This is a genomic window from Vibrio sp. TMPB1044, from assembly GCF_030442075.1.
In the GTDB taxonomy this organism is placed as follows: domain Bacteria; phylum Pseudomonadota; class Gammaproteobacteria; order Enterobacterales; family Vibrionaceae; genus Vibrio; species Vibrio satsumensis.
Window position 1 is genome coordinate 173,014 of the sequence record NZ_JAUJED010000015.1, and the last position, 57,671, is coordinate 230,684.

Here is a 57,671-nt window from a genome sequence, read left to right on the forward strand (position 1 = left end):
AACCTTCTCACCATTCGTCTGCCTAGCAATCAAAATGTCTGTATTAGCGAGACGCCATTGGTAACCAGTGTCACCCGCTGGTGATGCCATTTCTGAAGGGTGTAATTGAACGTCTTGCCCTAACCTATTTAGAATTTCGTGCAGCAAAATGATTCTTTCCATCACAACCACGGTTCGACTGCGATTGGGAAGGTTTGACAGATCCATGGTACGCGTTACTTGGGCATAAGCATGTTGGGCTTCAGGTAAATCGAGCTGCTCAAGCTGCCAATAATGGATCACGTGCTCAGAATACTTAATAAAACCAGACAGAGTGCTATTGGGCGTTGAGGTATCCACAAAACCGGGCTTGTCTTGCCCGTGAGCGAATGAACTAAACCAAACAATTTGGATTGAAAAGAAAAGTGTTAAAAGTCGAGCGACCATAATTGACCTTTGATTTAGTAAAGATACCCTCTCAGAGAGCATACGATTCTTACTATCAATATTATTAGTAAGAATAAAAAGTGGAATAACTCAAGAATGGTTCACTATCAGTTCGAACAATAATGAATTTCTCTAATTCATAGGATTTGTGAAGTAGTTATGCGATAAATAATCATCAATAATCGATGGAGATAAACCATGAAATACTTCCCACTTATTACCGTTATTCTTGGTTACTTAATTTTCATGTCATTTCTAACGTTACGAATATCATCATAAATATATTTTATCTTTAACTATCGCATAGCAAATTACATCACATCACTATGCGATTACATTTCCCTTTGCGATTAAATTTCCCTTTGCGATTAATTTTCTCTATAAAGATCACTTCCTTTAACCCACCCCTCCTATCAAAAAAAAAACCACACATAACAATTACATAAGAAGACAAACCAAAATAGATGTATTTGAAGGGAACTTTTCCATAAAGAACCAATGGTTGAGCAGTTATATTTACCATATATAATTATACCTATTATTTAACATTTTCATTAAACGTTATGCTTAGCTAGTAATCAATTGAACTATCATTTTTTAGTTACTGGTTATTAGCTAAACATATTATTAATTAAGTAACTGTACACTTCAAATTTAAGGTAAATACAGTCACTTAACAAAGGGGAATATTGTGGGTTAAAAGCTCATGTTGTAACTGATACCAGTATGGTGATCATTGTTTTCATCGTAACGATATGTCGCTTCAACAAACTGATTTGGCGCTAATTTGAAACCTAAATTGGTTTCAATAGATAAATCACGGTAACTCTCTTTACCGCCGACTTTCTGTTTTTGATCATTAAAGCTATAAGTGTATTCTGGTGTGACATCAAGCCAAACGACACTAGTGAATGCGTAGGTCATGGTCAGTGCTGCATTAGCTAAATAACTTGTGTTTGTCGATAAATCATTGGTATTAAAGCCTAGCCCCATTGATGGATAAAGGCTGAAGTTAGAGTCAATAGAGGTTGTTTTTATGGCATTAAAAAACACCGTATGTGAGTTTTTGCTTGTATCCTTGTAATCGGTATCCCATAGGTAATCCAACTGAAGAGCGGCATCGCTATCACTATTCGCTAATGTCGCAATAAAATTATGTTGGTAGAAATCATTAGAACCAATGTATTCAAACATGGTTGAACCATTGTTTAGATCCTGGCTTGCAGCAATGCCAGCTGTAAAACCATCACTATCATAACCTAGGTTCGCATAAGAGTAAGTCGACACTGGGTTTGAAAAGTCGATATTCTGGTTTGCATTCGCAACAGCTGAAAAAGTTAAAGGTAAAATAGCAGAGATAGTTAATACAATTTTTTTCATAATGTGTTCCTTAATATTTAATGTCGAGTAAATTGTACCTAACCAGCTATTGTTTACGACGAATTACAGAAATTCAAAATAGAGCTCACTGTAAATTATTAATAAACATACATTCGATAAAATGAGCACACTACTATTTTAAATTTTCAATAACATCCCAAATGGTCACCAATAGAAAATCTAAGATCTAAGATCTTAGATCATATTTGGTACATTAGACGAACGATGATGAATAATTCCTTTGGCACAAAAAAGGCTCCAATATAGGAGCCATAAGTTTTCAATTAGCTATTAGCTATAAACGATGAGATATTAACTATGAATAGGATTACCGCCTTCATCTAACAAAGGAGCTTTGGGCTTATAATGCTCAGAAGACAAACCGATCCTTTCCGGTATTGCTGTACCGATCACTAATGAAGACCAAGTGCCCACAATAATCCCAGCGAACAATGCAAACGCAAACCCACTTAATGTACCGCCTGCGATAAGGCCAATACTGCTTACCGTCAATAACGTGGTTCCAGACGTTACTAGAGTCCTAAACAATGACGATCGTATCGCTTGATCCGTAGATTCACTGGTACTCTGATTCGGTCTACGGGTCAGGTACTCACGAATTCGGTCTCCGATAACAATAGAGTCATTGAGCGAGTAACCCACAACAGCAAGCAATGCAGCAAGAGCGGTGAGATTAAATTCAATCGAAAACACCACAAACAATGCTAAAACCACCAGCACATCATGCAGTAGAGCAACAATCGCGCCCAGAGCTAATCGCCATTCAAAACGCACAGTTAAGTAAAACATAATGGCGATAGACGCAACAATCAGGGCTAAACCACCTTGCTCAAATAATTGCTCACCCACCTGCGCGCCAACAACTGAGCTCGACACTAGATTAAGCGGATGGCCTAGCTCCAACTCTACAGCTCTTAACCACTGCAACAACTCCAATTCACCCGTTCCGCCAATAGGAAACTGTAACTGCCAAGTTTGGTAGGTAACATCGGGCACTAGATTGGGTAATTCATCAAATACCGTATTCAAAGCTGATTGCATCGCTTCCAAGCTCACCGGGACATCAGCATTGACGACATGAGAGATACCACCGGTAAACTCAAGCCCAAGTGTAAACCCTTTGGTCGATATCAGGACAATTGATATAAACATCAACCCAAGTGAAACCAATAAACCGTTCCACCTTACTTTTGACCACTGAATATCAGCGACTCGTTGGTTAAGCTTTGTCATTGTCATGCCCCCAAAGTTTTGTCATCCACATTTGGCTATAGAGTAATCCCGTAAACATACTGGTTAAAAGTCCAATCCCTAGCGTTATTGCAAAGCCCTTCACGGCACCATAACCAATCGCAAACAGAATAATCGCAGTGATCAACGACGTAAGGTTTGCGTCAATAATCGTACTTCTGGCCTCTTTATAACCTCTCGGTATCGCACTCGCTAGCGATCTTCCTGAACGCATTTCTTCTTTGATTCGTTCAAACACTAGAACGTTAGTATCAACCGCCATGCCCATGGTGAGTACAAGGCCCGCAATACCCGGCAAAGTAAGCGTTGCTCCCGGTATCAATGATAAGAAACCCACAATCATGACAATGTTGGTGATAAGCGCGGCACAAGCTATAACACCGAACTTTCGGTACAAAACCAGCATCGACACAAATGTCAGAGCTAAACCTACCATCACCGCGAGCAAACCCTTTTGGATATTTTCTTCACCTAGGCTTGGACCAATCACTTGCTCATCAATAATGGTCACAGGTACGGTCAATGACCCAGAGCGTAGAATTAGCGCAAGGTCTTGTGCATCGGAAATTTGCCCGATACCCGTTATTCTAAAACGACTTCCTAATTGGCTTTGGATCGTAGCAATGTTGATCACTTCATGGCGTTGAACAAGTTGGTTGTTATGATCTTGATGATATTCGCTGTATAAGGTCGCCATAGGCTTACCGATGTTACTACGTGAGAAGTCAGACATTTTGCTGCCTCCCGCACTGCTCAACACTAGGTTCACTTCAGGTTGTCCAAACTCACCAACCGATGCGGATGCACCAATAATGTACTCTCCCGTTAACACCGGTTGCCTAGACAAGCGTACAGATTCCCCATCACGCGTAGTATGAGTCTGTGCAGCTTGGCTTGAATCAACAACCGTATGAAAAGAGATCGTCGCCGTCGCACCAATAACACGCTTCGCAACTTGAGGATCTTGAACGCCCGGAAGCTCTATCAATATACGGTCAGCCCCCTGACGCTGGGTGACGGCCTCAGTGATACCTAAACTTTCAATACGCTGGCGCATAATATTTAGGGTTTGCTGCATAGCGAGGCTTGCCTGCTCTTCTTTAATGCTTTCATCAAGCGTAAAACGTAATACGTTGCCGTTTACACTGATTTTCCATTCAGAAAACTGTGAACGCATGTGGTCGGTTACGCTTTGAATACTGTTTGAATCACGACTACTTAAATTAGTAATAATGATCGAGAATCCATTGTTATCTATGTCAGCAATTCGACTGCGAACCCCTTCTGCATGAGCCACGTGGCGAGCATTAGTCGATGTCGCTTCTACCAAACTTCTCACGCTATCATCTATTTCAACTTGCAGCATGAACTGCACGCCACCACGAAGATCTAATCCAAGGTTAATGGGTGTTAGCCCTACTTGGCTAAATAGCTGAGGTGCTGCACTGACGAATGAAAAATGAGAATGAGCTAACGGAAACGCCAATGACAATACCTGTTGTGCTTCTCGCTGTTCTTTTTTACTTTCAAAGATTAATGTAGTTTCGTCTTGTTGGTTCTCAACACCTAACGGAGTTATCTGATTTTTAACTAATGTGCTTAGCAAAGGCTCAATGGGTAATGAGCTATCAGCGTGATTAAGAACCAATGCAGGCTTTTCGCCAAAAAAGCTCGGTATGGCGCTAATCAATAAGAGAATTAGCAGGAAATAGGCAAATATTTTTTTCATGTTATCTACCCTATAAATACACATACTTCACGAGATAAAAGCTACCTTCTGGGGCTTGTAACCAGTTAGTAGCGTTCACATCACCAGGTCGGTACTTCGATATTTTGATCAGTAAGCTGCCATCGAGTTCTCGATGAAAATTCATGTTGTCGATATTGGTAATCAATTGCTGACCACCATCTGCTACCTCGTCACTTTGCCCATCCATGATAACAATCGACCACAAATCGCTTTCGGCTTCTTCCTTTGTAATTCGATACGTCAGAGATTGGTTATTACTGATTTGTTTGACATCACTCGTCGCTTCAATTTGAGGTTCACTGTCATAAATGAGCTTGGCGATTGCAGACACGTCCTCCAACATTGAGCTCGAAGACCATGCAAAACTTGAGAAAAAGCCGCTTACAAGAAGAGAGAATAACAAAAGATATTTATTGATATTTTTCATTGGGTTGACAACTGTTGATTGATGCTACTTAGATTCTTTTTTGAACCTATCTCCTTTGCTGCATTAGGTTTCCTTTCCTAGAAAACCATGAATGCAGTGATCATAAATAACCAACAGTGTCCTGAATATGGTTTACAGAAATTCAAATATGACTTGAGAGATTCACATTTGAATTTCTCTAATTCTTTGAGTCTTTAAGTGAAGTTAAGCAAACTCAATTCAAACGACATTGAGTTAAAAATTAACGTCTAATGCCAACTCAACATTTTCATTTTCATTTTCATTTTCATTTTGGCTGATTATTTAAATCCCGAGGAATCGATAACATGAAATTCAATATTATTTATCTCAATGATCGACGCTATAAGATCTACGATATCGGAGAGGGCCAAAGTGTGATGTTTATTTTCCACAGAGAGAAAAGCATGGCCGATTTAGAAGATATTGTAAGATTGAAGCTAAAAAAGCATCAACGAGTGATCATTGTCGATCTCAGTGATGATTTCCCTAGTGATATTTCAAAAGTGACTGAGGCAAATTGCCAAGCATTGATTGAAGATCTTCACCTACTTGCAGATATTTACTGGCTTGACGACGTAGCAGTAGAAAGCGATTACATTAACAAACCAATTATCGCAACGTTGACGACCCTGTTAGGTAACAGGTGCGTTGCTTTGACTACGTTATAATTGTGTCAAGGGGGAGGCTTGTCATGTTAGCCATGCGAGAGCAGCACGGGTTACAACAAACGGTTCTTATACTGTTCTGGCGTTTGGTTCGCGTAACGTTTGAACATGGTGATAAAAGGGCTTGCTTGGTTGTAACCCAATGTAAGAGCGACTTCCTTGACCGATTGCCCGTTTCTTAACAAATCCATTGAGTATAGGTAGCGCACTCGCAGTCGCCACTCGGTAAAGCTCATTCCAAGCTCCGTCTGGCAGTGGCGAGAAAGAGTTCTTTCCGTGGTGTGGACACGTTCAGCCCAGTCTTTCAGTGTCACTTCATCGGTTGGGTTTTCTTCAACAGAAGCCAATATTGGTGCTAGGTACTTATTGTCTGTTGAAGGCAAGAAGTGGTGTTCAACCTCACGCTGCGCAAGTTGGTCAAGCAGTACCTGAACGAGCCTTTGATCTTGCTCTGTTTCCGCAATATTTATTCCACGCTCGCGAAAGTCATCGATGATCGAAGACACAATGGGCGTGATCTTTATAAGACTGGTTTTTTCTGGCAGGTGTTGCGTGAGTTCTGGCGCGATATTTAGCGAGCAGTAGTCCAGAGGCTTACGGTTATAACTGCAATGCATCACCCCGGCTGGTACCCAAATCGCCAAATGCGGTGGTGCTAGAAATCGGGTGCTTTCCGCTTCCATCTCTAATATACCACCACTGATCAATTGAACCTGTCCCCATGAGTGGCTATGAACTCGGGTCTCAGTGTTCGAAAGAAACGCTTCAAAATTCATAAATACGTTGGATGGTGCCTTGTCAATTGATAAGGATGGGTGAAGGTTTCTGGAGTGTTTTTTCAAACTTGTCTTCCTATCGCGCCTGATGTCTTTCTAAAGATACTTGTAAGTATAACGACCTGTCAAACTAGCCGCATCAACTCATTTGCGACGGAATTCACATGCATTATCTCTTACCATTTTTTACAGTCTGTATCTGGGGCGCCAATGCAATCGTCAACAAGCTTGCTGCAAGCACCATAGAACCTAGCGCGATGAGTTTCTACCGCTGGTTTTTTGCGATGTTAATTCTCACGCCTTTCTGTATTCGCCCTGTGATGAAACAGTGGGCCGTCATTAAGCCAAACCTATCGAAGTTAGCGTTCCTCGGCTTTTTGGGCATGGTGTTGAACCAATCTCTAGGCTACTACGCAGGCTTAACCACAACCGCTTCCAACATGGCATTAATCACATCTTTAGTCCCATTGATCAGCGTGTTTCTAAGCGTTCCCTTGTTGCACAAGTCGATTTCTAGTTTGAGTATTGTTGGTGGTGTATTGTCACTGTCAGGCTTAGCACTGATGCTAGGCAAAGGCGATCCTCTGTTCTTCATCCATCAAGAATTGACCCAAGGCGATGGCTATATGCTGATTGCAGCCTTTGTTTATGCTTCTTACTGTGTGCTATTGAAACGCTGGAAAATGCCAATCAGTAGCTGGGTGGTGATTTACATGCAGGGGCTTTTTGCTGTCGCAATGCTAGCGCCACTTTGGCTTACCAGCGAACAGCTTTTACCACCGCAACAAGCGATCCCATTAATAGCTTACGCCGCGGTGGCCGCTTCGATTTTAGCACCTTGGATGTGGGTGAAAGCGATTGATACCATTGGTGCGGACTCAAGTGCGATGTTCATGAACTTGATGCCCGTTATCGCAATTGTATTAGCTTCCACTTGGCTAGGCGAAGAGATTAATCAGTTCCACATTATTGGTGGTGTAATGGTGATTTCGGGTGTCATCCTTGCACAAATCAAAAGAAAACCAAGGCTTGAGGCTCCTCTCCCTCAGCAAAGCTAAACGGATGGGACAACGCTCATATTAGGGCAAACACTCAAACTCACTTTTTCACAGTGCCTACTCCTAAAGTAGGCACTGTTGTTTTATTTACAAGTCTTTCAAATGCTTTTAATAAGCGTTCATTGTGGTTGCAACATGTTAACGAGTCAGGTTTAATGCATTGAGTACCGTTTAAGTTGTAAAAGGAATTACAATGACTCAACCAACGATCCCTGTGATCATCTCGTCCCTGCTTGCTTTATCATCTGCTTCAAGCTTTGCCGCCACTGTTCCTGCTGATACACCGTTAGCTGAGGAACAACATTTTGTACGTGGCAACGGTGCAGAGCCCAATACACTAGACCCTAGCTTCGTAAATTCAGGCATGCCCGGTGACATTATCGTCAATGATATGTTTGAAGGCTTTGTGATTGAGAACAGTGACGGGCAAATCATCCCAGGACAAGCCAAAGAATGGTCTATCAGCAAGGACGGAAAAACCGTGACGTTTGTGTTGAAAGAGAGCCTCAAGTGGTCGAATGGCGATCCAGTCACAGCGTCTGATTTTGTCTTTGGTTGGCAGCGCGCTGTGTCTCCTGAAACGGGTAACAACACGGGTTTTGTTTTTTCAACGGCTAACATCGTGAACGCTAGCGAGATTCTATCAGGAGACAAAGCTCCCTCTGAACTTGGCATCAAAGCATTAGATGAGCGCACGGTTGAGATTTTACTTTCAAAACCTACGCCCTACTTTATGAGTTTAATGAGCATCAAGACCTTTTTCCCTTTGCCTGCTAAGTTGGTTCAAGAGAAAGGTGACCAATGGACTCGCGCAGAAAATATCGCGACCAACGGTGCTTACACTTTGAGTAAATGGGTGCCCAACGAATACGCTGAAGTCGAGAGAAACCCAAATTATTGGGATGACACATCGACAGTCATCAATAAGGTAACCTATCTCGGCCTATCCTCTCAAAATGCCGAACTGATTCGTTACCAAGCTGGTGAGATCGATATGACCAATCGTGTTCAGCTTGAGTACTACCAGAAATTAATCCAAGAAAGTCCTGAGCAAATCAAAGCGCAAGCTCTATTGGGCTCATATGTTTATTCATTCAATACGCGCCAAGCGCCCTTTGATGACGTCAGAGTTCGTCAAGCACTGAGCATGGCCGTCAATCGTGAGATTCTGGTCGAGAAAGTTACAGGTCAAGGTGAGCCTGAAGCCTACAGCGTGACGCCGAATAATATTCCTGATTACATAGCGCCTTTATCCGAATTCAACTCTTTAGACAGCGCTCAGCGTTTAACAAAAGCCAAAATGCTACTGGAAGCAGCTGGATATAACGAGAACAACCCACTTAAATTCACACTGACATACAACACCAGTGAGAACCACAAGAAAATAGCTATTGCGATTGCATCAATGTGGAAACCACTTGGCGTAAAAGTTGAGTTAGAGAACATGGAATGGAAAGCGTATGTTGCAGCGAAAGGGGCTGGTGATTATCAGATTGCGCGCTCATGGGCGTTTGGTGACTACCCAGAACCTTCTGCATTGCTAGAAGCCTTCACTTGTGACCACACTGCAAATGAGAGTGGTTACTGTAACACCGATTATGATGAGCTCTTACAGCAAGCAAGTAAAACGGAAGAACAATCTAAACGCTTCGCTCTATACCAGCACGCAGAGTCGATACTTAACGAATCAGCAGCAGTTATGCCTTTATATCATTACAATCACACTCGATTAGTGCGAAATACACTAAAAGGTTTCCCCAATAATAATCCGAAAGGAAATATCTACGCGAAGGATCTATACTTTATCCAAGAGTAAAAATGAGCTGAATAACAAATATTTTTAACTACCACTTTAGTGGTAAAGAGGCTAGAATCATTTAACTAAACCAGATAAACAGCGGTTAGTTGGCTAAAACAAAATAAGGTACCGTAATGAGTACCACACGGCTTAGAAACACCTAGCATTACGCTAGGTGTTTTTTTTGCAATCAACCTTTCGAGCAACTTACTCGATAAAGTACACCTCTGTTGATGCATCACCTTTAACGCCTTTAAACGCCAATATTCACCAACTTATCACCTGTTCGAAAAAATAGTCTTAATCGTGAGATTATCCGCTTTAATTTATGTCATCTTAAGTATATTGTTATTAGCAAGTAACAAGCATGTTATGCAGTGCGATAATAATGAAGGAAAATAAATGAGCAGTAGCAATAGCCGACAAGATGGTAAACGAGACGTTACTCTGCGTTTTTTAGCTGAACCCGGGGATGTGAACTTTGGTGGTAAAGTTCATGGTGGTGCAGCAATGAAGTGGATCGATTTAGCAGCCTACGCTTGTTCCGCAGGTTGGAGCGGTAAATACTGTATAACAGCCTATGCAGGCGGAATTAGATTCGTTGCCCCAATTCACGTAGGCAACCTTGTGGAGGTAAGTGCAAAGGTCATATACACAGGTTCATCTTCAATGCATATCGCTATCGACGTTCAAGCCAGCGACCCTAAAGAGCTCAATAACCGCCTAACAACTCACTGTATCGTTATTATGGTCGCTGTCGATGAGAATGGTAATCCGACTAAAGTTCCAGAGTGGATCCCAGAGACGCCAGAAGACATCGAATTACGAGATTCGGCTATTCGTCTAATGAACATGCGAAAACAGATTGGTGAAGAGATGGAAGCGCACGTGAAGTACCTTAAGTAAAGCCCACCAACCGCTCTACCTTACAAAACCTTATTACTATGCCAAGTACCTGCTTGGCATTTGCTTATCTAACCCCTTAGCTCTATGTATCTATACAAGGCACGCCTATGAAAGCGTGATAGCCAGCCAAAGGTTGAAATGAATCGAAGCTGTCTCTCGGATTTATTTTAACTGTAATAAAGTCGTCATTTTGCTCTGTTTAAATACCGCCAATCATAATGGATGTATTTGAATTTCCCGGAGCCACTCTTGAGCGTCACACGCCCCACTCTTAGCGAATCTACACTGAACAATTTAAAGGCTGTTGAGTACCAATGGGTTAGAACTTTGTACGTCGAAGGCTACGACAGCAATGAAATCAACCACTACATCCAAACTTGTTTTGGCGGTGACCAGACGTTTGCGGATCTATTTCGCCGTGTGGCACTCGATCAAGAAAGCATCTATGTGCTGTTGCAGCATCTTGGTTGTGCTCCTTCTAGTAGAGAATTCTAATCCCAACATCTGATTCCCTCTTAGCTTTAAATCGAAACATGCTTCCAAGCAAATCAATAACCGGCAGTGATGATTACTCGCGATACATCAACAGTCGCCTGCCGTTATAGACATTTCCTGTGTAATCTGGCTAATCGTTGCATACAAATCATTGAAGTATCACGCATTGGATTATTAGCAATATATCAATAGATCGACAGCCCCTTATACTGAGTGTCTGATTTGTGAGACTCGTTCATGCCTTCAAGTAAGAGGAATGAGTCAAGAAAAGCGTAGAAGAGAAGTGACTCGAAGCTTTTAATACTAAAGCGCTTATCAGCACAATAACGGTGATGAATACAAGAGTTGACGAGTAACGCTGACACAAAAAACAAAAAGTAGTAGGCATAAAAAAACCCAAGTAAATACCTGGGTTAGAGTTACAAAAACCACTAATCATTAATAGCGTAAGGAACCTGATTAGTAGCCAGCTATGCGTAACCTGAGGGTTATTTTTATTACTGATCGGCGGCCAAACCAAATGATGTAATAAAAATGCCAATATAGAGCGACCTAACGGTCGCTCTTTTTCTTTCTTATAGGGTATAGCTTATCCTTTTACACCACCTGCCGTCAAACCGCCAACTAACCAACGTTGAGCAAGTAAGAACACGATAGTAATCGGAAGAGCTGATAGTACAGCCGCTGCCGCAAAGTCACCCCAAAGATAGTTCTGAGGGTATAGGTACTGCTGCATACCTACTGCTAGCGTATAAGAGTTCACATCTGTAAGTAGGATAGACGCTACTGGCACCTCACCCACTGTCGCGATGAAAGATAGGATAAACACAACCGCTAGGATTGGCACAGACAGCGGTAGTAGAACCAGTCTGAATGCTTGCCAAGGCGTTGCACCATCAAGGGCTGCAGCCTCTTCCAGAGAGTTATCAATCGTTTCAAAGTAACCTTTAATCGTCCATACGTGCAGTGCAATACCACCTAGGTAAGAGAAGATTAGACCACCGTGTGTGTTCAAGCCTAAGAACGGGATGTATTGACCAAGTTTGTCAAACAGCGCGTAGATTGCTACTAGAGCCAGTACTGCAGGGAACATTTGGAAAATCATCATCGCTTTCAGGATAGTTTCTTTACCTTTGAAGCGCATACGAGCAAATGCGTAAGCCGATGTCGTTGACAGTGCCACGATTAAAATCGAAGTAACACCTGCCACTTTAATCGAGTTCCACAACCAAGTCAGTACTGGGAACGGAGGTGCCGTTACCGAGCCATCTGCGTTCGTCACTGAAATACCCAAAGCTAGCTTCCAGTGTTCCAATGATGGGTTATCTGGAATCAAACTACCGGTTGCGAAGTTACCTTCACGGAACGAGATCGCGATGATCATCAGTAGTGGGAAGATAATCATTGCCAAGAAGCACCACAACACTGCATGCGTTGCCCACACTCGGTATTTAAGGCCTTTACCTTGTACCATAGCCATTGTCGAGCTCCTTAATCTTGAGACAGTTTAGTGAAACGAAGGTTTAGTAACGCTAGTGCACCAACCAATAGGAAGATAAGCGTTGCGATAGCACTTGCTAGACCGAAGTCTTGACCGCCGCCGCCTTCGAATGCAATTCGGTACGTGTAGCTTACAAGCAAGTCTGTGTAACCCGCTGGCTCAGAAGTACCAATCATGTTCGGGCCACCGTTCGTCAATAGTTGAATCATTACGAAGTTGTTGAAGTTAAAGGCAAACGCTGCAATCAATAGCGGTGTAAGCGGTTTAATCATCAATGGGAACGTAATGCGCTTGAAGTTATCAAGGAAGTTCGCACCATCGATTGCTGAAGCTTCGTATAAATCATCAGGAATCGCTTTAAGCAGACCCATACATAGAATCATCATGTAAGGGAAACCGAGCCATGTGTTAACCATCAACACCATGGTTTTCGCAAGAATCGGGTCTGAGAACCAGTTCGGGCTTAAGCCGAAGATATTCTCGAGCACCATGTTGATCTCACCAAAGCTTTGGTTGAATAGACCCTTAAAGATAAGAATCGAGATGAACGCAGGTACGGCGTAAGGCAAAATCAGTAGAACACGATAAATAGAACGACCTTTCAACTCTTCCCATTGCACGATGTTAGCCAGTACAAGGCCGATAACTAGCGTGAAGGCAACAGTACATACCGAGAAGATAACCGTCCAAATAAAGATGCTGATAAACGGTTCTTTAATGCCGTCATCTTTCCATACACGCTCAAAGTTATGCGTACCAATGCTAACCACGAAACCTGGAGAGATGGTATTACCCGTAAACTCACCGTTTGCATCAACAGGCTGGTAGAAACCCACATCCATATTTGGCTTGAGAACTTCACCCGTTTCATTGTTGATTAACGTTTCTTCATCGTCTTGTAGCGTGTAAAGCGGAGCAACAGAAGCAAACTTACGTAAGCCACTCATGCGGATGTCACCACCGTCCGGTAGATTGAAATCAACACCACTGATCGCTGCTCGGTTTTGGATGATTGCTTTGATCTTCTCTTTTTCACCTTGCGTAGACTCGATGACAGATAGGTCCATCTCTGTTGCTGTCATATTGTCTAGAGAAAATACGTCAGTCGCTAACAGTTGGTCGCCATCTTTTACGACGATCTGGTGACCGTCATCTGTCTTGTACAAAGTAAATGGGTAGCTCTCACCGCTTTGGAAAGAACGGTCTAAAAGAACGGTTTGAGTGCGCTCTAGAGAAAGCTGGTTTTTCGCGCTATAGTTAGTAAACGCAAGCCCTACGGTGTATGCCAATGGGAAAAGAATGAACAAGATCATTCCGGCAATACCTGGGTAAATATAACGGTGGGCGTAAGTTTTTTTACTACCAAAAATGTAAAGTGCCAAAGCCGTTAAGATCACTGTAAGCAGCGCAAAAGCGAGCTCACCGCGAGAATACATTAGAATTGTAGCGTAGCCGTTTATTAAGCCAACGCTACCAAGCAACCCCCATTTGATGAAGACGCTTTTACTGCCTGGAAGGCTTGATGGTGCTGGGATAGCATCTGTACCTTGAACTGACTGCATAGAGGAACCTGCTAGCGATATAGATAAAAAATAGAAAAGTAAGGAGAGGTTACCCCCTCCTTAAAAGGTAGTGCCTGGGTGTTACTTAACCATACGACCTTCAGCAGCTTTTAGTGCTTGGTCTACTGATTGACGGCCGTCAACTACGTTGCCGATCGCTTCTTCCATGCTGTACCAGAATGTTGTGAACTGAGGGATGTTAGGCATAATTTCACCGTTCATCGCGTTGTCCATTGTTGCTGCAATACGAGTATCGCTGTCTAGTTGACGTTGGAAAGAGTTAAGAGCAACAGCGCCTAGTGGCTTGTCGTCGTTCAGGCTCTTCATACCTTCATCTGTTAGTAAGTAGTTTTCCATGAACTCAACAGCTAGGTCGCGGTTTGGAGACGCAGTGCTGATACCACCCGCCCATACACCAACGAAAGGTTTAGACGCTTTGCCGTTGAACTTAGGTAAAGTTGTTACACCGTAATCTACGCCGGCTTTCTTGATGTTTTCCCAACCCCAAGGACCATTAATTGTCATTGCAACGTTACCCGCAACAAATTCAGACTCAGCAACTGAGTAATCCATGTCTGCAGAGATAACTTTGTCTTGTACCATCTTCTCGATGAAACCTAGAGACTTCTGAACACCGTCAGTCGCTACGCCCGCATCTTTAATGTCGTAACCTTCTGCAGTTTGTTTGAATGCGTAACCGCCGTCAGCTGCAAGTAGAGGCCATGTGAAGTAAGCGCCGCCACGTAGAGGCCACATGATCGCTTTTTTGCCATCTTTTTTAAGTTCAGCATCAAGTGCTGGTATTTCTTCCCAAGACTTAGGCGGGTTAGGAACAAGCGCTTTGTTATAAATTAGAGAAACTGACTCAACCGCTACAGGGTATGCGATTGTTTTACCTTCGTATGAAACAGCGTCCCATGCGAAGTCTACGATACCTTCTTTAGTTTCTTTAGAAGGTTTGATATCAACAAGAAGTCCCGCTTCTGCATAGCCGCCAAAACGGTCATGTGCGTAGAAGATCATATCTGGGCCATCGCCAGCTGCTGCTACTTGAGGGAATTTCTCTTCTAGCTTGTCAGGGAAAGCGACGGTTACTTTAACACCAGTATCTTCTTCGAAGCGTTTACCTACTTCAGCCATGCCTTCATAAGCTTTGTCACCACCTACCCAGATTGTTAGTTGTCCTTCTTCGATAGCAGCATTTGCACCAAAAGAACCCAGAGCAACTATTGTACCTAGAGCTACAGCGCTTAGAGCGTTTTTCATGTGAATATCCTTTTTATATTTATACGTAGGGCACATCTACCAAGACGAGCCAGTTTTCGGAGGTTATGATCTGAGAAAACAGACCCTAGCTCATCATCCTAGCCACTACGCCCTAGCTATTATGGCTTAAATTCGTGATCGCCATCCGGTCAGATTAGAGACTGCAATCACAAAACGCATAGTCATCGTGATCAACATCACCGTTATGTGGTGGATTTATTTGAACTGGATCGCCAATTATTAATAACCCTGTATATCTACTCCTCCCCTCCTACTCCCCCTAGTTAATTTTCCATTAGGAGGATGTACCCTTACGCCATTTCACCGAAACTGCATTCATCCAAGAGTGGATAGTAAGAACCCTTTACCGGCAAGTGTTATGCGTTGACGCATTATTCATTTAGTTGGCTTCACTGCCCGCTGGTGTCTTATTATTAGCATCGAGCTAAATCTGTGATTGAATCACGGGGGAGGTTTAGCTGGATGTGGGGGAAATGGGCATCAGTTTGGCTATGACGGGTGGGCTTGGTTAAAGAAGCCAAGTCTCACCCACTTTTTTCTTACTCACTCAATACTTACCAATTCCTACAGTTACTGCTGACCCAAAAATTTCTTATAATGATAAGCAGTAAAACTTAAAATTTGATCGATCGAGGACAAGCTAGATGGCGAGTGTCACGTTAAAAAACGTTTATAAATCATATGGTGATGTACAGATTTCTAAGGACGTAACCTTAGACATCAACGAAGGTGAATTCGTAGTATTCGTAGGACCATCAGGTTGTGGTAAATCGACGCTATTACGTTGTATCGCAGGTCTAGAAGACATTACGTCTGGTGATTTGTACATTGGCGACCAGCGCATGAATGACGTTGAACCGTCAAAGCGTGGTGTGGGTATGGTATTCCAATCATACGCGCTTTACCCTCACCTTAACCTATACGACAACATGTCTTTCGGTCTGAAGCTAGCAAACGCAAATAAAGCTGAGATCGACAAACGCGTTGAACATGCTGCAGAAATCCTTCAGCTTGGTCACCTTCTTGAGCGCCAACCTAAAGCGCTTTCTGGTGGTCAGCGTCAACGTGTTGCGATTGGTCGTACTCTGGTTTCTCAACCAAACGTATTCCTACTTGATGAGCCTCTATCAAACCTAGATGCTGCACTACGTGTTCAAATGCGTTCGCAAATCACCAAGCTACAGCGTCAACTGGGTTGTACCATGATCTACGTTACCCACGACCAAGTGGAAGCGATGACAATGGCGGATAAGATCGTTGTTCTTGATGGTGGTTATGTATCTCAAGTCGGTAAGCCGCTTGACCTTTACCACTACCCTCAAAACCGTTTCGTTGCTGGCTTTATTGGTTCACCGAAGATGAACTTCATGTCGGTACACATTGAGCAAGCTGAAGCAGAGCGCGTATTGGTACAGCTTTCTAACGGTATGACTTTCTGGATTCCTGTTGACGGGACGACGGTTAATGCTGGCGATCGTATGTCGCTGGGTATTCGCCCTGAACACTTGATGTCTGCTGAAGCAGGTGACGCGACAATTGAAGCTGAAGTGATGATGGTTGAGAAGCTAGGTAACGAAACTCAGGTTTACCTAAACCTTGAAAGTGCCGATGCTGACGTTATCTATCGCCAGCCAGACACGTTAACAATCGAATCTGGTGACAAGTTGGCGATTGGTATTCCAGCGCACCGTTGTCACCTATTCCACAGCGATGGCCGCGCATGTCGTCGTTTGTACAAAGAGTATGGCACAGACTAATCGCTTAGCCTTTTAGGATATAACTTGCCCATATCGAATCCCTCTTACTCAGTAAGGGGGATTTTTTATGTGTTGGAGACAATTTTACTTACATTGAATCGTTCGTGAATCAACCATTTTTCTTGAGCTAGCTGCAATAAAAAAGGCCTAGCAACTGCTAGACCTTTATCTGTTAGTCAGGCAATAAACCCAACCGCTAATATCACTTCTTTCAGACAAAAGACCTGCCTAAATCAACTTAATGGATTGGCGTATCACTTGTTTTGTTGAACTGGCCAAAATGCTTTTCTAACACTTCTGGTGTTAGTTTGCCTTCCGCTTCTAGTCGCTTGAACTCAGCAACAATTGCTTTTTGCTCTTCAAGTGATGGCAGTTTCACCTCAGGCTCATCGCCCATCTCTTGAGTCATCTGCTCTAGTTCTTTTTCAAAATCGCTCATGATACTTACCTAAATATTAAACCTAACCAGATTTTACTCATTTACGCTCTGTGATGCTAGAGCGATTAAGTGCAAAGCCCGAAACCAGATCAAGCTAAGGCCAGTTAGAAGAAAACAAGCCCCTAAATAAAAAGAGCTGGATTCACGATTAAATGAATCCAGCTCTTCGTCTGTGTCCCTTTCTAAGCCATGCTACAGCTTAAAGAGATTAAAGAGATTAAAGCTTAAATGAACCAACCATCTTATCTAGGCGAGAAGAAAGGTCTCGAAGCTCTTGGCTCGCCTCTGCAAGTTGCTCAGCCGTGCCCGTTGTCACTTCATTAATCGCGTTGATCTCTTCAATGTTCTGGTTGATGGTGTGAACAACGGTTGATTGCTCTTCCGTTGCCGTTGCCACTTGTGTGTTACGGTCAGTGATATCAACGATACGATCTGAAATACCCCCCAGCACGTCTACCGCTTCATCCGATGCTGATACACCTTCAAGGGTAATCACTTTACCTGCACTCATTGCCGTTACCGCATCTTTCGCATCGCTTTGTAGTTGGTTGATCATCTTCTGAATCTCTTCCGTTGAATCTGCAGTACGGCTTGCTAAGTTACGTACTTCATCAGCTACAACCGCAAAACCACGACCTTGCTCACCGGCTCGGGCTGCTTCAATCGCTGCGTTCAATGCGAGTAAGTTAGTTTGCTCTGAAATATCACGAATAACACCCAGAATAGAACCGATGTCTTGAGTTGTAGAAGCCAGTTGCTCTACTACCTGACCCGTGCTTTCAATATCTTGCGCCAAACGACTGATCGCGTCTTTTGCTTTGTTCACCACAGAACGGCCTACTTCCGTATTACCTGAAGCTTGAGTTGCCGTTTCTGCTGCGGTTGCCGCGTTCGATGCAATCTCGCTGATTGTCATACCCATTTGGTTGATTGCAGCAACTACTTGAAGCGTTTGGTCACGCTGTTCTTGGCTGTTGTCGTGAGTAATATGCGCTTTATTAGAAACACTCTCTGCTGCCACTTGAAGCGCCTGGCTTGTCGAACACACCTCTTTCATCGACTCGTGAATCTTTTCAATGAATCCGTTGAAGCCCTTTGAAAGCTGTGCAATTTCATCGTTGCCTTTCACTTCGATACGCTGTGCTAGATCGCCATCACCTTCGCCAAGGTCACCGAAACGCTTAGCCAACAGCTTAATCGGCTGGGTGATGCTATTTGCTAGCACTACGCCCATTAGGATAAAGACTAACGCCACAACCGCAGTCATGATCAGCATCTTTTGCGCTGTCTCATCTAGCTCTGCAAATACTTCATTAGTTGGAACAACACCAATAACAAACCAGTCCATTGAGGACACATACAAGCTCGCTACAAACAGCTCTTGGCCTTGGCTTTCAGTAGTAATTAGGTTAAAGCCTGACTTGTTCAGTAACTGGCTTGCTTGAGGGCCGTAAAGTTGTTGAAGTGAAGAATCGCTGCGTGAGCGTTCACGGTGAATTTGAACATCACCTTGGCTATCGGTTAAGAATACGAAGCCTGTATTTTCAATCTTAAAACCATTGAGTAGGTTAACCATGTCATCCATCGACTTTGATAGACCTGACATCGCCAAACCAGAAGGCTGTTGGTAGTTAGCAAACATCTTCACTTCGCCATTAGCTTCTTGGAACATGCTCACCATGGTTGGCTGACCAGATTGAGTAAAGCCAAAGAACCAACCATCTTGTTGTTGGTTTAGCTGACGCAAGAATCCGTTTTGGTTCCAGTAATATGCAGTTTGACGGTTCGCCACTGAGGCATCATTCAACTGATATTGGTTGCGAACATTGTTCAGCTGTTTAACCAGTTTATTTTCTAGTGCCGGATCGCGATCCGTCGATTGGATAGCATCAGAAATAAATTCATTTGAAGCAATTTGCTCCGCCGCTAGTAATAGCTGAGAGACTTCTCGGTCAATTTCACCATTGATTCGCTCCAGCATTCCTGGAAGTTCAATATCGATCAATCGATGACTTAGTACATCTCTTGCTTGCTGTTGCGCCATCGCGCCGACAATAACTGTTGATGCAAGAACCGCGAAGGTAATTCCAAGTACAACTTTTTGCTTGATACTCAGAGAGTTAGTTTTAAACATATTGGGACCTTTAAAAAGAATAGCTCGTTATCGGTATACCCTGAACAGGACTTTTTAGTGCACGCCAACAGCAATGCACAATCTGAGTGATGTATCGGCCACAACCAATAAAACTAGAGACTTTTCTCTCAAAAAATTGCAAATATGATGTAACAACTAAATTATTTAACCTTGGAGTATCATCCATCAGGAAATATGATTATTTAGCTTTATTCAAATTCATTATGCGTGACGCCATATTTACCTAGCTAACCCTTCCAGAATGAATGTATTTAGCTTGTCTTGATTGATGATATCAATACGGCGATAACCTATTTCAATCATGCCTTCCTTCGCTAGCAACTGGAGCGAACGGCTCAGTGTCTGACGGGTACATCGAGATAGATGGGCAAGTTTGTCTTGGGTATACAAGATTGGATTTAACTCATTAGGAGCCCCATTCAAACGGCTTACCAATAGAAGTAATTTAGCTACGCGATAGTCATTTTTGAGAAGCACAGATTCTGTCGTCCACTCCATCAAGAGCCGGAATCGAAAACTGATTTCTCGAATCGCAATCTTATAAAGTTGAGGGTAACGGTCAGCGATAGCTCTCATTTTTTTGACCGGAATGGCGACGACAATCGCATCAGATGAAGAGTAAAAATTGAGATTCGTCGGTTGGTCTTCAAAACACCCTATCCATGTCAGCCAACTGCTCGGACCTAGCATGGCAATGCACGCCTCATCGCCACTTTCACTGTAACTCATCAGTTCAATGTGTCCCTTAACGACAAGTCGCATGGTATCGACAGCGGTATAGGCGGAATTGAGCAATGTTGGAACCTTATAGGTTTCTATTTTTGCGGCTCCAACTATTTCCTCAATAGCCTTCGGGTCTAACTGATTTAGCGTGGGATCATTTCTTAACACCGTCTCCAGCATCGAATGTTGTTCTTCACTACTCATCGTAGGCACGAAACTAGAATGTAAGATTTTACACATTGTTCTCAACTCGCTCCTGATAGCTTGTTAATTAATTGTTACAGACAAATTAACAATTAATCAAATATAAGTATTAGGAAACACCACAAGGTCGTGAAAAGAGGATTAAAAAATGCAAATGCCATGCGTAAATACATTGAGTCGTTGGCTCTTTAAAGGCTCTGTAGCAACAGTTTTAATTACCTGCGCTAGCTGGAGTTCTGTCTCAGCAGCCAATGATAAATTTGAAGGGATCCCAGGAGAAAGAACGTGTTTCTTCCGTTATGGTCCCGTCTCTGCTGACCCGTATATCAACGTTGCCTACCCCGATGCAGCAGTTAAGTATTGGGGATCAGCTTTTACTGTACCTGATGGTGCCAAGCTCAGGTTAGAAGGGCAATTCCCACATTCTCGCTACATGTCGTTCATTAGCTATGATGACCGTGGAAGGCCGGTGCAATCTTTACCCGACTATATGATAAAACCCAGCCAAAGCAGCGTGAACCCTTTCAGAGAAGGCAGCCAGCGCGACAGCGTTCTTAGAAGCTATCAAGTCAATATTCTCGACTCTCAACCAAAAACTGATTACACCGCAGGCCAAATACGTGACGGTGCTGAAATGGATGAACTGCACACGCCGAAATCTTCAGCTAATCAGCAAGTGATCATTTACCGTATCTACGCAAAAGACGAAAACAGTGATGGCACAGGGAATACAGCATTACCTCAGCCAGTCGTCACTCTCGCTTCAGGAAAGGAACTTCGCGGGCAAGAAGCGTGTGATTCTCTGCAAAGTACACAACCGTTAAAAGCTCAATTGAATGCTTTGGGGATCCCTGTAGAGAAATATCGAGAACTGGTGTCACAACCCAACAAGCCAGCAGGCTTCCCCGCGACCAACCCATCGACTTGGCACATTCAACTCGACCGAGAAAGCTTGTTAGGTATCTACACTGGGAAAGTCAATCCTGAAGCTCGCCGTAGCACGGGTGGCTTCTACCCCAATCTTGATAACAATTACATTAGAACCGTCGTCAATCGCAAACATGGCCCTGTATTTGTCCTCAGAGCGAAAGCACCTGTGACGCCAGAAACTTTCCATGGCGTTAAAAAGATGACCAAAGGTGACCTTCGTTATTGGTCAGTCTGCTCGAATAAAGGCTTCGCTGTAACCAAAGTCAACGACTGCCTTTACGATGAAGCTATTCCGGTGGACAAAGACGGGTATTACACTGTCGCCGTGAGTCGCGCCGCCGACAGGCCACGTAACGCTTTTGCCCAATGTGGTGTAGGTTGGTTACCAATGGCAGACGATGGTGATGGCATTATTGATGAAGATGCATCGATTGTTCAAATCCGTCACATGCTCGCAGCGCCGGAGTTTAGCCACGCCATCCAAAACATCCAGCAAGACAAAGATATCGCCCCGGTGATGGGGGAATACTACCCAAGAACTTTCTACACGACGACCAACAACTTCGAGCTGATGATCCCTTGCTCGGGATAGTCCTTTCCAGCTGAATAACCAATTAATAAAACTATGAAATGGCAGGTTCCCCGCCTGCCATCTATGACCGAATACCATCCATTTTCTGAGGTTGCCATGCTACTTAAGCTACTATCATTGTTGTCGCTCATGTCTTTTCTTATACCGGCACAAGCAGCGCAAACAGAAGAACTCAAACCAGAACTAAAACCAGAGCAAGGACAAGAACAAATAGAAGACCTAGACGATCCTACCGCGCTGAGCTCGTTTCTGGGAATACGAACAGGGACCAACGGATATGGTGCCATCGCGCAATTTGGATTCAACAGCCCCGACAGTGTATTGGGTCACAACAGCTTCATTCAATTTAAAGACGATTTTGAAACCGTACATCTACGCCATTTTTCTATCTATAAACAAAGTGGAACAGGGTTGTTTGTCGATATGCAGCGCAACAACGCCAATGCGATTCCCGTTAACCGAGCTTCTGTTGGCGCCATCCAGATAATCCCTATCTCAGATAACCTTAGGATCAACCCAGCCCTTTTATACGGCGAAACCTGGACAGACGATAAGAAAGCTCAAAAAACACTATTTCCAGATACGTCGATCGTGACCTTGTATACCTTTATTCGCTGGCAAGTCGCCGACGACTGGTTCGTCAATTTGGTACCTCAATATACCTACAGCGTAAATGGACGAAAGATTCGCTTGTTTGAACTCGTCACCCAAGTTGGCCACAACATTACTAAGGAAACGAGCATGGCGATAAATACCGATGAAGACGACAACTTTTGGTTAACACTAAAGCACGCCTTTTAAGTCTGACTATGGTAAACCGTTGGGCTTAACTGTACTTTGGCTAAACACTTGTAAATCATTCCATTTTTGGAAAAATAAATTACGTAGATGTACTGGAACTTTTTCCTATTAATAAGTGACCAATACTCAAAATAAGAATCAAATGGCCCCCAGAGAGTCCAAAAATGCATAAAAATAACTTCGAAATCCTTCAAAACTACCTAGAGTCTCAAATCATTGGTCAGCAAGAGCTCGTAAAACAATTGATGATCGCCTTACTGGCAGATGGTCATATCCTTGTTGAAGGGCCTCCGGGGTTGGCAAAAACCCGCGCAGTAAAGTCGCTGGCTGACTGTGTCGAGGGAGATTTTCACCGTATTCAATTTACCCCTGACCTATTGCCTGCCGACCTAACTGGTACCGATATTTTCCGTCCAGAAACGGGAGAGTTCACCTTCCAATCTGGCCCGATTTTTAACTCGCTTATTCTGGCGGATGAGATCAACCGTGCTCCGGCGAAAGTACAAGCCGCAATGCTAGAAGCTATGGCCGAAAAACAGGTGACCGCCGGTCGGAAAACCTATGCTCTGCCCGATCTGTTTTTGGTGATGGCAACGCAAAACCCGATTGAGCAAGAAGGTACCTACCCTCTACCAGAAGCTCAATTAGACCGTTTCTTGCTGCATTTAGAAGTGGCTTATCCAGACATGGAAAGTGAGCTGGAGATCTTGCGCCTGAACCGAGGCGAAGCTCAAGGCAACGAATCTGTTCAGCCACAAGAGATATCTCAACAAACTATCTTCGAAGCTCGCCAAGAAGTGCTCAGCATTCACATGGCAGACACCATTGAGCAGTACATAATCAGACTGGTAATGGCGACTCGCCAACCTAAACAATACAGCGACCAACTTGATCAATGGTTAGACATGGGTGTTAGCCCGCGTGCAACCATCGCGTTAGACCGTTGTGCCCGCGCTCACGCTTGGCTTGCTGGCCGCGACTATGTTACTCCACAAGATGTTCAAGCGATGGCATTCCCTGTATTGCGCCACCGCCTGCTTCGTAGCTACCACGCACAAGCTGAAGGGGTCACTGCAAACCAAGTGATCGCACACCTTATATCACTGGTTGGTAGCGCATAGGGATAAGCGCATGAATAATCAATTACCCAACCATAGTGACGGTGTCACGTTAAATCTAGACGAACTGCTGCAATACAAAGCGCAGTCTGTTCGCTGGTTGCCTCCAGCCAAGAGCCTGTGGTCGCAACTAAACGGTCAACACGAGAGCAATCGTAAAGGTCGCGGGATGAATTTCTCTGAGGTTCGTCAATATCAGGCGGGCGACGACATCCGCAGCATTGATTGGCGCGTCACGGCGAGAACAGGCAAGGCGCATACCAAACTGTTTTCTGAAGAAAGAGAACAGCCTGTGATTTTGTTCTTAGATCTGTCGAGCAGTATGATTTTCGGCTCAACCTTGTTACTTAAATCGGTTCAACTCGCGCACTTTGCCAGCCAACTTTGCTGGTTAACCGTCGCTCAAAAAGACCGTATTGGCGCAGTGATAGATACTGGCCAAGAGATCATTGAGATTAAACCCTGTGCTAGCAACCATGCTCCGCTACGTATTTTACAAAAAGTCATAGAAATCAATAACGCAGCGCTGACCAACCCAGGCAATAACAGCGACACAACCTTAGAGCATGGGCTGAAATCTCTTCACCAGCTTTGCCCGAAAGGAAGCGATATCATTATGCTCAGTGATTTCGTCCGTTATAACGAAAGTAATTACTCACTTATCAATCAAATACGTCGACATAATCGAGTTCGCTTGGTTCATTTTTACGATCCATTAGAACAAGGTGTTACTGCATTCAAAGGTTCAAAACAGATCACCGATGGCAATAAAACCCAATGGTTTAATTTCTCCTCCAATAAAGAGAAGCAAAAACTCAACCACGCTTTTTCACTAAAGAAGCAGCAGCTACAACAGTTGGGCTTATCTCTCGCGATACCCTATAGCTCGCTGTCGAGTGCACAACCATTGATGAGTCAGATATCAGGATCTCAGTCATGAAGCAGCCCTTAGATTTAAGCCCGGCTATTGCGCCAGACGCACCGACATGGTGGCCTCTAGCATGGGGGTGGTGGGCTGTGATTGTCATAGCCATTACCCTGATCGCCTTGGTGTTCTTTATTGTAAAGCGCAGAAAAAACAACCAACTACCGAAGCAAGAAGCGCTGTCTTATTTCAGCAATAGTCAGTCTTTAAATGCTTTGTCTCCGAGCACAGCTCAAGACATCGTTCGTCAGGCAGCACTAAGCTATTTCCCACGTGAAAAAATTGCAGGCTTGTCTGGTGATGATTGGTTGGCGTTCTTAGATGCGCAATTGGCAAAACCTTTGTTCGCCGCAAAACAATCGCAATGGCAACAAGCGCTCTACCAAGATGCAACCTTAATGACCGACGAACAGAAAAAGGCTCAACAGCAATTGGTTAACGACTGCGAAATCTGGCTTCGTAAAGCCCTTCCTCCAAAGCGAGGTCGTTATGACTGATCTTTTAAACACGAGCTTACTAAATATTGAATTCGTTTGGTGGTGGATATTTTTCCTCGCGCCACTGCCGGTTCTCGTTTACTTGTTCTCTCCTAAGGCAGAATCGAACAATGCCCTAAGGCTTCCATTTCTGCCCGAGGACAGCAATACCAAAACGCCGAGCAGTCGCTTACCCAAGGCCTTGTCGGTCATCATCTGGCTTTTATTGGTAACGGCCATGGCACGCCCAGTTTGGTACGGTGAACCGGTTGAGTTTCAGCCGAAACACCGTGATTTGATGTTGGTTGTCGACCTCTCCTACTCGATGAGCCAAGAAGACATGCAATTCAATGGCGAATACATCGATCGCTTATCTGCGGTGAAACATGTATTGAGTGACTTTATTGAACGCCGCAAAGGCGACCGAGTTGGGTTGGTGCTCTTTGCTGATCACGCCTACTTGCAGACGCCACTGACGTTAGATAGAGACACGCTTTCACAACAGCTCAATCAAGCGGTGTTAAAGCTTATCGGTACTCAAACTGCGATCGGTGATGGTATCGGCCTTGCCACCAAAACCTTCGTCGACAGCGATGCCCCTCAGCGTGTAATGATTCTACTCAGTGACGGCAGCAATACCGCGGGCGTATTAGATCCACTTGAAGCCGCGGATATTGCTAAGAAATACAACGCGACGATTTACACCGTAGGTGTCGGTGCGGGTGAAATGATGGTCAAAGAGTTCTTCATGACTCGTAAGGTCAATACCGCTCAAGACTTGGATGAGCGTACTCTAATGGAAATCGCCAAACGCACTGGTGGTCAGTACTTCCGAGCGCGTGACAGCAAAGAGCTGGCAACGATTTACGACACCATCAACCAATTAGAACCCGTGACGAACGCCACTAAGATCTGGCGACCACAACAAGAGTGGTTTGTCTGGCCACTGTCGGCGGCAATGTTCTTCGCATTTATGCTGTTAGCCATTAGGAGAAACAATGTCTAACTTTACTTTTATCTACCCATATTGGTTCTTAGCGCTTGCCGTGCTGCCCGCAATTTGGTGGCTCAGCAAGAGACAATCGAAACAAGGGTTACTGGCCTCTCATATCGCTCGCTACTTGGCACCAGAATCAAGCAAGCCATCGAAAAACCGTAGTACTTACTTTGGTATTTGGTGGATAGTCGGTGTCATCGCACTAGCCGGTCCCAGCTTTGAAAACAATGAACAGCCAAGCTTTGAAAAAACACAGGCGCGAGTTGTGATCATGGATATGTCGATGTCTATGTATGCCACTGACATTAAACCAAACCGTTTAACACAGGCGCGATACAAGGCTCTGGATCTGCTTTCGTTATGGAAAGAAGGCCTAACTGGAATGGTGGCATACGCCGGAGATGCTTACACCATTAGTCCTTTGACGTCAGACATCAATACCATCAAGAACCTCGTACCCAACCTATCACCAGATATCATGCCCTTCCAAGGCGGCAATGCAGCATCGGCAGTTAAGCTTGCGATTGAGATGATGACTCGCGCTCATATCTACCAAGGTGATCTGGTACTGATTGCTGATGATATTGATGGTCAAGAGAAGAAAGATATCGACTCGCTACTCTCTGGTAGTAATTGGACGTTGTCAGTCTTGGCTGTAGGCACGGAAAGCGGCGCGCCGATCTCGTTACCTACAGGTTCGATGTTACAAACCGACGCAGGACAAACCGTGGTTGCGAAAACCAACGTAGACAATATGCGCGACCTGACTCGTCGCTCTGGAGGCACATTCACTGAGGTACAATTTGATAACTCAGACGTTGAACACATCGCAAGTTATCTCGACCGAATTGCTACAACATCAGAAGTGACTAAAACCGATAACTCGCTCAATACCAGAGTGAACAATGGTTTCTGGTTATTGCCATTTTTGTTACTTCCTGTCCTTGGGCTATTTCGAAAAGGGGTTATTTGGTGTGGCCTAGCTGTGCTTGTATCGTTCAGCCAGCCGAATACTGCGTTTGCGAATCCTTGGAAAACCGATGATCAGGTGGGTTATCAATTATATCAAGATGAGAACTTCCAGCAGGCAGCTGAACAATTCAAACAACAAGAGTGGAAAGGCATCTCACAATACAAAGCGAGTGACTTCGAAGCTGCAGAACAAACACTACAAGGTTTGACTGACGAAAATGCTCGCTACAACCTCGCCAATGCACAAGCAAAGCAAGGCAAGTACGACCAAGCAATTGAAGAGTATCAACGTATTCTCGAAAGCAACCCTGAACATACTTATGCTAAGAAGAACTTAGAGGTCGTCGAACAAGCCCAGAAGCAACAGCAACAGCAACAGCAACAGCAACAGCAACAGCAACAGCAACAGCAACAGCAACAGCAACAGCAACAGCAAGGCGATTCTGAATCCAAAGATCAGCAGAATCAGCAAGGTCAGCAAGGTCAGCAAGGTCAGCAAAATGATTCTTCACAAGACTCGTCGGATCAACAGCAAAGTTCTGTAAACAATGAAAACTCGCAGAACGAAACAGACGAACAAAGTGAAAGTGCAAACCAAGGGCAAGCCAAAGACCAACCGAATGCAAATGCAGGCGAGCAAGCAGCTCAGTCTAAACAGCCAAGCAAAGCCGAGCAGTCAAAGGAACGAGGTCAAGATGAATCAACACCTCAAAGTGCAAGCGCACAACAAGCTTCAAGCGAAAAAGGTGAAGACGATGCTCAACAAGCTGTAGCACAAACCTCAGGGCAGCCGCTATCGAGTGACCCGGATATGCGAAAGCTTGAGCAAGTAGAAAGCGCCCGTGACCCGAGCCAGCTGCTCAAAGCACAAATGATTTTACAAGCACGACAAAAAAGTGCTCCTAACAACCAGAACAAAAAGTGGTAACCATGCGATTTCTTAACAAGCCATTTTTATCCATACTCCTAACGCTGGCGTTAGGAGCTTTCTCGTCCTTTTCTGCATTGGCGGCTACTGCCGTAGCGAGCGTTTCACAAAACAGTGTCACCAAAGACCAAGTATTTCTACTTAGAGTCGCGACTGATGAAAAGGTCTCTTCTGATGCTTTAGATCTAAAGGCGCTCCAACAGGACTTCTATGTCGGCACACCAAGTTTTGGGTCGTCGATGCGAATCGTCAATGGCAGCCGTTCGGTGTCAAGTGAATGGAACGTCAGCCTTGCGCCACTGCGTTTGGGGAAGGTTCAGATTCCTAGCTTCGATATTGAAGGGGCAAAAACCAAGCCAATCACCATCAATGTTGCCGTTAATAAAGCTGCACCTACTCAACATGATATGGCTGAGTTCCAGCTTAATCTGAGTAAAGACTCGCTGTACCCACAAGAAGTCGCTGAGCTGGATGTAAAACTGATAATTAAAGCTGACCCAAGAAGACTGCAAGATCCTAAAATAGCGCCACCGAGCTCGCAGGGCTTAGATGTGGAACCTATTGGTGAATCGAAGCAATTTCAAGATGTCCTCAATGGACAAGAAGTCACAGTTGTTCAGCAATCTTTCCATATATCGTCACAGCAAGCAGGACAATTTCAGCTTCAAGGGCCAAAGTTAACCGGTGCTGTTGTTTACTCAACCAACAACTCCAGCACAACGCGTCTGTTCCAACTGGACACGCCGGTTGAAACCTTAGATGTCACAGTGAATCCGGTACCAAAAGGCTACCAAGGTGAGTGGTTACCAACATCAAACTTTAAGCTGATACAACAATGGTCAGACAGCCAAGGTAATGAACTGACGGATGGCAATGCTTTAGGTGGCGACAAGCAGAAGATTGAAATGGAAGCGGGTGATTCTCTAACTCGAACCATTACTATGACAGCCAGTAACTTGACCCAACATCAGTTACCAAAACTGAACATCACCTACCCTAAAACGGTGCGTGTTTATGAAGAAAAACCGCAATTTGGCACCACCCAATCCGGTGATGCTGTCGTTGTCTATAAGCAGGTACTAATCCCTAAGGAATCAGGAAGCATCTCTCTTCCTGATGTTTCTCAAGCTTGGTTTAACACAGACTCACAATCACAAGAAACCAGTAAAGCGCTTGGGCTAGAGTTAGCGGTAAAAGCAAGTGACCGTGCGACGTCTAGCACACCACCGGTTACAGCACCACCAGCCCAACAAGTAAGCCCAACGGTTGTGACTGTTGATAGTCCGGGGTTCTGGCCTTATCTCGCCGCGCTATTCGCAGCCTTGTGGTTGATTAGCTCAGTGATGGCTTTCTATTTCTGGTCACGCCGCGATGTAACGACAAAACCAACACACACTGTTGAACGTCAATCAGATACAGCAGAAGCGCTTATTGAAGCTCTAAAAACGAAAGATGGTGTGATGACAAGAACCTTGTTTGAACAATGGAAAGCTGAAAACCCAGATTTGAGCGATGAGACGTTAGACGTCGTTGAAGCCGAGCTAAGTAAGCTAAACCAGAGTCTTTATGGTGAAGCTAGCTCGACAAAACCATCATGGGCTCCTTCTAAAGTAATCAAAGCGGTTAAGAAGCCAAAGCGAGTTTCTAGCAAAACGCGTAAAAGCTCACTAGAAACGCTTTAATTAACTAGCAAAACTCTAAAATAACAAAGCCGTGACGACTACCTTGTGAGCATCACGGCTCCATTCGTTCTAAGATAGGAAGAAAAAGTACTGTGCTAAGAAATTGAAACCGCGACCTTTTTTCGCTTCAATGCTGAGACGATTCTATTTCGCCCTGAGTCTTTGGCTTGATACAGGGCTTTATCTGCCTTGCCATAAAGCAGATCAAAATCGAACTGGTGCTGATCAGAGGTTATCGACGCATAACCGACAGACGCGGTTAAATATGGGCTAGTGCTACTTTCACAATGGAGGATCTTCGCCTCTTCAATACATTTCCTGATCGACTCTGCTCGCAGCTTAGTCTCAGAGTGATTGGTGCCGATCATCAACAACATAAACTCTTCTCCGCCTATACGGCAGAACGTTTCCTTATCGCTATGAACATGAGCATTAAGTATCTTACCTATGGTCCGCAGTGCCGCGTCCCCTTCAGTATGGCCATAGACGCTGTTGTACAAACCGAAGTGATCAAGGTCGACAAGAATCAGTCCAAACGTGACTTCATCCTCTGTGGCAAATGCCCCTTGATCATCACAATTGAGATCATCTAAAACCTGAGACAACATACGACGGTTTCCAAGACGCGTCAGCGGGTCTAGTTTAGAAATGACATCCAATTGCTCATTAGCCAACTCTAGCTCTTGAGTGCGTTTGCTGACCTCCTGTTCAAGCGTTTCATTGAGCTTTTTGAGCTCCTCTTGAGCCATGGTTCTTTGCAATACCTCAGCAAGGCTAGAGGCAAATATACGAATCACTTCGCGCAATTGAGAAGTTAAAGGGCTGCGTGTTAGCAAGTTATCAGCGGCAATAAACGCAATCGGCTCACCCGTATTAGTGGTGAGCATCGTCATTGCGGTCCAACCGACTCCGACAATATTGAAATCGTGATAAATAGGGACCGACTCTTCAAATGCAACTTGGTTAGGACAAGCACGAGCCGCGGCGACAATGTCACGTTCCACTAGCTCAGAGCGATAATAGGATTCATCAACAATGTCACCTTTAATATCTGTACCCCATGTACCTTGCATGTAGCTACAGTTCTTATCGGTAAGAAAAACCGCCAATCGGTCGATACCTAAGTGCTGAATAGCAAAACTTACTGCAGACTTACACACCTCACTGACACTATCGCAGCGAGACAACTCAACCATGCTCGAGTGCAGCATACGTATGTTCTGTTCTTGGCGTTTACGAATGTAGATTTGAGAAAGCAGAGAGCCGAACGATTCAAGCATCTGCTTTTGGTAATTGGTAATTGGCGAACGGTGAATGTAGTTGTCCATGGCGATCCAGCCGACAGGTTTATCCCCTTCTCGTAAGATCAACATACCATTCCAACCCTGTCCAACCACTTTGCCTTCAGTGTATAGAGGCGCTTGTTCAATAATAACCAAGTTGGTGTGGTTGTCAGACAGAGCCTCTATATATTCCGCTTCAAGCTGATGTAAGTCGTATTGAGTATGATGCTCGCTATTAGTTTTTCCCAGTTCATCAGTGCCGTAAGTTCCACTAAAACACCGCTTTTTCATATCAAGCAACATAAAGATCGCACGATCAAAGCCTAAGCGGTCACGTACAGCTTCTACTGACGCTTTATAGAGTGCGTCTAAAGATTCTGGATTCGATAGCTCTAACGCTACCTGATGTACTAACTTCATGTTCTCGACAAACAATTCGCGAAGCTTAATTTCATCCAGGTACTGCGCCTCTCGGGTATCCCGATGCTTAATCTCGATAGCAGCGTTCTTTTCTGCACGAACGCATTGCCAGCGGGCTGCGGCGAGTTGGAGAACATCAAGATCTTGATCGAAAGTTTGGTTTATCTGTTCAGCACTGCAATTTTGAACAATTAAATAAGTTCTGCAGGCAGGCGCGTTGTCGAGCATCATGATGAATGACTCTCCACCGAGCACCTTCATATGCTCCCACTTACAAGTATTGATAGCCATAGGCAACACCCCGTCCGCGGTATCGAACTGGGCAACCCAAGGCCAAAATGTGGAAGGATAACTCGATAACGAGGTTAATTCGCCGTAAGAGAACAGCGCTAACGAATCGCTCTCCGGCGTCGGCTCCGCAAATATTCCAATCCCTTGAGGAGCGAGTACCTTAACCAGATAGTCAAAAAGAGATTCAGCCAATAAACGATGGTCGCGCGCAGCAGATATTTGTTTTGCAAAGGCTTTAACAGGCACAGCTTCCGTCCATTGGCTATTGAGAATGAAGCAAAAATACCGAAGCATTGATATGCAATCAATGTAACTAAAAATGAGATGTTAAGCGGGTCGCAATTTCACTTTTAACATTATCACAAGCATGAGAAGAACGACAAAAATGGGATTTTCTGCCCAAAATTTCATCGACATTGTGACTTTTTTAAGAACATAAAAAAGCCCCACATTAGAGTGGGGCAAAACTTCCATCGCTTATAGTTATAGTGATAATTCTGTAAGTAAAATCGATTATCTAACCTGCGTTTCAGTGAGCGCGCTGGTTTGCTAAAAGGACAAAAACAGCACTTAAATAATCAATTAACCAAAGTCACCATTTACGTAACCTTTAGTGCGATCATCTTTTGGCTCGCTGAAGATAACACTCGTTTCGTTGTGCTCTACAAGCTCTCCCATTAGGAAGAAAGCAGTACGGTCTGAAATACGACGCGCTTGCTGCATTGAGTGCGTTACGATAACGATAGTGAAGTCTTTCTTCAGGTCTTCCATCAACTCTTCAATCTTGTGTGTCGCGATTGGGTCTAGAGCCGATGTAGGTTCATCCATCAGGATTACATCCGGTTCCATTGCAATTGTACGAGCGATACATAGACGCTGTTGCTGACCACCAGATAAGCCAAATGCGTGTGCTTTAAGACGATCTTTTACTTCATCCCAAAGTGCTGCACTGCGCAGTGAGCTTTCTACTACTTCATCAATGTGCTTCTTGTCTTTGATGCCTTGAGCACGTAAGCCATAAGCTACGTTCTCGTAGATGCTCATTGGGAATGGGTTTGGCTTTTGGAATACCATGCCTACACGAATACGTAGGTCAGCCACATCAATATTGCCGTAGATGTTTGTGCCATCCATATCCAGCTTACCTTTAATAGTAACGCCTTCAATTAGGTCATTCATACGGTTCAAGCAACGTAGTAGCGTTGACTTACCACAACCTGATGGGCCAATCAGTGCCGTAACCTGACGAGTTGGAATTGGCAGATTGATAGATTTAAGCGCTTGATTGTCGCCGTAAAACAGATCTAGGTTCTCAATATCAAATTTGTTCATGTTCGTAATCTCTAAATTCTTAAATTCGTGTCTAACTTGACGCTTTCTTTATCACGGGGGCTCTCTTTATTATTGAGCCGGCTAATGAGCTTAGTAAGTTGCCGTGTTGAAGCGTCTCGCAATCAGTTTTGTAACCATGTTGATCAAGAGAACCAATACGATTAGGACTGTCGCCGTGCCGTAGGCTTGGTTCCACTCATCGATAGTAAATAGCTCTGTTGTCAGCTTATATAGGTGAACCGTTAGTGTACGGCCAGAATCGAATACCGACTCAGGAACACGTGCCACCATACCTGCTGTTAAAAATACAGGTGCTGATTCGCCAATTACACGACCAATACTCAGAATGACCGAAGTTAAGATACCTGGCATTGCGCTTGGTAAGATCAAGCGCCAGATAGTGTAGATTTTTGAAGCGCCAAGGCCGTATGAGCCTTCACGATAAGTTTGTGGTACTGCCATCAATGCTTCTTCTGTAGTACGAATAATTACAGGAAGAATCAGGATACTTAGCGTTAATGCACCCGACAAAATCGAGAAGCCGAGACCCAGAATCGAAACAAAGAAGGTCATACCGAACAGACCAAAGATAATCGATGGGATACCCGCTAGCGACTCAGTACAGAATCGAATCACTTTCACCAATCGACTACCTACTTTCGCATATTCAGTTAGGTATATCGCCGTCATGATGCCTAGTGGTGCGGCTACCGCAATCGATGCAATTACCATGTAGATCGTGGCGATGATCATTGGGAAAATACCACGCTCTTCACCAGTACGAGTGTAATCGTCAGTGATGAAGTTCCAATCTACGTATTGCAGACCGTTCGATAAGATGTACCAAATAATCCAGAATAAGAAACCAACGGTTACAGCCGCAGCTGCCCAGATAAAACCTTTTAGGATGTTATCTTTGGTTTGACGTGCTTGTTTTAGTTTTACGCGATCCATATTACTTATCCTCGCCTACTTCGTTTTTTCACGGTTAAGATAAAGTAGAGCACCATTTAACATCATGATGAACACTAGAAGTACAACGCCTGTTGCGTACAGCGCGTTAGCGTGAACGCCACTTGCGTAAGACATTTCAATTGCAATGTTTGCTGTTAGCGTACGAGCAGAATCCAAAATACCTTCTGGCATTGCTGGCGCATTACCCATAACCATGATGATTGCCATCGTTTCGCCAAGTGCGCGACCGATACCCAAAATCACACCAGTCATAATGCCTGAACGTGCAGCAGGAACGAGTAGCTTAAAAATCGTGTAGATTTTCGAAGCACCCAGTGCAAGTGAACCTTCTTTATATGTACGAGGTACAGCACGAATCGAAGTTTCAGAAACCGTGATAACGGTAGGAAGAATCATGATCCCCAGAACAATGATACCCGCCAGGATAGTATTACCGGCTGGTACTTGGAAAATGTTCTGAATCATTGGAACGATAATTACTAGACCGAAGAAGCCGTAAACTACCGACGGGATACCCGCTAGAAGCTCAACTGCTGGTCGAATAATATCTGCAAGACGCTTGGGAGCAATCTCAGCAATAAAAATAGCGGTTAATACACCTACCGGTACACCAACAACTACAGCGCCAAGTGTCGAAACAATCGATGCAACAATCATGGTTGCAACACCGAATAGAGCTGGAGGTAACCAATCAACACCCAGAACGATGCCAGAAACACCGGCCTCTTGGAATGCAGGAATACTCTCTGCAACGATAAAGTAAGCGATAACGGCTAGCGATACGATGCCGATCACAGCACTCGATAAGAACAAGCCGTGGAAGATTCTTTCTCTCCAGTCGATGCGCTTCTTAGCACGCAGACTTGGCTTATTGATTTGAGTCGCTTCAGTATTCATAAGCTTTTCACTATTTGCGATGGTCATATATAAAATCTCAAACTTTGTGGCTCAAAAAGAGCTCGAAATAAACAAAGTTGAAAGAAAAGGCTCAGCCTAAAGCAGGCTGAGCAATAATTAAGATTGAGTCAGTTAAGATTAGTTAACTGTGATGTAGCCTTTCTTACCAGCGATAGCTTGAGCTTCGTCTGCAACCATCCAGTCTAGGAATTGTTGAGTTTCAGCTGTTGGAGCGCCTGCTTTGTAAAGAACTAGGAAAGGACGAGCAACTTTGTAAGAGCCGTTCTTAACGTTATCAACTGATGCTTCTGCGCCGTCGATAGTTAGAGCTTGAACTGTGTTGTCTACAGTACCAAGAGAGATAAAGCCGATAGCGTATGGGTTGCTTGCTACAGAAACTTTAAGTGCGCCGTTACCGTTTGCAACTTGTGCACGCTGAGAGATAGCCGATACTTTCTTATCGCCGATCTTCTTCTTAAGCTTCATGATGTCCTCGAATGCACCACGTGTACCAGATGCAGTATCACGAGTGATTGCTACGATTGGCTTGTCTGCACCACCAACATCTTTCCAGTTAGTGATGTCGCCTTTGTAGATTGAAGTGATTTGCTCAGCTGTAAGAGCAGATACTTCGTTATTTGGGTTAACAACAACTGCGATACCGTCACGAGCGATAACGAGCTCTTTCAGGTCAGCTGTTTTCTCTTCTTCTTTAAGGTCACGAGAAGAGATACCAAGATCAGCACTTCCATTTTTTGCTGCTTTGATGCCTGCAGAAGAACCTGGTGCTTGAATTTCGATGAACACTGGTTCGCCTTTATTCATGTAGGTTTCTGCAAAAACTTCAACCAGTGGAGAAGCACTGTTAGAGCCAACTACAGAGATAGTTTCTTTAGCTGAAGCTGTATTCACTGTTAGAGCGCCTAGTAGTGCGATTGCACCGATAACTGTCTTTTTCATCACAAATTTCCTTTAGTGGCGTTATTGCCGTAATGTTGTTTTGCTTGAACGGTGCCCACTTTAGAATCTGAATGTGACAGTTGTGTTTCACTTAATTGAAGCCTATATGACAACTACAATTTATTTTCTTATTCCCCCCCTACCAAATAGCCTTGAAGTAATCAATTGGCCTCACTCATAGGCACCGAATATTCATTCCAACCTATTTAAGCCAAACCACTCAATATCTCGCCATCCCTTTTATTACCTAATACCACACAAGGTTCTGTGTCAAATAACCCTACCTCAAAAATGGCTAAAGCCTTGTTTGTGCAATAAATATTCAAAATTTATCAAATATCTATCTCATATATCAAAATCGAATCTATTACTGATTGAATTGTCATTCTCAGAAGTTAGAATCACCTGCTAATTACAATAATAACAATTGCTTCTGCTCATTTATTTATTCAAAGAGGGACATTACATGCGCCAACTTCTCAGTGGCTTATCAATCAAAATACAAATTCTCATTCCAGTACTCTTTTCTGTCGTATTACTTTTGACGGGTGTCATTATCGGTGGTGACAAACTGGAAAATGCTTTTAAAGATGTATCAACAGCAACAGACCAATTAATCTTACATAAAGAAGAACTCAGTGAAATCGTCGACAACAGCTACGGCATGCGTATCAAAGCGATCTACAGCTTGTTTAATCCTGACGACGTTAAAACACTGGTCGAAACACTAAACCAAAAACGCGACCAAAATACTCGCCTACTGAATTCATTGAACACAGTGCCAGGCATGCAAGATGAAGTAGCAACGATGACCAAAGCGATGAATCACTATGTCGACTTTTCTCGAACTACCATGCTTCCTCTATTAAGAGCGAAGCACGGCGATACATCACTCTCTGCAGATTTTGAAAACCGCTACCAGACTGCAATCGACCAATACCGTCATGCGGGTAATGAAATGGTGCAAGCGATCAACACTCTGTCTAAGAAGCTGAACTTGCTTGCGACTCAAGAAGTCGACATCAACGGACAGCAACACACCAGCACACTGGATACGGCGACCATTGCCCTGCTAGCGATTCTTTCTATCGCATTAGTCATCAGTTGGACGCTTGCTGGCATCATTGTTAAGCCAATCAGCAATATTCAAGCAACCATGCGCGAAGTAGCAAAAGGTAATCTGCTGGTTAAAGCCGAAGAGTATGGCGACAACGAAATCTCCCGCCTTGCGCAAGATGTAAACCAATCTATTGAACAACTACGAGACACGGTAAGCTCACTGTCTCGAATCAGTATCGAAGTGGCTTCTGCGTCGACAGAGTTAGCGGCTGTAATGACACAATCAAGCGTTAACTCAGATCAAGAGAAGCAAGAGGTGGAGCAAGTCGCTTCTGCTGTAAACCAATTAGAAAGCACAGCAGCACACGTCAACGAGAACGCAGTACAAGCCGATTCAGCGTCTAAGCAAGCTGACGAGATGGCGACACACAGCATGAGCTTGTTTAGTGAGAGCAACCAAGCAAACGAGCAAATGGCGATTCAGCTGAGTGAAGCAGCAAACGTTGTAGGCACGCTAAAAGAGCACTCAGAGCAGATTGGTAAGGTGATTGAAGTAATTCAAAGCATCTCTGAACAAACGAACCTTCTTGCGCTTAATGCAGCAATTGAAGCGGCTCGTGCTGGTGAAAGTGGCCGTGGTTTCGCAGTTGTAGCCGATGAAGTTCGAATGCTGGCGGCACGAACCCAAGATTCAACCAAAGAGATCCAAGCGATCATCGAAGGCTTGCAGGTTCAATCAGGCAACGCTAATGAGAGCATGAGCAGTTCACTGTCGATGTTAGAGCACAACCAAACGCTCTCGGGCGAGGTAAGTGCAGCCCTTTCAGGTATTGCTAACTCAGTAACCGACATGACTGAAATCAACACCCAGGTTGCCTCTGCTGCAGAAGAGCAAAGCCAAGTCACTGCAGACATTAACCGTAATATCTCAAACATCTACAGCCTAGTAAGCCAAAACGTAACCGGCATTACCCAAGCCGCAGCAGCAAGCCACGAGCTATCTAACCTAGCTGAACAACAGAAGCAGCAGTTGGATTACTTTAAGGTGTAGGGTTTAATGTATGAAGTTCAAGGCAACAGATTCAAGCTGTATGCTCTTTAGAACTTGCCTATAAACAAAAAAAACCAGCCATGATGGCTGGTTTTTCGCTTTTAGACACTACTGATCAAATTCAGCCGCTTTGATCCTTTCAATCGCTTCTACCCTTCTCAGCTGTTCTGGTAGGAAGTGTTCAGTCCGAAGTTGCGCAATCGTCTCTTGTTGCTCGGTTTCTGAGAGGGCTGAGTCGTTCAAAACATCATTTCGTTCTGCGAAGTAGACCTCTAACGAGCCTTCAAAGGCCGCTCTTTTTTTATCAAGAGCTTCAAGTCTTTGGGTTGCTTCTTCACCAACAAGTTCGCTTCTCTTTAAGTATTTACCCTGTTCATCGAGACCTTCTGAACTGGATAGCTGTGGGAGTAATACCTGATTTTGATGACTGACTTGAACGTAATCTGGCTGCTCAGATAGATAAGACTCAAGCCTTTGTTGATATTCCGACTCGTCTAGCCCTTCTTGCTTCAGAAGTAACTTTTCTAAAGCAATTTCCCTCATTCTGTTGTCATGGGTAAATAGAATACTTACCTCGCTCTCACTGAAGAATTGAGATTGGAGATCGAGCAACGCTTGATTCAGTGCGCGTAAGTCCTCAGCGGATATTGATGTGGTGTCGAATTGCACGTCCAACGACGTTAGTGCCGACTTATACTCAAGATATTTGGCAAACAGTGCTTCATCAACCAAGGCAGTTGATGATTGCTCGTAGTGCTGTGCCACATTGTCGCGAATATCTTCAAGTGTTAGTTCGGTATTACCGGACACGAAATATTCCATCATGTCTTTTGCTGATGCGTTATCGATGTCGGTGTCTTGTTGAGAGGCAACCTTCAATGAGGAGACGCGTTGTTCGTTGTCATTATGTGTATTGGGTTCTTCCTTTTTTAGATATAAAAAGACCGCCGCTGTGCTCATCAGGGCTATCGTGGTTATCGACAAAATGGCGGTCTTTTTCATTATACTTTCCTTGTTTTCTTATTAAACGGTGTCCAGCCTACAAACCAGCCAACTTCAATCGATTGGCATGCTGGCGATATAACGTCACAGGATCGGTCTCAAACAAGTGGTGAATACCCAATAAACCGTTAATCTCGTCTAGGTGGTTCATTTTGTAATCATCACCAATCACTTTTCCCAAATGCGCGCTGCATGCTCCCACTAACCCATCATTAGGTTCGTTAAAGGCTAAACTAAGGATTGTCATCGCTCCGTCGGTAGGATCAAGAAGGTTGGTAAAAGTGGAAGATCCTGTCCATGAATAGTAATAAACACCGTTGTTTGCTTGCCATTCACCATCACCACACGCAGACGTCGGAACGCCTTCAGGGTAAAACTGATTGAATGCAAGCGAACCTTCAGTGGTCAACGCTTCAAGGGAAGCAAGGCCATCTTGATCAAGATCCGTTCCGCCAGATAATAGGTTGATAAGCGTAGTCAATCCGCCAGCCAACTTAACCGCAATACCTTCCGCGGTTGAACCTTCTGATACGGTTCCACGCACGAGGTCAGCGACTTTAGATCCTTTATGAACACCGCCAATACTTGTCACCGAAGCAACCAGATCAGGACGAACCGATGCGACATAACGCGCCGTAGGCCCGCCATGACTGTGACCGACCAGATTCACTTTACTTGCCCCTGTTGCGGCTAACAGTGTTTCAACTTGGGCTAGCAATTGCTCGCCACGCACTTCAGAGCTGTTGGTCGCTGATACTTGCGCTACATAGACGCTGGCACCATCTTTGGTTAGGGATTCAGGTACGCCATAGAAATAGTCGACACCCGCTAATGTATCGAAACCAAACAAACCATGTACCAACATAATGGGGTATTTCGTTTCCGTGTATCCACTGACTTCTAATGCCGATGCGCTCGTTCCGGCATAGACACCAAAACTGGATAGACAGGCTATCGTCCAAATTAATATCTTTTTCAATGCTCTTTCCTTAAACAGATTAGACCTCTGATGAGTAAAGAGAACCGTAGTTGATGATTTTATAAAACTAAAAAGAGTGACTCGATATTTGTGATATTTAGCTTGAATTAAACAGTTGTGATGAACATTACTCAACCAAAGTCACAATAAACGAAAAAACAAGTAAGCAATTGATTAATAATAATTAAGTGAGATAACTATTAACAGTAAATGTTAATAAAGTAGGTATGGACTCTCGTCCAGAGAAAAATTAAAGAACGCAAAACCGTTGAAAGTTGGATCTATGTAACACTTATTATACGTGCTTCATATGAGTTATTGACGCAACAATGAGTAATATTCAATACATTATCTAAATGATATTTATTCTTATTATTAATAATAAAGTAATTAACCTTACTTACTTTGCTAAATGAGTACTCTAAAATGAAGAAAATGATCTTGGTATTTACGTTGACAATGCCTCTAATTGCATCAGCTATCGCAGATACATCAATGCCTCTAGATGCAACAATTCCTGACGAAGTAACACAAGGGCAGATGCTTGATACACGATCATATATCAGATGCTGGTACCGAACCGACATATCGAATGACTCAGTTGCAACTGATTGGAAATGGGCAAGAAACGAAGATGGCAATTACTACACTATCGATGGATATTGGTGGTCGCCCTCATCGTATAAAAACATGTTCTTTAGTGGAACACCACAATCAGAAATAGAACAACGTTGCGAAGAGACACTAGACATCCAGCATGATGCCGCCGACATCACTTATTTTGCAGCAGACAGTCGGTTCTCCTACAACCACTCGATATGGACTAATGACGAAGAACTCCAAGATAATAAAATTAATCGAATCATCACATTTGGGGATAGCCTTTCTGATACTGGAAACTTATTCAACGGTTCGCAATGGGTTCTTCCCAATGCTAACTCATGGTTCTTAGGTCACTTCTCAAATGGCTTAGTCTGGACTGAGTACCTGGCTAGAGAAAAAAACATACCTCTGTATAACTGGGCAGTTGGTGGGGCTGCTGGCACAAATCAGTATGGAGTCCTCAAAGGTGTTTATGACCAAGTCACGTCGTACCTGAAATACATGGAAGCCGCAAAGAATTACCGTCCAGAAAACTCATTATTTACTTTAGAGTTCGGCCTTAACGACTTTATGAATTACGAACGGTCGGTAGCTGATGTAAAAGCTGATTTCAGCAGCGCTCTAATTCGTTTAATAGGAAGTGGGGCTCAAAACATTTTGCTCTTCACCCTCCCTGACGCCACAAAAGCTCCACAATTTAAATACTCAACAGAAGACGAGATTTCTATTGTTCATAACAAAATAATTGAGTTTAACCTCTTCATCAAAGAGCAAGCTGAGTATTACCAAACTAGGGGGGTCAATGTCGTACTTTTCAATGCTCATGATCTGTTTAACCACATTACTGAAAACCCGCAGCAGCATGGATTTCAGAACGCTACGGATGCATGTTTAGATATTCAACGCCATTCAGCTTCTGATTACTTATATCGCCACAGTTTGACTAATGATTGCGCGACCTATGGCTCAGACCGCTATGTGTTTTGGGGGGTGACGCACCCAACTACCGCAATCCATAAATATCTAGCGGATAATATTCTCATGTCTTCATTTTCGACCTTCGACTTTGAATAGATGCAAAGATAAGAGTCCTTTCAAGCTTTTCAGAAGTTAAAAGAGCATAGGGCAAGATAAAGAGAGACGAGAAATAGACAAAGTACAGATACAAAAAAACCGCCATCATCGGCGGTTTTTAGTTGCATCAACTTTTCAAAGCCAAGCTTTTAGGTCACGCGAGTTGATTACTCGTCGTCCACTTTTGGTGCGACTTTCTTCTTAGGGATAAACACGGTATCACCCACGGCCACATTCTGGTGGAAGCTCTTATCACGCTTGACTGGTTTCTTCGGCGTTTTCTTCGCTTGAGTGTGAGCCTTCTTCTTCGCAGGACCGCCTTTAGTAAAAGCAGGTTTACGAGGCTTAATACCTTTGAACTTACCTTTAAGGCCTTCAAGAACAGAGAAAGTAAGATCTTGTTGAAGGTAAAGCTCAACACGCTTGAAGCTATCCCAATCTTTTGGACCAACTAAAGAAATAGCATCGCCTTTGTTACCTGCACGGCCAGTACGACCAACACGGTGAACGTACTCTTCGGTGTGCTTCGGCATATCAAAGTTGATTACGTGGCTTACGTTTGGAATATCGATACCACGTGAAGCAACATCTGTTGTTACTAGAATCTTGTAAACCGCACGCTCAAACTGACTCATGATCGCATTACGCTGCGTTTGGTTTAAGTTACCGCTCAGTGCAACTGCTTTAAGCTTCTTCTCGTTAAGCTTGTCGGTTAGACGATCAGTATCAGCACGAGTTGCTGTGAAGATCATTACCTGACGGTATTCCGCTTCTTCCAGAACGCGGTCTAAAATCGCTTCTTTGTGATCTAAGTGATCGCAAAGGTAGAATTTCTGTGTGATATCAAGGTGCTGCTCGTTAGAAACACCCACCGAAATGCGCTTAGGTGCGTCTAGCATTTCATTTGCAATACCATTCACTTCGGCGTGATCCAGGGTTGCAGAGAACATTAGAGTCTGACGACGACGGTGCTTAGCCGCGTTTGCAATACGACGCAGTTCTGGAGCAAAGCCAAGATCAAGCATGCGGTCCGCTTCATCAAGGATCAGCGTTTCAACACCATCTAAGAACAAAGAGCGGTGCTCTAGGTGATCAGCAAGACGGCCTGGAGTCGCTACGATAAAACGAGGGTACTTACGCAGTGCTTTAACTTGGTCGTTAAAGTTTTCACCACCCAAGATAAGCGCCGCTTCGTAAGACAGGCCACCAAGCATACTACGTAGTTCACCGTAAACTTGCTTTGCTAGCTCACGAGTAGGAGCCAAAATTACACCACGAGGATCTTTAGCAGAAAACGCTTTTGTTTTTAATGCTTTATGTATCATCGGCAACACAAACGCCAATGTTTTTCCTGATCCCGTTTTTGATGAAGCCAATAGATCCTTACCAGCAATAGCAACAGGGATCGCTTTTGATTGGATCTCTGTCGCCTTCTTGAAGTCGTAATGTTTTAAGTTCTTCAGTAAGCGGTTATCTAAGCCTAAATCTTTAAAGTGCAAAGGACTCTCCAGTCATGATGGTATTGAATAAAATTAATTTAACGTGACATGATACCGCGAAAGTACTTTATAAGGATAGAGATCACAGTAAATTTATCCCTTAATCTATCTTCAGCTAGAACATTGTATGCATTACGAGTAAAGGAGCATCTACCTAAAACCACATCAAAGCCGCATCCATATTTCACATCTCATAAATGAGACAGAACGTGATGCTCAGCTAATTACCTCAAAAATTTAGCAATTTCTTTGGTTATTGTTTTTGCGCTTAAAAAATTAGTCGCTACAATCATTAATGAAGCGACTATATGATAAAGAATGTATAGCGCATCTTTTGATGATAAATAAGCAAGGAGTTCTTATGAATAAGACGTTAATCGCAGCTGCGGCCTCAGTTTTCATTTTAGCCGGTTGTTCTTCAGAGCCAGAAGAAGCTGCAGTGTCAGAAATGGATCAACTAACTAACCAAGTTGCTCAACTTACAAGCGAAGTTGAAGCGCTTAAGAGTGACAAAGCAGCAGCAGAAATGAAGGCTCAAGAAGCATCTGAAGCCGCTATGGCAGCAAAAGAAGAAGCAGATCGTGCTAACGACCGCATCGACAATATTGCAGAGTCTTACACTAAGTAATTTAACTATAAGCGCAATTAAGCTGTAGATTTCAAAAGACGTATATACATTGCAGTAAATTGATAACACCACCTCTTCACAGAGGTGGTGTTTTGTTTTCAAGGTCAATAAACCAAAGTTCAACAGATGAATGGGAAGAACAACTTTGGGTGCTCACACTATTCTAAATTTATAAATAGCTTATTTAGTTAGAAATCATTGGCGGAGCAATTTCAACTGGCACGCCATTTTGAGCAAAGATAACCGCTTTGGCTTTTGAGTTAGGCAAGTCAGCATCTTCAAGCCACCATTCTAACTCGACAGGTATTTGTAAGGATTTCTTAGAGCCATCGCTTCGCGTCAATGGTTCATGCGCTTCAACAAACACGCTTCTATCTGGCTCTAATGACACCTTGATCGGCTCATTAATAATAGTGACCTGCTCGCCACGGCTCACTTGCTCAAAAAGCCACTCGATATCTTTAGGCTCCATGCGAATACACCCAGAGCTTACGCGTAAGCCTATTCCAAAATCTTTATTGGTACCGTGTATCAAATAGTCGCCTGCGCCATAAGCAAGCCTTAGAGCATACTCACCAAGTGGATTTTCAGGCCCTGCAGGAACGACCTTAGGCAACTCAATTCCCTTCTCTAAATACTCTTTGCGGATCGACTTCGGTGGCGTCCAAGTCGGATTTGGTCTTTTTTGGCTTATCTTGGTGATCATTTCCGGCGTATCACGTCCGACTCGTCCGATACCGACAGGGAATACATGCACCTGATTTTTCTCGGGCTCAAAGTAATACAACCTTAACTCCGCAAGATTAATAACAATACCTTTTCGTGGGGTATCTGGCAGGATCAAACGGCTAGGAATACTTAATATATATCCTTCCGGAGGTAGAAAAGGGTCTACCCCTTTGTTTGCCGCCATTAAAGAGAGAAAGCCAATATCGTATTGTTTAGCAATGATAGCTAACGTTTCACCTGATGCTACTTCATGCTGCTGTATTCTACCCACAATGCGGCTTTCTGCAGGAGGGAGCTCAAAAGTTGCCGCAGAGACCCACGACGACACCATCCCACCGGCAATCAAAGTTACTTTCGCTGCAAGCAACGCTACTTTACGTAATTGTGTTTTCATCGAGTGCAAAGGCGTCGAGTTAGCGCAATACGACATACAAATCCTTGGTTTGTCTTTTTATCAAAGTTTAGATTATCGCTGTTCAAACGTCTCTACAACGGTTAGTTGTAGCTAAATTCACGTTGGTTTACACAATTAAAAGTACCTTTTAGTACTGTTGCATATCCATATGGACACGCAAAATCGATTGCCTTTACGCTTTCAACATATTTGGTTATCAATATTAATAAAACTATAATGGCAAACCTATTTTGTGACTAAAGTCTCATGGAGCCTCGTTTTAACTCGCTAATATTGCCTCAACAAAACGAATTCAATTCAACAGAATCGGTAATTGATTAAATCCTGTTCCTATAATTACCGTTTAAACTTTGGAGAACGACCATGGCTACACCTCATATTAACGCTCAAGCTGGTGATTTCGCAGAAACAGTACTAATGCCGGGCGACCCGCTTCGTGCAAAATACATTGCAGAAACATTCCTTGATGACGTGAAGCAAGTTTGTGACGTTCGCAACATGTTTGGCTACACAGGCACTTACAAAGGTAAGAAAGTTTCTGTAATGGGCCACGGTATGGGTATCCCATCATGCTGCATCTACGTACACGAGCTAATCGCTGAGTACGGTGTAAAGAACGTTATTCGTGTAGGTAGCTGTGGCGCAGTACGTGACGACGTTAAACTAATGGACGTTGTTATCGGTATGGGTGCATCTACTGACTCAAAAGTAAACCGCATTCGTTTCAACAACCACGACTTCGCGGCTATCGCTGATTTCGGTCTTCTAGAAGAAGCGGTAAACCAAGCACGTGCACAAGAAGTTCCAGTTAAAGTTGGTAACGTATTCTCTGCAGACCTTTTCTACACTCCAGAAGCTGACCTTTTCGAAAAAATGGAAAAGCTAGGCATCCTAGGTGTTGATATGGAAGCGGCTGGTATCTACGGTGTTGCTGCGGATCTTGGTGCTAAAGCACTGACTATCCTAACAGTATCTGACCACATCATCCGTGGTGAGAAACTGAGCTCAGAAGAGCGTCAAAAATCTTTCAACGACATGATGAAAGTTGCTCTAGAGACTGCAATCAACATCTAACGATTTGATAAAAGATACATTGAAAAGCGTTACCCCGCAGCCAAGCTCACTTGGCTGCTCAAATAATCCCGAGGGGGAGATCGTGTCTAACGACAAGCTGCCAAAAGATGCGGATGGTTTGCAACTCAACTTTTGTAAAACATTGGCGTGTGACAACTTTGGCTTGAGCGATGCAAAACGGTATGTTTTGCAACACGCGAACCCTAAGCGTCCAGCGATGGTTTGTCGTGAATGTGGAGCTTTCCCCCCCTTACTTAACAACCGTGAAGTGTTAAGCGAACTTCATCGCCTAAGACAACTTCACAGCGATGGGCTCCCAGCTTGTCGTAATGATGATTGCGATAACTTCGGCTTATCGGTTCATACACACAAACATCTTTATCATGCCTTCGGCTACAGTGGCGACAGGCAGCGCTACAGATGCAAAGATTGCCAATCAACCTTCGTTGATAAATGGTCTGGATCCAATAAAAAACTTCAGTTTCAAGAGAACCTCATGGGTCTATTGTTCATGGGTTATTCCGTGCGTGAAATCTGTAGAAAATTAGAGATCAACCCAAAGACTTTCTATGATCATGTTGACCATATCGCCAGCCGTTGCCGTCGTAAATTAGCGATGATCGATGCTCGATGGGTTAACCATGCGAAAGATTACGAATTCGCTTCTCACTACCAACGTCTACAACCACAAAGCAACAACGGTGTGGTTTGGATAGCGACGGGTGAGGCGCATTCTGGTTATATCCTTTGCCAACACGTTAACTACTCTCAAAATGAAGAACCGTCAGGGAATGTGGACCATAATCCTTATGATGATGTTGCGCGCTTTGTATCCAAAGAACACTCTTCAGAAGCTAATCTCGAACTACCTCAGCCCTCTGACAAGCTAAAAGAACGCATTGAACAGCAATACCAAGTAATTCTAGCAAGAGGTAATGTTGAGGACCCTATGGGCAACCTCACTACATTTAGCTACCCTTCGAAAGGCGCACTAATTCGGCCGCCTTATACCTCATATGCTCACTTCCTACATGTGCTTGATATGTGTAATGAAGACAAACATGTCGCCATCTATATGCCACAAGATCCATTACTAAGATCTGCCGCTTTAAGCGTATGTTTGCCGCGCATCCAGAGTCAAAACATTGACCTTATGTATGTAGAGGAAGATTCAGGCTGGCAAGACGATCAAAGTTTCGAAAAGATCGACATCGTTCACATGAGTTGGTGGCGCGATCGTTGGGCTATCGCGAATCAAGGTGATAATCAGAAAGGTATTTGCTACCTAACAGGTAACAATCCAGAACCAAAACAGTGGTTTAACACGGCTTCTATTCAGCAAACTAAGTTCTATCAACAACGCTTTCAGCTGCTATTTGATAGCTTCATTAATGAACCTAGACGTAAGCTTCGTCCTGGGGGCATTCTTCCATTACTCGACATATTTAGAGCTTGGCACAATCTGTGCTACCAAGATAAGCAAGGGCTCACAGCAGCGCAGCGCTTAGGTGTAGCAGAGCAGCCATTGACCCTAAAGCAACTACTTTCATAAAAACGGACATCTAGATAATTATTCGGGAACTCGTTGATTTTAAAGCGACAACATGAGGTAACACCCATAATTGGAAAAGATCGATGTTCCTTTGACGCTCTGGGAAAGATAATTGGTGCTTATCTCAAATCACACTCTTATAATGATTGTGTTATCAATATGTTCGATAATTATGGATCTAAGTCTTGGACAAAAATCAGTACCTTCTTGAAACAGAACTAGAACAACTCAAAACTCGTGCCGACTCTGAGCCCTCAGTGATCCTAGAGGTTGCTCAACAGTGCCTAGTCAGATCAGAGCAAGTTCTGTTTGAAGAGGGGGCTATCCAGTCATTGATGTTAATGGCAAGGTGCTGTTGGAACCTGATGGATTACCAAAAAGGTTTGAAATACATCAAAGAAGCCTACAAGCGTCAAAGCCAACTAGATACCGACCTTTTTCTTCCCGAAATTCTCCACTTACACGCGCTCCAGTTCTGGGGGCAAGCCAAGTATTACTCCGCTCAACAGTTCTGGATCAATGCCTTAGAACAATCTGCACTGGTTGATGAAGTCGAGATTCAAATTGAATGTCTCATTGGTCTGGGCAACATTTGGCGAATGACTCACGAATATAAGCTTGCACGTTCTACCCACCAGCTTGCCGTTAAAGTGGCTAACAACAGCCGCATTGGTTGGTTAGAAGGCAAGGCAAGAATACTGCTCGCCTGGGATTACTACCTGCTTAACAACTACGTTGAAATGTTGTCGGTGCTCGATGGTGCGGAAGAAGCATTAAAAGACCATAAAGATAACACCTGGCATGCTGAAGTATGGGACTTTCGAGGTCTTGCACTACTGGGCCTTGAGCGTTTAGATGATGCCGAGCGCGCTACAGCCAAAGCGCACAATCTAGCGGTAGAGCACAACCTTGTCTGGATGAAAGCGCACTCTTACATCAGTCGAGCTCGATTAAAGCTCCTGAGAAAAAAACCAGAGCAAGCAGCAGAGTTACTGAGGCTCGCTGAACAATCCGCAAATGAATTCGATAATGGTGAGTTGCTTAGCCAAATTTGTTACCAGCAATCCTTGGTAGCAGAAGAAAACCAAGATTTCAAAGCTGCGTTAGTCGCCTTTAAAAAATACCGTCAATATTCTATCGGTATGCTTAAAGAGCAAACTAATCGTGTCGGTTTGGACAAAGCACGCAGTTCAAAACGCCAGCTTGAGCAGAGAGCACGAAAGCTTATTAATCGTATTCGTGGTCAACACGAATACGATCCTGAAAAGCACCTCTCTTATGTCGTCTCTGAAACCTTTTGGTGGGAGAAACTGGTACTCTTTAAAACCGAACTTAAGCGTTCAAACCACAGCATCATTATGTTCCATCATGTCGATACTGATTACTTAGATGTCTGTACTGAGATTGCTCATACCTTATGTAATCAAAACGACTTCATAGCAAGGCTGAGTTCCGAGCGTGTTGCGCTTATGCTTTCCGAAAAAGGCGAAGTCGCAGAGCAAACCTTCCAAACTCTCAGCACCATGCTTGATATCTATCCCTGGCATAGAAGAGGATTAAAAGGTTCGAGACCCGCTGTCAGCCTCAACGATATTTTGACGTTCCCGTTCACTCTTGAACAACTTGAAGAAGACGATGCTGAGGTCACAGGATGATGGAAACTCTACTAAGCAAGATCACAGATGCCGGTTTAGACCCTTCATCGGTATCGGGTGAAGAAGCGATCATATTCTGGAACCACATTCGCCAGCACATTTCGACTACACAAACAGAGCAAGCGCATTGCTATATTATCAGCTCTGAATACCGTGCCGAATTACAACAAAAGCAAACCAGTATAGAAGAGCTAAGACTTGCTCTTGACCTACTCCATCTTCCTGCGGATATCGAAGACATTCTTACAGTAAAAACCAGCCTAAGTGACCGCTTAGTCGAAATTGGTGATTACACTTCTGCACTGAATGAATTTATCAGCTCATCAACCATCGCTGTTGAACACGGCCATATCGATGAGTATGTATTGGCAATCTTAGGCATGGGGAACTTATGCGATGCCTATGGTGATCACAACAGAGCCCTTCGTTACTATCAAAAAATTGGCAGTATTGACCATGCGATAAGCAGTCGCTCACTTCGCCTCAAGTTCAAACTCCATATGGTGGCAAGCTTGCTCCTGCTCAACCGTATTACCGCAGCCAGCGATTTACTGAATGAATGCGAAGAACTGAGTATTTTGGTAAGTGACAAGCTGCTCACTGCTCAGATATTGCTTTACCAGGCGAAGGTACTGCGCGCTAAGAAAAGATACAATGAAGCGCTACGCTGTTTGTCTAAGGTTCAATACCCAGCCAACAGCACTCAAGCAAGCTGGCTCGCAACCATGACCCGTCTCGAGTTAGCACATTGCCTAAGTGCAACCGGAAAGCAAGACTATGCGAGCATGATTTTGTCGAGCACGGACAAACGTGTAAAAGCCTACTCATCGCCAGTGCTTGCGAAGCGTTTCTATGACTCTTTGAGTGACGTATGTATGAATCAGGGCCGTTTTCAAGAAGCTCTAAGCTATGAGAAAAAAGGTTACCGAATTGAAACCGATCTGATGAAGAAGATCCCGATCAGTGAGCTGGGGGCGAGTCAATTACGCCGCCTGTCACGTTTTGAGTTACAGCTTAAACTCATCCTTTCTGAACAAGAAAACAGAGAACTGAAAGAGACGACTGAACAACACAAGAATGCAGTTGCTCAGCTACAGCAAGATGTTTTCACCGACCCACTGACAGGATTACACAACCGTCGCTGGTTAGATGTGAAATTAAAGGATATGTTGCTGCATGAAACCTCTTTCGCACTGATGGTTATTGATATCGACCACTTTAAATCTATCAACGATGAACTGAGTCACTTAGTGGGTGATAACGCGATTGTCAGCGTCTCTCAAGAACTTAGAGCGTACTTTAAGTTCAGAGGAGCTTCATGTGTCAGGTTTGGTGGAGAAGAGTTCTTGGTCATCCTAGAGAACAGCGATCTCGCTAAGGCAGAAATGCACTCTGAAAATTATCGAGAACGCATCTTCCAATTCGGATGGCATGAAATACTCGGAGAGCGAGGTTTAACCGTGAGTATCGGTATCACTTTACATCGTGAGGGAGAGAATACTCAACGAACCTTCTACCGCGCTGATAAAGCACTATATCGAGCCAAAGCCAATGGTCGCAACCAAGTGTGCACAGAGTGACATGTAGTTCTGTAGTTAAGGCCTGCACCTTATTGATAGAAGAACAGAGAAATTCCAGCAAGGGCGGTAAGCGTCCCGATGACACTTTGCTTTGACACCTTCTCCCCTTTCAGCGCATAAATTACCAAAATAAAGACCGGGCTGGTCGCTATCAACGTTTGCGCAATCGCAGGGTTAGCATTTTTCAACGCTACTTGTTGAAGCCATAGAGCGAGAAACGTCCCGACAAAGATTGCCCCTAATAACCACAGTTTATCGAGCTTGGTCATTTCCCATAAATCTCTTTTTATCGATGAATACGGCTTCTTTTCAACGAAAGGGATAATCAGCATCACGGCAAACACGCCAATCGTCAGGCGAATCAGTGCACCTAACAATGGTGAAATGTCACCCGCCACTAACGCGTAGTGAGAAATAACCACACCAGATGCCTGACAGACACTCGCCACAAGCCCATAACCAATACCACCCCACTGCGCTTTGTCATTCGATTCACCGCTCGCCGATTTTGATGGCTGGAAGACAACGAAGGTCACCGCCAGTGTTGTAATCACGACGCCGAGCCAGCTTTGCACTGTCAATACAGCGCCAAGGAACATTAATGCCAACACACCAGAAAGAGGCGGGGCTAAAGACTCAAGTAACAACGTCTTATTGGCACCGATTCTTTTCAACGCCGCAAAATAGGCGCTATCTCCAATCGCAATGCCAATCACACCTGAAATTGCCAATATCAGAAAATGGTTAGTACTCAGTTCAAACTCCGGCATCGGGATAAAAGGCATGACCAGCAACATCATCCCTGACGCCACTACACCCTTAACAATGTTCAATTGCATCGCAGAGAAGCGATGTCCAAATTGCCCATAGATCCATGTCGCACACGCCCACACAATTGCAGCGCCAATGGCCGCCAATTCACCTATATACATCCGTATTTGTCCCTAGTGGTTATGCCCGTCATTTAGAATCGTAACTGTCATCATTTCAGCTGAAATACCAACCAGAAAGCCGAAATAGCCTCTTCAAACGCGATCGGATTTTATAAGATTTATCAATGCTTTTATTCGATTAGAAGCGACAACACATTATTTTCAACTCGGTAAATCATTTTTATAACAATTACTTGGATGATAGCGTAGTATATTTATAACTAATATCTAACATTACAAGGATCTGTTATGTTTTTAGACTACTTTGCACTCGGTCTACTGATTTTCGTAGCATTAGTCATCTTTTACGGCATCATCGTTATTCACGATATTCCCTATGAAATTGCGAAAGAACGTAACCACCCTCATCAAGATGCTATTCACGTCTCAGGCTGGGTTAGCCTATTCACCTTACACACTATCTGGCCATTCCTTTGGATTTGGGCGACGCTATGGCGCAAAGATCGTGGTTGGGGCTTCGCTAAATTAGAAGAAGAGCAACACGATATTCATCATCGCGTCGATATTCTCATCGATCAAGTGAGTACTCTTCAGGAAGAAATCGCACAGCTCAAGCAAGCAGGTGCTGAGCAAAGCAGTCCAGAGAAAGAGACAAACAACGTTCAAGATCAGGAGACTAAGTAATGGATTTACTGCTGATAATGACCTATGCGGCGCTTTGTATCACCATTTTCAAGGTGTTCAATATACCGCTAAATAAATGGACAGTACCTACTGCCGTACTTGGAGGTGTGATCATAGTAGGTACCCTAATTCTACTAATGAACTACAACCATCCATTTACACAAATCGGTAACCAAGTTTACTCAACAACGCCAGTCGTTTCAGGCGTTAGGGGTAAAGTTATCGAAGTGCCAGTAGAAGCAAACAAACCTCTGAAGCAAGGGGATATTCTTTTCAAAATAGACCCAGTTCCATTCGAAGCTGAAGTCGCAAGGTTAGAAGCCAAGGTAAAAGAAGCAAGCCAAGGTGCTCTTGGAATGGAATCTGAAGTGGTTGAAGCAGAGGCTGCAAAAATCAAAGCCATCGCGGAAAGAGATAAAGCCCAACGTGAGTTTTCTCGTTACAAGCGCGGTTACGACAGTGGCGCTTTTACCGAGCAACAATTGGATACTCGCAGACAAGCTTACAAAGCATCGGAAGCGGCCGTGAAAGTTGCAGATGCAAACCTAGAACAAACAAAGATCGCCTTGGACTCTGAAATAGGTGGCGAGAATACAGCGGTTTTAAGCTTATTGGCTGAATTACGTAAAGCTCAGTTTGATTTAGAACAAACCGTGGTTCGAGCTCCCACTGACGGATACGTTACGCAATTAGCATTACGCCCAGGTGTAATGGCAGTTCCACTTCCTTTAGCTCCCGTGATGACGTTTGTTCACACAGAGGAGCAGTTCTATACCGCTGCATTTAGACAGAACTCCTTACAACGCCTACAACCGGGTTACGAAGCTGAGTTCCTGTTTAGAGCATTGCCAGGAAAAGTATTTAAAGGACGTATTGATGAAGTGATTCCAGCTATTGGTGAGAGCCAATTCCAAGCTAGAGGCGCGCTTCTAGGTACTGACGCATTACGTACCAGTGGTCGCGTGTTTGTTAAATTGAGCATCACTGATGATCTGTCTGACTACCATTTACCTATGGGTACAGCAGTTGAAGTTGCCGTATATTCTGACAGCTTCACTCACGTGTCTATTATGCGTAAGGTCCTTATTCGCATGAAGAGTTGGCAAAACTATCTATATCTAGACCACTAACTATACCTAGACCACTAAATGGTCACAGATATGCGACAAACCCACTTAACACATTGTTAAAACGAATGAAAAAGCCAGACCTGTTCTGGCTTTTTTGTTGCTTGATTAACCGTAAAATTGCGCTTTTTACACGATATTTAGGTGTTCAGATGGAATTTTAGACATCTAGACACTTACCTTCCCTTATGGAAGGGTTCTACTGTATAATGCGCGCCTTATTTTTTATATTTGCCCAAAAAACGTTCTCATTGAGACGCATATTAATAATGGTGAATATTCGTTCTTTATTAAGCTTTATCTTTCAGTATTCGAGGTTATCTATGAACTTTTCAGCTAAAACAGTGGTCGTTATTGCCATTGGCGCGGCACTGTACGGCATTGGTGGTTTACCTATGTTTGGTGTCCCAGTGTTTGCGAACACGACATTGAAACCAGCGATGGCAGTCCTAGCACTGTTTTCTGTTTTGTTCGGCCCAATTGTTGGCTTCTTAGTTGGCTTTATCGGTCACTGGGTAACGGATCTGTTCGCAGGCTGGGGCGTATGGTTAACCTGGGTACTAGGCTCAGGTATCGTAGGTATGATTATCGGCTTATTCCCTATGATGACTAAGAACCGTCTTCAACAAGGCGAGTTGCCAATGAAAGATTTTGTCTTGTTCGTGATACTGGCCCTTGCAGGTAACGTTGTAGGCTATGGCTGCTCTGCGTTCCTAGACACCATCCTATACGCAGAACCGTTTACTAAAGTCTTCACTCAACTGTCTATCATCGCAGCGGGTAACACCGTTCTGATCGCTGTTGTGGGCTTCCTGATCCTAAAATCAGTCGCTAAACGCAACAAACAAAGCCGCAACCTGACTGAGGCATAAGCGATAATGACTATAGCATTTTCGAACTTCTCTTTTAGATATGAGTCGCTGGATAAACCGACGCTAAAAAATATCAATCTAAGGATAGAGAAAGGAGAGAAAATCGTCATTATTGGACCAAGTGGTAGTGGTAAATCTACCCTAGGTCAGTGTCTCAATGGTTTGATACCTCATGCAATCAAAGGTGAGGTAACTGGCTCTTTAGAGATAAACGGCAAGAATATCTCTGAGTTTTCGATGCACGATTATACCGAGCAAGTCGGCACAGTATTGCAAGATACTGACAGCCAATTTGTCGGGTTGAGTATCGGTGAAGATATTGCTTTCGCATTGGAAAACCAGTTGATGTCGAACATTGACATGTACCCGTTAGTTAAGTCGACGGCAAAAATGGTCGACCTAGCAGACATGCTTGAGCGTTCACCTCATGACCTTTCTGGTGGCCAAAAACAACGAGTATCGTTAGCGGGCATCTTAGTTGATGACGTTGATATCTTGCTGTTTGATGAGCCTCTAGCAAGCCTTGACCCGAAAACGGGTAAGGCAACGATTGAGATCATTGATCAGCTACATAAAGAAACCAACAAGACTATCGTGATTATCGAGCACCGCCTCGAGGATGTCCTACATCGCGATATCGACCGCGTGATCTTAATGGAACGCGGCGAAATCGTTGCTGACACGACACCCGATGAAATCTTGGCTTCTGAATTACTTGATACACACGGTATTCGTGAACCGCTTTATCTATCAGCCCTTAAAGCAGCCAAAGCACCTTTAACAAGCGAAGACAAGCTGTCCAACCTCAAAGCTTTAGATTACAAAAGGTTCCGTCCTGCGGTTCAAGCTTGGTTTGCTGAACGCCCTACTCCCGTTGCTGAAAAGCAGTATCAACCTTTGCTCGAAGTGCATGGCCTGACTTACTCTTACGACGGTGAAAAAAACGCACTCGAAGATGTCAGCTTTAAGATTGGCAAGGGTGAGTTTGTTTCAATATTGGGTAAGAACGGTTCAGGTAAATCGACCATCACCAAGATTATCATGGGTGTGATTGACGCGGATTCAGGCTCTTCGTACCTGAACGGCGAAGACTTATCTGAACTTTCTATCTTCGAAAGAAGTCAGAAAGTCGGTGTGGTAATGCAGAACCCAAACCATATGATCTCGCATCATATGATTTTCGATGAGGTTGCATTTGGCCTTCGTAATCGTGGCGTTACAGAAGACGAAATCAAAGACAAAGTAGAAAACGTTCTTGAGCTTTGTGGCTTGAGCAAGTTTCGCCATTGGCCAATCGAAGCACTGAGCTACGGTCAGAAAAAGCGCGTAACAATAGCGTCTATCTTGGTTTTAGAGCCAGAACTTCTGATCTTAGATGAGCCAACGGCGGGTCAAGATTACCGTAACTACACATCGATGCTGGCGTTCATTCAAAAACTCAACCGCGACCTAGGCATCACCGTTGTGATTATCTCACACGACATGCACCTCGTTCTCGAGTACACCACACGTTCAATCGTGATTGCAGACAGTAAGCTGATTGCCAATGCCGCGATGACGGAAGTATTCAGTCAGCCTTCGCTGTTAGAACGCGCAAATCTTTGTACCACCAGCATTTATGAACTCGCGACCATGATGAAAATCGACGACACCAATGCATTTATGCAGTACTTCATCGACTACGAGAGAAGCGCTCAATGAATGCATCAAAAGTAAAATTCGGCATCAATTACATCGATACCAAATCGCCGCTGCACGCTCTCAATGGCATCACCAAGTTTGCACTCTTCTTAGCTTGGGTAACAGTGGTATTGACTACGTTCGACCTAAGATTGATTACGCTGCTTATTGTGACTGGTTTATACCTGCTAAAGCTTACCAATGTGCCTGTACGCGTATATAAGCCCTTGTTATTAGGAACGGCGAGTGTATTAAGTCTAAATGCTCTGTTCATGTATCTACTGGCTCCACAGCAAGGTACTGAGCTCATCGGCAGCGAAACCTTATTGCTGACATTGCCGGGTAACTACTCGTTGAGCCAAGAGACACTGTTTTACTTGGTTACTGTGACGCTCAAATACATGAGCATGTTCCCGATAGCGTTGATTTTTGTCTTCACAACGCATCCGACTGAGTTTGCAGCGAGCCTCAACCGTATCGGTGTTCCTTACAAAATAGCTTATGCGGTGAGTCTAACCCTGCGTTACTTGCCTGAGGTTAAGAAGGACTTCATCAATATCATGCACGCTCAACAGGCTCGTGGTGTAGAACTATCAAAGAAAGCACCACTTATCACTCGCATCAAAAATGTTGCTAAAGTGTTAGGGCCATTGATTTTTTCAAGCTTAGATAGAGCAGATGAGATCTCAAATGCGATGACATTACGAGGTTTTGGTCGACACAAAGCACGCACTTGGTATAGCTATGCACCTTTGAAACGTGTCGATTTCGTTTGTTTAAGTGTCATCGCTTTTATCGTGGTGTTAGCCATTGCGAAACGCATTCTAGAGCCGCAGTTATTTTGGTATCCGTTCTAGCCATCTGAATTAGCAAAGATAAACAAAGACTTTAAATAACACACCGCTCAATAGGGCGGTGTTTTTGTTTATGCCAAAATCTGATTGATAATTGAACCAATGACACAATACTGACTATATTTAACGATAAATTGACCAGTTATTTACCCTTGGAGTTTGAGATTTAATTCAGAAACTCTTAATATACTGTGTTTACAGAATATTACACTCAATAGAGATTTGTAATGGCTCGAATTACTCAAGTACAGAAACTAGAAAACCAAAAACACTACGATGAAATCGTACTAAACCTTTTTCTGGCTGAAGGACATGAAGCACTAACTTATGCAAGGATTGCTCAAGAGATTGGCATTAGTTTAACGACGCTTCAGGGCTATTATTCATCGACACGCGCTATCCGCTCAGTGCTTCACAAGCACATGTTATCGATTGTTATCCAAAGCTTAGACTTCTCGTCAGAAGCGGCGTTTGTTCAAT

Annotated in this window: 49 protein-coding genes (2 of these 49 only partly in view); 27 read left to right on the plus strand and 22 right to left on the minus strand. The window is 43.9% G+C overall.

Annotated features, from left to right (window positions below):
• The 5 genes from QQ041_RS10170 to QQ041_RS10190 all read right to left on the minus strand — a co-directional run.
• Positions 1-426, minus strand: partial view of a mechanosensitive ion channel family protein gene (locus QQ041_RS10170; protein WP_285953810.1) — the 5' end (the start) only. It extends 1,374 nt beyond the left edge of the window; 426 of the gene's 1,800 nt are visible here — the first part of the coding sequence; its start codon is at positions 424-426; its stop codon lies beyond the left edge, outside the window.
• Between the two features lie 696 nt (positions 427-1,122).
• Positions 1,123-1,806 (minus strand): hypothetical protein, encoded by a 684-nt coding sequence (locus tag QQ041_RS10175; RefSeq protein WP_285953811.1) that lies wholly within the window; start codon positions 1,804-1,806, stop codon positions 1,123-1,125.
• Between the two features lie 312 nt (positions 1,807-2,118).
• Entirely contained in the window at positions 2,119-3,060 is a 942-nt protein-coding gene (gene secF / locus QQ041_RS10180) for a protein translocase subunit SecF (RefSeq protein ID WP_285953812.1), read from the minus strand.
• Complete coding sequence (gene secD, locus QQ041_RS10185; protein WP_285953813.1) at positions 3,047-4,807, minus strand: protein translocase subunit SecD; 1,761 nt, start codon at positions 4,805-4,807, stop codon at positions 3,047-3,049. Before secD ends, secF begins: the two co-directional genes overlap by 14 nt.
• Positions 4,808-4,817: 10 nt before the next feature.
• Positions 4,818-5,159: a DUF1214 domain-containing protein gene (locus QQ041_RS10190; RefSeq protein ID WP_186728050.1), complete on the minus strand. Its 342-nt coding sequence runs from the start codon at positions 5,157-5,159 to the stop codon at positions 4,818-4,820.
• Between the two features lie 422 nt (positions 5,160-5,581).
• Between QQ041_RS10190 and QQ041_RS10195 the strand changes: the two genes are divergently transcribed.
• Positions 5,582-5,944, plus strand: coding sequence for a hypothetical protein (locus tag QQ041_RS10195; RefSeq protein WP_285953814.1), 363 nt, complete (start codon positions 5,582-5,584; stop codon positions 5,942-5,944).
• A 50-nt stretch (positions 5,945-5,994) separates the two neighbouring features.
• Here QQ041_RS10195 and QQ041_RS10200 read toward each other — a convergent pair whose 3' ends face one another.
• A complete protein-coding gene (locus QQ041_RS10200) occupies positions 5,995-6,783 on the minus strand; it encodes a helix-turn-helix domain-containing protein (protein ID WP_285953815.1) in 789 nt (262 codons plus the stop codon).
• A gap of 98 nt (positions 6,784-6,881) precedes the next feature.
• On the opposite strand from QQ041_RS10200, the gene QQ041_RS10205 reads away from it, so the two are divergent.
• From QQ041_RS10205 to QQ041_RS10220, 4 genes are all read left to right on the plus strand, one after another.
• Entirely contained in the window at positions 6,882-7,775 is an 894-nt protein-coding gene (locus tag QQ041_RS10205; RefSeq protein ID WP_146490983.1) for a DMT family transporter, read from the plus strand.
• Between the two features lie 193 nt (positions 7,776-7,968).
• Entirely contained in the window at positions 7,969-9,591 is a 1,623-nt protein-coding gene (locus QQ041_RS10210; RefSeq protein WP_285953816.1) for a peptide ABC transporter substrate-binding protein, read from the plus strand.
• Between the two features lie 384 nt (positions 9,592-9,975).
• A complete protein-coding gene (locus tag QQ041_RS10215) occupies positions 9,976-10,479 on the plus strand; it encodes an acyl-CoA thioesterase (RefSeq protein WP_019822926.1) in 504 nt (167 codons plus the stop codon).
• 249 nt (positions 10,480-10,728) lie between these two features.
• Positions 10,729-10,974, plus strand: coding sequence for a hypothetical protein (locus QQ041_RS10220; protein ID WP_017065644.1), 246 nt, complete (start codon positions 10,729-10,731; stop codon positions 10,972-10,974).
• Positions 10,975-11,563: 589 nt separating this feature from the next.
• On the opposite strand, the gene malG is transcribed toward QQ041_RS10220, so the two are convergent.
• From malG to malE, 3 genes are all read right to left on the minus strand, one after another.
• The gene (gene malG / locus QQ041_RS10225) at positions 11,564-12,454 is read right to left on the minus strand and encodes a maltose ABC transporter permease MalG (RefSeq protein WP_048609790.1); all 891 of its coding nucleotides are present in this window, start codon (positions 12,452-12,454) and stop codon (positions 11,564-11,566) included.
• A gap of 11 nt (positions 12,455-12,465) precedes the next feature.
• Positions 12,466-14,037 carry a maltose ABC transporter permease MalF gene (gene malF, locus QQ041_RS10230; RefSeq protein WP_060980587.1) on the minus strand — a complete coding sequence of 524 codons (1,572 nt, stop codon included), beginning with the start codon at positions 14,035-14,037 and terminating at the stop codon, positions 12,466-12,468.
• An 81-nt stretch (positions 14,038-14,118) separates the two neighbouring features.
• A complete protein-coding gene (gene malE / locus QQ041_RS10235) occupies positions 14,119-15,303 on the minus strand; it encodes a maltose/maltodextrin ABC transporter substrate-binding protein MalE (protein WP_017060048.1) in 1,185 nt (394 codons plus the stop codon).
• Positions 15,304-15,968: 665 nt separating this feature from the next.
• Here malE and malK point away from each other — a divergent pair.
• On the plus strand, positions 15,969-17,081 hold the full coding sequence (malK, locus tag QQ041_RS10240; RefSeq protein ID WP_108082432.1) for a maltose/maltodextrin ABC transporter ATP-binding protein MalK: 1,113 nt from the start codon (positions 15,969-15,971) through the stop codon (positions 17,079-17,081).
• A gap of 238 nt (positions 17,082-17,319) precedes the next feature.
• On the opposite strand, the gene QQ041_RS10245 is transcribed toward malK, so the two are convergent.
• The 3 genes from QQ041_RS10245 to QQ041_RS10255 all read right to left on the minus strand — a co-directional run bounded on the left by QQ041_RS10245 (position 17,320) and on the right by QQ041_RS10255 (position 20,602).
• Positions 17,320-17,520: a hypothetical protein gene (locus tag QQ041_RS10245; RefSeq protein ID WP_017065689.1), complete on the minus strand. Its 201-nt coding sequence runs from the start codon at positions 17,518-17,520 to the stop codon at positions 17,320-17,322.
• 217 nt (positions 17,521-17,737) lie between these two features.
• Entirely contained in the window at positions 17,738-19,654 is a 1,917-nt protein-coding gene (locus QQ041_RS10250) for a methyl-accepting chemotaxis protein (RefSeq protein ID WP_146490986.1), read from the minus strand.
• Positions 19,655-19,894: 240 nt separating this feature from the next.
• Positions 19,895-20,602, minus strand: coding sequence for a Crp/Fnr family transcriptional regulator (locus QQ041_RS10255; RefSeq protein WP_285953817.1), 708 nt, complete (start codon positions 20,600-20,602; stop codon positions 19,895-19,897).
• Between the two features lie 148 nt (positions 20,603-20,750).
• On the opposite strand from QQ041_RS10255, the gene QQ041_RS10260 reads away from it, so the two are divergent.
• From QQ041_RS10260 to QQ041_RS10295, 8 genes are all read left to right on the plus strand, one after another.
• Positions 20,751-22,124, plus strand: a complete 1,374-nt coding sequence (locus tag QQ041_RS10260; protein ID WP_285953818.1) for a hypothetical protein — start codon at positions 20,751-20,753, stop codon at positions 22,122-22,124.
• Between the two features lie 129 nt (positions 22,125-22,253).
• The gene (locus tag QQ041_RS10265; RefSeq protein ID WP_285953819.1) at positions 22,254-22,925 is read left to right on the plus strand and encodes a hypothetical protein; all 672 of its coding nucleotides are present in this window, start codon (positions 22,254-22,256) and stop codon (positions 22,923-22,925) included.
• 164 nt (positions 22,926-23,089) lie between these two features.
• Complete coding sequence (locus tag QQ041_RS10270; protein ID WP_285953820.1) at positions 23,090-24,046, plus strand: MoxR family ATPase; 957 nt, start codon at positions 23,090-23,092, stop codon at positions 24,044-24,046.
• 10 nt (positions 24,047-24,056) lie between these two features.
• A complete protein-coding gene (locus QQ041_RS10275) occupies positions 24,057-24,983 on the plus strand; it encodes a DUF58 domain-containing protein (protein WP_285953821.1) in 927 nt (308 codons plus the stop codon).
• Positions 24,980-25,465: a DUF4381 domain-containing protein gene (locus tag QQ041_RS10280; RefSeq protein WP_285953822.1), complete on the plus strand. Its 486-nt coding sequence runs from the start codon at positions 24,980-24,982 to the stop codon at positions 25,463-25,465. Before QQ041_RS10275 ends, QQ041_RS10280 begins: the two co-directional genes overlap by 4 nt.
• Positions 25,458-26,450 carry a VWA domain-containing protein gene (locus QQ041_RS10285; protein ID WP_285953823.1) on the plus strand — a complete coding sequence of 331 codons (993 nt, stop codon included), beginning with the start codon at positions 25,458-25,460 and terminating at the stop codon, positions 26,448-26,450. Before QQ041_RS10280 ends, QQ041_RS10285 begins: the two co-directional genes overlap by 8 nt.
• Complete coding sequence (locus tag QQ041_RS10290; RefSeq protein WP_285953824.1) at positions 26,443-28,341, plus strand: VWA domain-containing protein; 1,899 nt, start codon at positions 26,443-26,445, stop codon at positions 28,339-28,341. Before QQ041_RS10285 ends, QQ041_RS10290 begins: the two co-directional genes overlap by 8 nt.
• A gap of 2 nt (positions 28,342-28,343) precedes the next feature.
• Complete coding sequence (locus tag QQ041_RS10295; RefSeq protein ID WP_285953825.1) at positions 28,344-30,023, plus strand: BatD family protein; 1,680 nt, start codon at positions 28,344-28,346, stop codon at positions 30,021-30,023.
• Positions 30,024-30,118: 95 nt separating this feature from the next.
• Here QQ041_RS10295 and QQ041_RS10300 read toward each other — a convergent pair whose 3' ends face one another.
• The 5 genes from QQ041_RS10300 to QQ041_RS10320 form a co-directional block, all read right to left on the minus strand.
• Entirely contained in the window at positions 30,119-32,263 is a 2,145-nt protein-coding gene (locus tag QQ041_RS10300) for a GGDEF domain-containing protein (protein ID WP_285953826.1), read from the minus strand.
• 336 nt (positions 32,264-32,599) lie between these two features.
• On the minus strand, positions 32,600-33,349 hold the full coding sequence (gene pstB / locus QQ041_RS10305; RefSeq protein WP_004732036.1) for a phosphate ABC transporter ATP-binding protein PstB: 750 nt from the start codon (positions 33,347-33,349) through the stop codon (positions 32,600-32,602).
• A gap of 90 nt (positions 33,350-33,439) precedes the next feature.
• A complete protein-coding gene (gene pstA / locus QQ041_RS10310; protein WP_017064256.1) occupies positions 33,440-34,303 on the minus strand; it encodes a phosphate ABC transporter permease PstA in 864 nt (287 codons plus the stop codon).
• Between the two features lie 15 nt (positions 34,304-34,318).
• Positions 34,319-35,248 (minus strand): phosphate ABC transporter permease subunit PstC, encoded by a 930-nt coding sequence (pstC, locus tag QQ041_RS10315; RefSeq protein ID WP_285953827.1) that lies wholly within the window; start codon positions 35,246-35,248, stop codon positions 34,319-34,321.
• 111 nt (positions 35,249-35,359) lie between these two features.
• A complete protein-coding gene (locus QQ041_RS10320) occupies positions 35,360-36,181 on the minus strand; it encodes a phosphate ABC transporter substrate-binding protein (RefSeq protein WP_017108956.1) in 822 nt (273 codons plus the stop codon).
• Positions 36,182-36,647: 466 nt separating this feature from the next.
• Between QQ041_RS10320 and QQ041_RS10325 the strand changes: the two genes are divergently transcribed.
• Positions 36,648-38,291 (plus strand): methyl-accepting chemotaxis protein, encoded by a 1,644-nt coding sequence (locus QQ041_RS10325; RefSeq protein WP_285953828.1) that lies wholly within the window; start codon positions 36,648-36,650, stop codon positions 38,289-38,291.
• A 108-nt stretch (positions 38,292-38,399) separates the two neighbouring features.
• Here QQ041_RS10325 and QQ041_RS10330 read toward each other — a convergent pair whose 3' ends face one another.
• Both QQ041_RS10330 and QQ041_RS10335 read right to left on the minus strand, forming a co-directional pair.
• Positions 38,400-39,293, minus strand: a complete 894-nt coding sequence (locus QQ041_RS10330; protein ID WP_146490997.1) for a lipase secretion chaperone — start codon at positions 39,291-39,293, stop codon at positions 38,400-38,402.
• 37 nt (positions 39,294-39,330) lie between these two features.
• Positions 39,331-40,272: a triacylglycerol lipase gene (locus tag QQ041_RS10335; RefSeq protein ID WP_285953829.1), complete on the minus strand. Its 942-nt coding sequence runs from the start codon at positions 40,270-40,272 to the stop codon at positions 39,331-39,333.
• A gap of 426 nt (positions 40,273-40,698) precedes the next feature.
• On the opposite strand from QQ041_RS10335, the gene QQ041_RS10340 reads away from it, so the two are divergent.
• Positions 40,699-41,949, plus strand: coding sequence for an SGNH/GDSL hydrolase family protein (locus tag QQ041_RS10340; RefSeq protein ID WP_285953830.1), 1,251 nt, complete (start codon positions 40,699-40,701; stop codon positions 41,947-41,949).
• A gap of 167 nt (positions 41,950-42,116) precedes the next feature.
• Here QQ041_RS10340 and QQ041_RS10345 read toward each other — a convergent pair whose 3' ends face one another.
• Complete coding sequence (locus QQ041_RS10345) at positions 42,117-43,448, minus strand: DEAD/DEAH box helicase (protein WP_146491000.1); 1,332 nt, start codon at positions 43,446-43,448, stop codon at positions 42,117-42,119.
• A gap of 361 nt (positions 43,449-43,809) precedes the next feature.
• On the opposite strand from QQ041_RS10345, the gene QQ041_RS10350 reads away from it, so the two are divergent.
• Positions 43,810-44,076 carry an Lpp/OprI family alanine-zipper lipoprotein gene (locus QQ041_RS10350; RefSeq protein WP_004737730.1) on the plus strand — a complete coding sequence of 89 codons (267 nt, stop codon included), beginning with the start codon at positions 43,810-43,812 and terminating at the stop codon, positions 44,074-44,076.
• A gap of 184 nt (positions 44,077-44,260) precedes the next feature.
• Here the strand turns inward: QQ041_RS10350 and QQ041_RS10355 are convergent, their stop codons facing one another.
• On the minus strand, positions 44,261-45,235 hold the full coding sequence (locus QQ041_RS10355) for a L,D-transpeptidase family protein (protein WP_285953831.1): 975 nt from the start codon (positions 45,233-45,235) through the stop codon (positions 44,261-44,263).
• A 348-nt stretch (positions 45,236-45,583) separates the two neighbouring features.
• Here QQ041_RS10355 and deoD point away from each other — a divergent pair, with 348 nt between their 5' ends.
• From deoD to QQ041_RS10375, 4 genes are all read left to right on the plus strand, one after another.
• Complete coding sequence (deoD, locus tag QQ041_RS10360; RefSeq protein WP_048661021.1) at positions 45,584-46,294, plus strand: purine-nucleoside phosphorylase; 711 nt, start codon at positions 45,584-45,586, stop codon at positions 46,292-46,294.
• Between the two features lie 82 nt (positions 46,295-46,376).
• The gene (locus QQ041_RS10365; protein ID WP_048661020.1) at positions 46,377-47,846 is read left to right on the plus strand and encodes a lactate dehydrogenase; all 1,470 of its coding nucleotides are present in this window, start codon (positions 46,377-46,379) and stop codon (positions 47,844-47,846) included.
• Positions 47,847-48,031: 185 nt separating this feature from the next.
• The gene (locus QQ041_RS10370) at positions 48,032-49,501 is read left to right on the plus strand and encodes a hypothetical protein (protein WP_285953832.1); all 1,470 of its coding nucleotides are present in this window, start codon (positions 48,032-48,034) and stop codon (positions 49,499-49,501) included.
• Positions 49,501-51,081, plus strand: a complete 1,581-nt coding sequence (locus tag QQ041_RS10375) for a GGDEF domain-containing protein (protein WP_285953933.1) — start codon at positions 49,501-49,503, stop codon at positions 51,079-51,081. Before QQ041_RS10370 ends, QQ041_RS10375 begins: the two co-directional genes overlap by 1 nt.
• A gap of 29 nt (positions 51,082-51,110) precedes the next feature.
• Here QQ041_RS10375 and QQ041_RS10380 read toward each other — a convergent pair whose 3' ends face one another.
• Positions 51,111-52,013 carry a DMT family transporter gene (locus QQ041_RS10380; protein WP_285953833.1) on the minus strand — a complete coding sequence of 301 codons (903 nt, stop codon included), beginning with the start codon at positions 52,011-52,013 and terminating at the stop codon, positions 51,111-51,113.
• A gap of 249 nt (positions 52,014-52,262) precedes the next feature.
• Here QQ041_RS10380 and QQ041_RS10385 point away from each other — a divergent pair, with 249 nt between their 5' ends.
• The 6 genes from QQ041_RS10385 to QQ041_RS10410 form a co-directional block, all read left to right on the plus strand.
• On the plus strand, positions 52,263-52,658 hold the full coding sequence (locus QQ041_RS10385) for a DUF3302 domain-containing protein (RefSeq protein WP_285953834.1): 396 nt from the start codon (positions 52,263-52,265) through the stop codon (positions 52,656-52,658).
• Positions 52,658-53,788: an HlyD family secretion protein gene (locus QQ041_RS10390; protein WP_017092875.1), complete on the plus strand. Its 1,131-nt coding sequence runs from the start codon at positions 52,658-52,660 to the stop codon at positions 53,786-53,788. The genes QQ041_RS10385 and QQ041_RS10390 overlap by 1 nt, the downstream gene beginning before the upstream one ends.
• A 320-nt stretch (positions 53,789-54,108) precedes the next feature.
• Positions 54,109-54,657, plus strand: a complete 549-nt coding sequence (locus QQ041_RS10395) for an ECF-type riboflavin transporter substrate-binding protein (protein ID WP_285953835.1) — start codon at positions 54,109-54,111, stop codon at positions 54,655-54,657.
• A gap of 6 nt (positions 54,658-54,663) precedes the next feature.
• Positions 54,664-56,358, plus strand: coding sequence for an ABC transporter ATP-binding protein (locus QQ041_RS10400; RefSeq protein WP_285953836.1), 1,695 nt, complete (start codon positions 54,664-54,666; stop codon positions 56,356-56,358).
• Entirely contained in the window at positions 56,355-57,194 is an 840-nt protein-coding gene (locus tag QQ041_RS10405; RefSeq protein WP_285953837.1) for an energy-coupling factor transporter transmembrane protein EcfT, read from the plus strand. Before QQ041_RS10400 ends, QQ041_RS10405 begins: the two co-directional genes overlap by 4 nt.
• Positions 57,195-57,418: 224 nt before the next feature.
• Positions 57,419-57,671 carry the 5' portion of a TetR/AcrR family transcriptional regulator gene (locus QQ041_RS10410; protein ID WP_210454463.1) on the plus strand. Its footprint extends 218 nt past the window's final position, so 253 of the gene's 471 nt are visible here — the first part of the coding sequence; its start codon is at positions 57,419-57,421; its stop codon lies beyond the right edge, outside the window.

What these genes read in the sequence shown, in the direction of transcription:
- QQ041_RS10175 (WP_285953811.1), bottom strand. Translation starts at nt 1,806, where the DNA reads ATGAAAAAAATTGTATTAACTATCTCTGCTATTTTACCTTTAACTTTT.
- secF (WP_285953812.1), bottom strand. Translation starts at nt 3,060, where the DNA reads ATGACAAAGCTTAACCAACGAGTCGCTGATATTCAGTGGTCAAAAGTA.
- secD (WP_285953813.1), bottom strand. Translation starts at nt 4,807, where the DNA reads ATGAAAAAAATATTTGCCTATTTCCTGCTAATTCTCTTATTGATTAGC.
- QQ041_RS10195 (WP_285953814.1), top strand. Translation starts at nt 5,582, where the DNA reads ATGAAATTCAATATTATTTATCTCAATGATCGACGCTATAAGATCTAC.
- QQ041_RS10205 (WP_146490983.1), top strand. Translation starts at nt 6,882, where the DNA reads ATGCATTATCTCTTACCATTTTTTACAGTCTGTATCTGGGGCGCCAAT.
- QQ041_RS10210 (WP_285953816.1), top strand. Translation starts at nt 7,969, where the DNA reads ATGACTCAACCAACGATCCCTGTGATCATCTCGTCCCTGCTTGCTTTA.
- QQ041_RS10215 (WP_019822926.1), top strand. Translation starts at nt 9,976, where the DNA reads ATGAGCAGTAGCAATAGCCGACAAGATGGTAAACGAGACGTTACTCTG.
- malG (WP_048609790.1), bottom strand. Translation starts at nt 12,454, where the DNA reads ATGGCTATGGTACAAGGTAAAGGCCTTAAATACCGAGTGTGGGCAACG.
- malF (WP_060980587.1), bottom strand. Translation starts at nt 14,037, where the DNA reads ATGCAGTCAGTTCAAGGTACAGATGCTATCCCAGCACCATCAAGCCTT.
- malE (WP_017060048.1), bottom strand. Translation starts at nt 15,303, where the DNA reads ATGAAAAACGCTCTAAGCGCTGTAGCTCTAGGTACAATAGTTGCTCTG.
- malK (WP_108082432.1), top strand. Translation starts at nt 15,969, where the DNA reads ATGGCGAGTGTCACGTTAAAAAACGTTTATAAATCATATGGTGATGTA.
- QQ041_RS10245 (WP_017065689.1), bottom strand. Translation starts at nt 17,520, where the DNA reads ATGAGCGATTTTGAAAAAGAACTAGAGCAGATGACTCAAGAGATGGGC.
- QQ041_RS10250 (WP_146490986.1), bottom strand. Translation starts at nt 19,654, where the DNA reads ATGTTTAAAACTAACTCTCTGAGTATCAAGCAAAAAGTTGTACTTGGA.
- QQ041_RS10255 (WP_285953817.1), bottom strand. Translation starts at nt 20,602, where the DNA reads ATGAGTAGTGAAGAACAACATTCGATGCTGGAGACGGTGTTAAGAAAT.
- QQ041_RS10260 (WP_285953818.1), top strand. Translation starts at nt 20,751, where the DNA reads ATGCAAATGCCATGCGTAAATACATTGAGTCGTTGGCTCTTTAAAGGC.
- QQ041_RS10265 (WP_285953819.1), top strand. Translation starts at nt 22,254, where the DNA reads ATGTCTTTTCTTATACCGGCACAAGCAGCGCAAACAGAAGAACTCAAA.
- QQ041_RS10270 (WP_285953820.1), top strand. Translation starts at nt 23,090, where the DNA reads ATGCATAAAAATAACTTCGAAATCCTTCAAAACTACCTAGAGTCTCAA.
- QQ041_RS10275 (WP_285953821.1), top strand. Translation starts at nt 24,057, where the DNA reads ATGAATAATCAATTACCCAACCATAGTGACGGTGTCACGTTAAATCTA.
- QQ041_RS10280 (WP_285953822.1), top strand. Translation starts at nt 24,980, where the DNA reads ATGAAGCAGCCCTTAGATTTAAGCCCGGCTATTGCGCCAGACGCACCG.
- QQ041_RS10285 (WP_285953823.1), top strand. Translation starts at nt 25,458, where the DNA reads ATGACTGATCTTTTAAACACGAGCTTACTAAATATTGAATTCGTTTGG.
- QQ041_RS10290 (WP_285953824.1), top strand. Translation starts at nt 26,443, where the DNA reads ATGTCTAACTTTACTTTTATCTACCCATATTGGTTCTTAGCGCTTGCC.
- QQ041_RS10295 (WP_285953825.1), top strand. Translation starts at nt 28,344, where the DNA reads ATGCGATTTCTTAACAAGCCATTTTTATCCATACTCCTAACGCTGGCG.
- pstB (WP_004732036.1), bottom strand. Translation starts at nt 33,349, where the DNA reads ATGAACAAATTTGATATTGAGAACCTAGATCTGTTTTACGGCGACAAT.
- pstA (WP_017064256.1), bottom strand. Translation starts at nt 34,303, where the DNA reads ATGGATCGCGTAAAACTAAAACAAGCACGTCAAACCAAAGATAACATC.
- pstC (WP_285953827.1), bottom strand. Translation starts at nt 35,248, where the DNA reads ATGACCATCGCAAATAGTGAAAAGCTTATGAATACTGAAGCGACTCAA.
- QQ041_RS10320 (WP_017108956.1), bottom strand. Translation starts at nt 36,181, where the DNA reads ATGAAAAAGACAGTTATCGGTGCAATCGCACTACTAGGCGCTCTAACA.
- QQ041_RS10325 (WP_285953828.1), top strand. Translation starts at nt 36,648, where the DNA reads ATGCGCCAACTTCTCAGTGGCTTATCAATCAAAATACAAATTCTCATT.
- QQ041_RS10330 (WP_146490997.1), bottom strand. Translation starts at nt 39,293, where the DNA reads ATGAAAAAGACCGCCATTTTGTCGATAACCACGATAGCCCTGATGAGC.
- QQ041_RS10340 (WP_285953830.1), top strand. Translation starts at nt 40,699, where the DNA reads ATGAAGAAAATGATCTTGGTATTTACGTTGACAATGCCTCTAATTGCA.
- QQ041_RS10350 (WP_004737730.1), top strand. Translation starts at nt 43,810, where the DNA reads ATGAATAAGACGTTAATCGCAGCTGCGGCCTCAGTTTTCATTTTAGCC.
- QQ041_RS10355 (WP_285953831.1), bottom strand. Translation starts at nt 45,235, where the DNA reads ATGTCGTATTGCGCTAACTCGACGCCTTTGCACTCGATGAAAACACAA.
- deoD (WP_048661021.1), top strand. Translation starts at nt 45,584, where the DNA reads ATGGCTACACCTCATATTAACGCTCAAGCTGGTGATTTCGCAGAAACA.
- QQ041_RS10375 (WP_285953933.1), top strand. Translation starts at nt 49,501, where the DNA reads ATGGAAACTCTACTAAGCAAGATCACAGATGCCGGTTTAGACCCTTCA.
- QQ041_RS10380 (WP_285953833.1), bottom strand. Translation starts at nt 52,013, where the DNA reads ATGTATATAGGTGAATTGGCGGCCATTGGCGCTGCAATTGTGTGGGCG.
- QQ041_RS10385 (WP_285953834.1), top strand. Translation starts at nt 52,263, where the DNA reads ATGTTTTTAGACTACTTTGCACTCGGTCTACTGATTTTCGTAGCATTA.
- QQ041_RS10390 (WP_017092875.1), top strand. Translation starts at nt 52,658, where the DNA reads ATGGATTTACTGCTGATAATGACCTATGCGGCGCTTTGTATCACCATT.
- QQ041_RS10395 (WP_285953835.1), top strand. Translation starts at nt 54,109, where the DNA reads ATGAACTTTTCAGCTAAAACAGTGGTCGTTATTGCCATTGGCGCGGCA.
- QQ041_RS10400 (WP_285953836.1), top strand. Translation starts at nt 54,664, where the DNA reads ATGACTATAGCATTTTCGAACTTCTCTTTTAGATATGAGTCGCTGGAT.
- QQ041_RS10405 (WP_285953837.1), top strand. Translation starts at nt 56,355, where the DNA reads ATGAATGCATCAAAAGTAAAATTCGGCATCAATTACATCGATACCAAA.